Genomic DNA, 57,043 nt, shown 5'->3' on the forward strand with positions numbered 1-57,043 from the left:
GGCGAAGCCGGTCGAACAATTCGAGTGCTTAGAACGTCTCGGAGAACCCAAGCGATCCACACACCGCAATCAATGTTAGCCCATGAAATGCAAAAAGGCAACCCCTCCGGCCCTCCAAAATCCACCGCCTATTGCTCAGATACCGGTTGTGGCGAGGTCTAAGACCCGGTTTGAGCGGCACGAGAGTCCCGGTGGCACTCAGTGGCCAGATTTGGTGCCCAGGAGCTCGCTATTTTGCAGATTCTCGACAGAGGTCTGCCTTGCCGATCCAGTCGGCTCTTTTAGGGTCCTTTCTGGTCTGTGTCTCATCCATTACCCAGGTGGCCCATGGGCCAATGCGAGAATCCTCCTGCGAGCATCAAGCAGTATCTCTGTCGATGGATGAGAACGAGCCAGTCGAACGATCAGTTGCCTGGATCGCTCCATCACCCGGCCAGCCACATGGATCAGAGAAAACCGAATCGCTTTGAGACGCTTTCCTAACCACTGCCCACCTAAAACCAACCGCTTCATGGCTGAGTTTAGATTGAAGGCAATAACCATGATCGCCCACCAGGCCGCATTCTCCCCAAACCTCCCAGAGGGAAACCTCCCCCCCGCCAAATCCCCCTTCATCACAGAGTGGGCCTCCTCAGCCTTTCCACAGCCTCCCCGATACCACCAAATCAGCTCCTCTCCTGGTATCGTACGGTTGGTAACAAGACCAAAGATCTTGTAGCTGCCCTTGCCAGAAAACTCCATCGTGGGAAAGGGAAGCTGCCTCTCCATACCAGAAAACTCAAGCTGAAAAAGAGCTTCTCTGATCGCAACATACCGATAGTCAGGACCCCTCTTGCTGTAACCCACCCAGTTCGGTACAAAACAGAGCTCAGCCCACTCCTGACCCGTATCCTTCCAGCTACCATTAACCCATCGCCTAAGAGGCTCCCAGTCCCCATCCTCAACCTCTGAAACCGCCTCCTTGAACGCCCCGGTCACATCCACCCCAACTGCAAACTCAATCACCCCAAACCGCTCACTCCTACCCTCAGCACAGTACTTCAACAGATCCTGCTGGTAGCCAGCCGTGTCTGAACGCAGATAGACCTTCTCTACCCCCTCTGGAAGACTCCCCAAAGCCTCCTTTAGAACCCGTAGATTCTCATATCCCGCAGGTACATTGCCATCCCGAAACTCAGAGTGTATGACCAAATCCTGCTCAACCCAGTAAACATTGAGGGGCTGATAAGCTCGAAACCCCTTGTAACTCCAAAGAGCACCCCGCTTGCTCGTCTCCACCAACGTGGCATCCATGTCCAGGGTCGCCTCGACCTGGGGAGACCGACTCTGAATAAATGAGATAAATTCCCGCCTGACCCGACCAAGCCCCTCAAGATGAACGTTCACCTTGGGTATAAATGCCTTGTGCGGCTCTCGATTGCTCTGCTCCTCCTCATCATGAAACCACGATAAATAACGAAACACCGATGAGGGAGAGGGCACCACACGACGACGCTCCCTGCGCCACCTCCTCTCCAACTGCCGCCTGGCCCGCCGCCTCATCCCATAGGTCTCTACCCGCTCCAATACCCGGCAAAACCCCTCGTCCCCCTCTAAAATCCGAAGATCATCAACACAGTCCCCCCCTGCCAAATTCAATAAAACCAACGATAAAACCACCTGGCCATCTGTCCAACCCTGCCCCCCTCGCCGAACCCCTACATGACGCTCAATAGATTCCCTCAACCCCAATCCAAATACATCGGAAGCCCACCAAACGCCGTCATCCCACCCTCTTTTTGCTCCTCTTCATACTTGAAAGGTAACACACCTTGTGACATAATAACTTCACCTCCTTGGTGATAGATTCTTGGTGCTAAAAGTATTCTATCATCCTGTTTTCACAGGGCCAAGGAGGTTTTTTTCTTTTTTTTGACGGTGGATCAAGGGGTGGAGTTTCCTCGCCTTCGGAGCACATCCCTCGCCCACATTATGGATGGGCGCACTCCTGGCGATGGTGGCCGCCGGAAGACAAACATTTCTCAGCCCTATTCAAACAGGCTGAGAAATCTCATGACATGCCGCTCGTTCAGCTCGGCAGCCAGGCCGCAATCCCTCTTCCGTATGGCCTCGACGATGGGACCGAGGTCTTCAAGGCCAGTATAGTCCTCGGGTATGGAATCGATGGAGAGATACCAGAATCTAAGGCAGACATTGTGCAGGTCTTCGATCATCTTCTTGAGCACCGGGTTTCTCGAGAGGTCTCCGAGCCTCTCATGAAACATCTGGTCGAAGCGGATTACCTCCTTCACATCCCCCCTTGTTCGCCTTTGAGTGGAAAGGTCGACGATTTCCTGGAGCGACTCGACCTCGTCGGGACTCGCCCGACGAGCCGCCAGACTGGCGGCCTTTGCCTCTACAGGCGCCCGAACCTCAAAGGTCGATCTGAGGTTGATATAATCGATGGGGGCAACAAAGATCCCCTTGCGCGGTCTTATGACCACGAGATGCTGGTAGCTCAAACGCTGGAGCACCTCGCGAAGCGGAGTCCGGCTGATGCCGAACAACTTTGCAAGCTCCCGCTCCTTGAGGGGGGTTCCGGGCCTGAGATCGGTGTATATGATCCAGTTCTTCAACGATTCATAGGCTTCCTGCTTCTGGGACACCGCCTTGCGTGCAGAGACATTCTCTTTCAAAAGGCGTGCCGGCCCCGCCTCTCCCATTCAGGCCCCCTCCCACGATACGGTAACCCCGATCACCCTTCACTCCAGCACATGGATGTTCTTCTTGCTGCACATCTCCTTGAGTATCTTCGGCCAGACCGTAACACTCACCTCTCCGAGATGTGCCTTCTTGAGCAGGAGCATATAGGTGCGGGACTGCCCTATTCCTCCGCCTATGCTCAGGGGGATCTCGTTGTTGAGGATCGCCTGGTGGTAGGGGAATTTCAGAAAGTCGAGCTGGCCGGCCATCTCCAACTGCTTCTTGAGGGTTTCGGCGTTCACACGGATCCCCATGGAGGTCAGTTCATGGCGCCGCCTAGTTACCGGATTCCAGACAAGGATATCGCCGTTGAGTCCGTGCATGGGCCTCCCGTCCGCAGACCGCGTCTCCGTGACCCAGTCGTCGTAATCCGCCGCCCGCATCTCATGGGGATAGCCGTCCTTGAGGGGCCACCCTATTCCGTAAATGAAAATCGCAGGGTACTCTTTGAGTGTCTCCGTCTCGCGCTGCTTCCTGGGGAGGTCAGGATACCGGTCGAGAATGTCCTCGGCGTGGAGGAACGTTATCTCCTCGGGCAGATTGGGGTATTTGTCTGTCTTGAGTTGCGGGTAAAGCTCCTGTACATGGGTTTCGGCACCCTTCAGAACCTTCCAGATCTTCTTCACGACCTCGGTCAGGTAGTCGAGATTGCGCTGCTCAGCGGTAATCACCTTCTCCCAGTCCCACTGGTCCACATAGACGCTGTGATCGTGATCGAGGAAGTAGTCCTTCCGCACGGCCCTCATATCCGTGCACAGGCCCTCGCCCACCCCCATGTCGAACTGCTTCAAGGCCATTCGCTTCCACTTGGTTGCGGCCTGAACTATCTGGGCGTCGATGGGATGCTTGTCGTGATCATTCGAAATGTGGAACTGGATCGGAGCCCGGGACCCATCACGGTCCAGATAGTCGTTTACACCACTCTCGGCGTCCACGATCAGGGGAACCTGCACCACCATCAGGTTGAGCTCCCTGCAGAGATTCTCCTCTATGTAAGCCTTCACCGAAAAAAGGGCTTTCATGGTCTCCTTCGGGGTGAGGATGGATGAGTAATCCCGGGGAAGAATCTTCTCCACTTCCGCATAGTCCCCAATGCCGGGTCCGGCGAGATCTGCCTTCTTGTCTGTCATTGTTCTCTGGTATACCACAGCTCCTGATTTAAGTCAAGGGTGTTTCCTTACAAGATCGATAGAATAGGCACACCTAGGATGATATTCTATTGATATTAAACCTGTCTTCCGACTACTCCCCGACATCCATTACGGCCTCAAGAAAGTTGGAAGCCTCGGTATACCAAATCCCCTCAAAAAACCCGGCAGCCCCCTCGACTCTCGCCGGGCCACTCCTGCACGGCCTCAGATCATCCCCCAAACTCCCAGGCCGCCTCGTACAGGGTCATGATGTTCTCAGGCGGGACATCGGGAAGGATATTGTGGACTTGGGCAAAAACGAATCCACCCCCGGGGGCCAGATCGTCGATTCTCTTTTTCACCTCGTCCCTGATTTCCTGCCTGCTGCCTCGGGGGAGGATCCTCTGGGTATCACATCCGCCGCCCCAGAAGACCAGGCTGTCACCGAATTCCCTCTTGAGCCTTTCGGTCTCCATGTCCGCAGCCGAAGCCTGGACAGGGTTGAGAATGTCGATTCCCGCCTCTATCAAGTCCGGAATCAACCTGTAGATCGCCCCGTCGCTGTGCATGAAGACAAAAGCCCCTGACCTCTGTTTGATGTAGGTGTACAGCCTCCTGTGATAGGGTTTGATTCTCTTCCGGTAGAGTTCAGGAGACAGGATCGGTGCGATCTGAGTCCCCAGATCGTCACTGAAGACCACCACATCCAGATACGGTCCGAGCCATCTCCAATACCTGTCGAACCTCTCGCAGTAAGCATCGACAAGCCTCTCCATGAGGGCCTCGGCAAAAGCCGGCCGCTCGAGAAGATCGAGGAGGAAGACATCCCATCCCCTCAGAATCTGGCTTGCAGCAAGGATATGGCCGGCGAAATTCCCCCCTGTCAGGAGATGGTCCGATCTTGCCCTGATCTCCTTTGCCCTCCAGGCGAGTTCCTCAAAACTGAGATCGAGATATGAGGGAAGATCGAAGGACTCGATATCCCCACGATGACGATCCAGGTCTCCCACCGTCTCGCAACCGGCCAACGGGGCGTGCACCGGCTCGAAGTACAGGCCTGCCGAGGGCATGAGAGCGGTGATCTCTCCCTGGTCGTTCAAGACCACCTGAGAACCGTCCTCCCTGGTTTGCGGGCTCCACCTCTCAGGAATCTCGCAGTCCGAACCGTCGGGTAGTTTCCACGGCTTGTAGCGTTTCGGCTCGATCATGACCGATCGGACGTCGCTTCTGACAGCGTGCAAGACCTCCTCTTCGATATCCACGATCTGCTGGTAGGGATCGAAAACCCGCGTCCTCCCCCCTTTCAAACCGAGAAAGGACTTGAACCTGTTATAGGCGATCGCCGTGATTCCGCTTGCATCAGATCCACCCAGATCGATGGGCACGCGATCCGGTTCTCTGTGGCTGAGGGTGGTAAGAACTCTCTCTCTCCGGTTCACTGATCTCACCTTTTGGATCTCTTCCCCTTCGAGGGGATCGGGAAAACCGTCACTCGGGGGTACTGCCCCTGCCGGCTACCTCACCCGAGAGACACTTCCCCAGACCGGGCCTCAAGAGGCATGCACGTCAGGCTTGTGGGCGGCCACGATATTCCGGATCGACCGGACGACCTCTTCGGATGGCACAGGCGGGCTGTGAGCCTCAAAAATCGCCCTCGCCCTCTCCCCGAGCACCGTCCTGAGGTCCTTCGATCCCTCCTGCTGCCAGGTCTCGTGGACGTTCCGGTCCAGAAACCGGGGGAACCAGAAGGTCCTCTTGAAGTTTGCCAGGGTGTGATCCTCCATCAGGAAGTTCCCTCCCGGACCGACTCTGTCCATGAGTTCCAGAGGAACCGTCTCCCCGTCGAACCGGAGGGGCCGGAGCATGTGCTTTACCATGCCGATGATCTCATCGGCGAAAAGCACAGACTCGAAGGAGGACGTCAGACCCGACTCCAGGTAGCCGCAATCATGGATGATGTTGCATCCGTTAAGGGTGGCATTGTAGATGGACATGGCATATTCGAGGCCTGCCTGGGCATCCAGCACCTTGGCATCCGAAGCCCCGGCCAGGCAGAAGAAGGGAAGCCCGTAGAAGTGGGCCATATCAGCCAAGGCAGCGTTCAGGATATTGAGTTCCGGGGCTCCATAGCTGAAAAGAGTCGTCCTCATGTCCATACAGGTCGCATCGCCGCCAAAGATGAATTTCGCTCCGGGTTTCTTCCCCTGGAATATGACCAGGCCGGAAAGGGACTCCGCAACCGTTTGAACCAGGATGCCCTCCAGGGTTGCGGGGCCGGTCGCTCCCATCATGGGACTGCCGATGTAGATAAAGGGGATCCCATGGTCACAACAGACAAGCCCCTTGCCCACCCCCATCTCCGTATGGACCAGAGGAGAGACAGGCTCGGTATAGAGAATGAGATGGGGCCGTTCCTCCAGGCGATCCAGGCCACCTGCTGCGGCTGCACCCATCTCTATGATGGTCGTCATATCGTTTCTGCCGTGTCCGGTGACGATGACGGGTTTTTTCGTATTCAGCAGCATGGCCTCGTACTGGTGAACAAAGCTTTCCCCCTGGGGTACGTCGTTGGCGATCCCGAAGGACATTACAAAGTCGATATTGGCAAGGCCGTCACAGAAACGGGCCAGCCTTCCCACATCTTGTTTTGTACAGGGCCTCCGCTCCCCTGAGTAGAGATCGATCGTCGTAGGGCAGTCAGAACCTGTCCCGTAGTAGCAGGAGTCCTCGGCGAACGTCATGGCCTTCTCCCCGTCCCGGTTGAATACCTCGATCGTTTTGGGGGCCGCCTCGATCGCCTCCATAACAAGCCCGCGGGGGATCCTCACCCGTTCGGGACGGCTCACATCACACCCGATCCTGCCGAGGATGTCCAGAGCCTCATCACAGAGGACCTTGCACCCGATCTCTTCCAGAACCCTTAGAGAATACTCGTTGACGCGATCGACCTGTTCCTTGGACAGAATCCGGTTCTTGGATCCGGGACGCTGGCTCTTATCCATAAGAGTTCTTCCTTTCCTAAAGGCTTTGTACGGAGTATCAGGACCGGTAGGACCCGTTGATCCTCACATAGTCGTAGGAGAGGTCCGAGGTGAAAACCGAGGCCCCTGCCGTTCCGAGATGGAGATCGAGGGTGACCGTGAAGGATCTCTTCCTCATCGCCTCTGTCGCCTTCTCTTCGGCCTCCTTGCCACAGCCGAGACCGTTCTGGACGATGAGCACGTCGTCCAGGAAGAGGTCCAGACTGTCCGGATCTATTGCCACCCCGGAATAGCCTGCAGCACAGAGGATCCTGCCCCAATTCATGTCCTCGCCAAAGAAAGCCGTCTTGACCAGGGGTGAATGAGCGATGCTGAACGCCACCTTCAAGGCGTCCTCTTCTTCCGGAGCTCCCCTGACCAGGATCTCAACGAACTTGGTGGCCCCCTCCCCGTCCTCCACCAGCTTCTTCGACAGCCGGTCCATTACGGCCCAGAGCTTCTCCTGGAAAAGGGCCGAAAGGGAGGAGGAGGACCGGTCGATTCGTCGATTTCCAGCCCGGCCGTTTGCAAGGACAAGCAGCGTATCATTGGTACTCGTGTCGCCGTCGACTGTCACACGGTTGAAGGTCCTTTCCGCCCCCTCTCTGGTCAAGGCCGCAAGCAACTCCTGTGAGATCGAAACGTCGCTCACGATGAATGAAAGCATTGTGGCCATCCGGGGGTGGATCATACCGACCCCTTTGGCCACGCCGCAGATGTGGATCTCACCCCCGTCGATGGCGAGGGTTTCACGGTCTATCTTCGGCCGGGTATCTGTCGTCATCATAGCCTCGGCCAGCATCTTCACCCCATGAGGCGCCAGTTCCTGGACCAGCTTGGGGAGTTTCTTGACGACTCGGTCCATGGGCAGCGGCTGGCCGATCACGCCGGTTGACGCCACAAGAACCAGATCGCGGGAAATACCCAACTCGTCCGCCACAAGATCCGCAAGAAGCCGTGCATTCTCGCGTCCCTTCTTCCCTGTACAGGCATTGGCATTCCCGCTGTTCACCAGGATGGCCTGGCACCTCCCCTGCCGGATTCTCTCCATGTCCAACAGGACCGGAGCAGCCTTGACCCGATTGGTCGTGAAAACCCCGGCGGCAGTCGAGACCGTATCCGAGTGAATGAGGCCGAGATCCCTGGCCCCATTCTTCTTGATCCCGCCAGAGATCCCGCTGAACTGGAATCCAGGCACCAGAAACAGATCCTCTCTCTCCTCCGTCATAGTTCCTCACCCACTATGCATTACGGCCGCAGCACTTCTTGTACTTCTTCCCGCTCCCGCAAGGACAAGGCTCATTCCGTCCAATCTTCCGCCCCTGCCGCCTCACGGTTTCAACGGTTCTTCCGCCTCCGGCCTCGGCCGCCATGGCCATCTCCTGCGGCACGAGCTGGGGCATCTCTCCCCGGCTGAAAACCATCCTCTGCGACCTCGGCCTCCTCTCTTCTCTCGGCTCCTCACGAACCAGGCTGAATCTGAAGAGGTTCTTTACGGTCCCCTTCTTGATCTCCTCGAGGGTGTCGAGGAACATCTCATACCCCTCCTTCTGGTATTCAATCAGGGGATCCTTCTGGCCGTATCCACGAAGGCCGATCCCTTCCTTCAACTGATCGATTCCCAGAAGGTGTTCCTTCCAGAAGTGGTCTATGGCGTCGAGCATTATCACCTTTTCGAGACGCCTGAGAAGGGGGGCTCCTATTTCGGCCTCCTTCTCCTCATAGCGGTCGAATACCGCCCTCAGCATACGCTCCCTCAACCCCTCCCGGGTCAGCTCTTCCAGGGACTGGTGATCAAGATCGAGAAAAAACTGGAAGTTCTCGTAGAAGTCCTTCTTGAGGCCTTCCAGGTCCCACTCCTCTGGGAAGGATTTCTCATCGGTATGGACCTCGATGAGATCGTCCACGAGTTCCTCCATCATCTCCCTGGCCGTATCCTTCAGATCGTCTTTTCTTAGGATCTGGCTGCGCCTTTCATAGATCACCTCCCTCTGCTTGTTCATTACGTCATCGTATTTCAGGAGGTGCTCCCGGATATCGAAGTTGTGGGCCTCCACCTTTTTCTGGGCGTTCTCGATCGCCCGGGAGATGAACCTGTGTTCGATGGGCTGGTCTTCTTCGATCCCCAAGCGGTCCATGACATTGGCGATCCGCTCAGACCCGAAGATCCGCATGAGGTCGTCTTCCAGGGAGAGATAGAACCTGGAAGAGCCAGGATCACCCTGCCGTCCGGCCCTTCCTCTGAGCTGATTGTCGATCCTCCGGCTCTCGTGCCGTTCCGTGCCGATCACGTGGAGGCCTCCGAGGGCGAGAACCTCCTTCTTTTCCCTTGCCGCCGTTGCCATGGCCTTTTCCAAGGCCTTTTGCTTTTCACGGTCCGTCGCATCAGGAGAAAAAGATACCCCTGCCAGGAACTTCGGATTGCCGCCCAACAGGATGTCCGTCCCTCGTCCGGCCATGTTCGTGGATATCGTTACGGCTCCCTTTCTTCCCGCCTGGGCGATGATTTCCGCCTCTCGCTGGTGCTGCTTTGCATTGAGCACGTGATGGCGGATCCCTCTCTTCTTCAAAAGGTTACTCAGCCGCTCGGATTTCTCGATACTCACCGTTCCCACAAGGACCGGATGCCCCTGGCGGTGAAGCTCCTCGATCTCGTCGGCCACCGCACGGAACTTCTCCCTCTCCGTCTTGTAGATCACGTCGGGATACGATTTCCTGATCATGGGCATGTTCGTGGGGATCACCACCACGTCGAGTTTGTAGATCTTGTTGAACTCGGCAGCTTCGGTATCCGCCGTTCCGGTCATACCGGCCAGCTTCTCATACATCCTGAAATAGTTCTGGATCGTGATCGTGGCCAGGGTCTGGTTCTCTCTCTCGATCGACACACCTTCCTTGGCCTCGATCGCCTGGTGTAATCCGTCGCTGTACCTGCGGCCGGGCAGGAGCCTGCCTGTAAACTCATCCACGATGATCACCTGGCCGTCGCTGACCACGTACTCCACGTCCCTCTCGAAGAGGCTGTATGCCTTGAGAAGCTGGGTGATATTGTGGATCTTTTCCGCCTTCTCTGCGTACTCCCGTTCGAGCTTGTGTCGTCTCTTGATTCTCTCCTCTTCGGTCTCCCCGAGCTCCTCATCGGCCTGGCTCAAATCCGGGAGGACAAAAAAATCGGGATCCCCCGGTGACAGGGCCCGCCTGCCCTTTTCGGTAAGATCGCAGACATTGGACTTCTCATCGATGGAGTAGAAGAGTTCTTCGTCGAGTTCGTCCATCCGCTTGTCCCGGATAAAATCCAGTTCCACGCGATCGACCAGCTTCTTGTACTTGGCCTCCTCCATCAGAGCGAGAAACCGCTTGTTCTTGGGTGCCCCTCTTTTGACCTGGAGGAGACGTATCCCTGCCTCGTAGGTCTCCCCGTCCTCGAGCATCTTCTCGGCTTCTGAAACGAAACGGTTGACGAGGCTGTTCTGGTTCCTTACCAGTCTCTCAACCGGTCCCTTCACCTCCCTGAAATGGTGGGTGGAGTGTTCCACAGGTCCCGAGATGATCAGGGGAGTTCTCGCCTCATCGATGAGGATGCTGTCCACCTCGTCCACGATAGCGTAGTGGTGCTCCCTCTGGACCATGCCTTCCACGTCTATGGCCATGTTGTCCCGGAGGTAGTCGAAACCGAATTCGGTGTTCGTACCATAGGTGACGTCGGCCCGGTACGCCTTCTTTCTGGCCTCGGGATCCATGTCATGGTAAATGACACCCACCGTCAGGCCCAGGAAGCCGTAGATCGTTCCCATCCACTCACTGTCACGCCTTGCCAGATAGTCGTTCACGGTCACCACATGGACGCCCCTGCCCTGTAGAGCGTTGAGATAGACGGGGAGTGTAGCCACCAGGGTCTTTCCCTCACCGGTTGCCATCTCCGCGATCTTACCCTCGTGAAGGACCACTCCCCCGATCAGCTGAACGTCGAAGTGGCGCTCACCCAGGGTCCTCCTGCTCGTTTCACGGACCACTGCAAACGCCTCAGGAAGAAGGCTGTCAAGGGGCTCCCCACGATCGATTCTCTCACGAAACTCCGATGTCTTTGCCCGAAGTTCGGCATTGCTGAGCTTTTGGACGGAAGGCTCCAACGCGTTGATCTGTCCGACCAAAGGCCGAATTCGCCGGAGCTCTCGATCATTCTTTGTGCCCACCACCTTCTTTACTATGGAAAGCATGACCGCTGCTCCTTTACTTGTAAATCCAAACCATTATACTGCCTTCCCCGAGGTGATTCAACCGGCCCCGCCATCCGAGGGGCTCCGCCAATTTTCGAGGGGCATGTCGCAAGGTGCGTCGATCTTTCCGCAAGCGCGGATCCGGGCGGGCACCGAGGCTGGGGGCAGCCGGCCTCTGGTAATACCACTGGAAAAAAGGAAGGGAAAAACCGATTGGAGAGAAGGCTCCTGGTAGCAGAGGGCCTCTCAGTTACAGAGAAAATCTCTGGGATCGAGAGGAATGCCGTTGACCCTGACTTCGTAGTAGAGTTGAGGCCCCGTGCAACGGCCGGTAGTCCCCATCTTGCCGATCACTTCGCCTCTCCTCACATTCTGGCCGATCTTCACCTCAACCTCATCGAGGTGACCGTATCTTGTGATGATACCGTGGCCATGGCTGAGGACGACCATCTTGCCGTGGTCAGGATCCGTCCCTACCGTAGTCACAAGACCGGAAGCCGAAGCGACAACCGGAGTGTGCAGTGAATTCGAAATCTCCAGCCCCTGGTGCATCTCCAGCTGCCCTGTCAACGGGGAGATTCGACACCCGAAATCCCCTGTAATCCAACCCCGGGTGGGCCATATCGACGGTACATAGGGGGAAGCCCTTCGGCCCTTATGGACCAGCGCCGCCGACCGATGCACCCCTTTCTGGGGCACCTGAGTCTGCGAAGTGGATGCACTCGGGCCCGCGTCAGGCCGGCCCTGGGAAGTCTCGAGACCTCCCCGACGGCTCATCCTCGCTCGAAGATCCTCCAACAGCGGACCCCCAACCCCGAACAGGGAACTCGGCCGGTTCTCGAGGTTTGCGATGACCCGGAGCTTGGAGTCGTACTCTTCCATCTGGGCGATTTGATTCTGCAGCTCTGCGATCCTCTCGGAAAAGAATCGGATCTCCTCACGCCGGGCCTTGTTCCCCTCCTGGAGTTGGGCAATCAGGCTGGCATGTCTCGGACTCCGAAGAAAATTCAAACCGAGGAGGACAGTCATGCCGACGAGCAGGGGCAACACGACAGCCAGTGCCCTGAAGAGGAGTCTTGGTACCCTGTAACGCCTTACATTCGACGAATTCTTCGAAAAAACGAGAATGGTGAGATGATCACCAGCCAAAACGCCCCCCTTTTTCTGAGACACCTTGTCATACTAATAGCCTAAATATCAAAAGGGGTATGGGGTGTCAAGTTTTTTTTCGCCTATCGAGTCCTCCATTGTCAGAGGGATTCCTGCTCCACCACGGACGGTTAGAGCATTGTGCAATTACGATACCAACTGCTTCACCATTCAGGAACCTCCCGGGTACGACATATATAACTATTCGACATAAAAGGCAATTTACATAAACGGCCCGTCCTCCCCAAAAGGCCGTGCCCCGACCGGTTTTCAACCAGAGAGACAAAATTTGCCCCTTGCTCCTGCAAAGGCGTGGAGGACCTCATTACCACCGAATCAAAGAACTCCCCCAGGTCAGTCCTCCTCCAAATGCGGTCAAGACCACGAGATCCCCCTTCTCGATCGTTCCGTCCCGGACGGCTTCATCGAGAGCTATGGGGACCGTGGCCGAGGAGATGTTTCCATACTTGGCGACCGTGAGATAGACCTTCTCCATGGGTACCTTCAGTCTCTTTGCCATCTGTTGGAGGATCCGGATGTTGGCCTGATGGGGAACGATGACCTTTACGTCGTCGAGGGTGTACCCGTTCTTAAAGACAGCCTCCTCGGCGGCTTCGGCAAAGTACCTGACCGCCACCCTCACCGAATCGCTTGCTCGAATCATCCGTAAGGTGTGAAGCCTCTGATCCACACTCCTATGTGAAATAGGGGTCGTCTTTGACCCCCCTCCCGGAAGGAGGAGGTTCTGCCCGTTCTTGCCGTCCGTATGGATGTGGGTGGAGAGTATCTCGCTGTATCCTCCATCATCGCCCTCTACCGCCTTCAGCACCACCGCACCCGATCCATCCCCCCACAGGATGCAACTCTCCCTGTCCGTCCAGTCCAGGGTCCGGCTCATCACTTCCGAAGCCACGACCAGAGCGTTGCCGAAGACTCCGGTCTTGAGATACTGTTCGGCCACCGAAAGACCGAAGACAAAGCCGCTGCAGGCGGCGACAACATCGAAGGAGACCGCATTTTCCGCCCCCAGCGAAGCCTCCAGCCAGTTGGCCCCGGAGGGACACGCCGTGTCCGGGGTCATGGTACACAGTACTATCAGTTCCACCTCCAAGGGAGAGAGCCCGGCAACCTCCATGGCTCTGAGTGACGCCTCCCTGCCCAGGTCAGAGGCATACTGATCATGGGCCGCGATTCTCCGTTCCCTGACCCCTGTCCGCTTGCTTATCCACTCGTCCGACGTCCATAAGATCTTTTCCAAATCCGTGTTGGTCAGAACCCGGTCCGGTACATATGAACCGGTCCCCATGATCGCAATACGCCTCATTTTGTCTCTTCCTCTCTCAACCGGTACTTGAATCCCCTCCGCGATCAGCCGATCGACCGGCAAGGTCTCAGATTAAAGGCATTTCATAACACCCTGGCGCCGTAAAGTCAAACAGAGGTCATGGGAGACCATTACCTTACAGGGGCGGAGCTTGGAAGCGAAGAGATAAGGGCCTTCTCGAGAAATGGAGAGGCGCTGGAGGCCCTTTCACCTCCCATACCTTCTGTGGATTTTCCTGGCTTTTGGAGAACACCCCTGCCTCCGGGCGACATTGCGGAAGCGGCGGGAAAGGTCGTGTTCGTGATTCGTGGGTCGTGTTCGTGAGTCGTGTTCGTGAGTCGTGTTCGTGAGTCGTGGGTCGTGTTGCTGGGGAAGGGGCAGTAACTCTCCACCCGCGAACCTCGATAGGGTCACCGCGTGAGCCCAGGAGCGAGGGGGCAGGGGTTTTCTCCTGCCAAAACAGAAAAAAATCGTGGAGTCATATATTTGCAAGAATCCCCGGCCGAAAACTGACGAAACTCCACATACCTTCTCCCTTGACTCGTCAATAAACCTCGGCTAAGCTAGGAAGTCATAGAGGGCCCGAGACAAGAGAATCTCACTCCTGCAAGGGCGGATGATCTCTGCCGAGATGGGCGGCCGGAACTCTCCTGATGCTCGCCGGCCGAAGCAGTCGCAGCGGCACGGGGGCGTCGTTTCTGTGTCAAGGCGCCGGAAAACCGATTCCCGGGAGGCTCGTCATGATCACCGTGAGAGTCAACGAGAGGCCGCGCGAGGTGACCCCGCGGCTCGGCCTGATGGACTTGAAAGCCGAAGTCAAACCCGACGCAGACCTGGTAATCTATAACGGTTTCCCGGTGGCGGAGAACATCCCCCTCAAGGATGGAGACAGGGTGGTCTTCATCAAAAGAGGCGAGGTCCCATCAAGAGAAGAACTCGAGGTCTTGATGATGTCCCGCCACACCCCCGGGGTCCACGAGAAAGTCAAGAGAGGCCGGGTCGGCATCGCCGGGCTGGGAGGGCTCGGTTCTCAAATCGCCTTCGCCCTGGCCCGGGTGGGAGTGGGAACCCTGGTTCTCGCCGACTACGACGTGGTCGAACCGAGCAATCTCAACCGACAGCAGTACTTCGTAGATCAGATTGGGATGGTAAAGGTCGAGGCCCTGCGGCAGAGCCTGGTAAGGATAAACCCCTATGTAACCCTCATCACCCACCGAGTGGTCCTCGATCCGGAAAACATCGGTCCTATCTTCGCAGATGTCGACATCGTGGTAGAGGCTTTCGACAGGGCGGACATGAAAGCCATGCTCATCAATAGGGTCTCGCAACTCTACCCTGACAAGTACATCGTCGGGGCATCCGGACTGGCCGGATACGAAGACAGCAATACCATCCAGACAACCCGCTTCTCGTCGAGGATCTACATCGTAGGTGACCAGCAGACGGCGGCCAGGCCGGGTATGGGCCTCATGGCACCCAGGGTCGGAATCGCAGCCCATCACCAGGCAAATCTCGTCTTGAGGATACTGCTCGGAGAAGAGGGATAGGACCGATTCCTTCACCCGGGTTCTTGTGATGCCTTCTCGATCATCTCCGACGCGTAAGCCCGCGTCTTCTCCGTGATCTCAGCGCCACCCATCATACGTGCAATCTCATCCACCCGTTCTGCAGGGCCGAGCTCTTTTGTCTCGGTTATGGTACGATTCTCGTGTGCCCTCTTGATCACCCTGTGATGGACATCGGCAAAGCAGGCGATCTGTGGCAGATGTGTTACACAGAGAACCTGGTGGTGCAAGGAGAGGGTTTTCAATTTCTTGCCCACCACCTCTGCCACCGCTCCTCCTATCCCGGCGTCGACTTCGTCAAAGATCAGGGTCTGTCCAGGCTCGGCTGAGGCGATGATCCGCTTCATGGCCAGCATTATGCGCGAGAGCTCTCCCCCCGAGGCGATCCTGCTGAGAGGCTTCGGCTCTTCACCCACATTTGGAGAGATGTAGAACTCCACCGTGTCCATCCCCTTCGAAGCCAGAGGGATACCCTGGACAAAGCTCCATTTCTCCCTCGCTGCCTGTCTCTCAGCCCCGAAGCGAACCTCAAAAACCGTGTTCCCCATGCCCAGGGACGAGAGTTCCCCCTCCATGGCCTTCTCAAAAGCCACGGCCTTTGTTCTCCGCTCCTCGGAAAGCGCACGGGCAAGTTCCATCGCCCTCTGCTCCACCTCGGCCAGGCGGCCCTGGAGTGCTTCGATCCGGAGCCGGTTGGAGTCGAAGGTTTCGAGTTGCCGGTCTATCCGTTCCTTGAACTGGAGAATCTCCCCGATTGTCTGGCCGTACTTCATCTTCAGCCGCCGAATCTCTTCGAACCGCCTTTCCACGGCCTCCAATCCATCCGGATCACACTGGATCTTCCCCTGATAATCCCTCAGGGAGTATGCCACCTCCTCCAGTTGATAGAAGACAGACTCGATGGTCTCGGCAAGGGATTGCAGGGAAGGATCGATCCGGGTGATTTCCCGGACCTTCTGAAGAGCCACGTGGAGTTTCTCAATAATCGAAGATTCACCGGAATAGAGAACTCCCTCGGCCAGACCCGCCAGCTCAAAGAGTCTCTCCGCATTCGCGAGGATCCTCCTCTGTTCCCCCAGGGTCTCTTCCTCCCCCTCGTGGAGGTTTGCAGCCGCAATCTCTTGGGATTGGAAAGTCATTAATTCCCTGTCCCTTATGGACCGCTCCTCCTCCTCCTTGAGGGAGGCGATCTCCCTTGTCAGCCTCTCGGCTTCCCGGAAGGCCTCTTCAAACCGGCCCCGCAGTGGGATCAGCCCCCCGTATTCATCGAGGATATCGATGTGGTTTTCCGCCCTTTGAAGGGTCTGATGCTCGTGCTGGCCATAGATCGACAGGAGCACTTCCACGATCCTGGAGACGGCGGCGAGGCTGGCAAGGTCGCCGTTCAGAAAAACCCGACCTCTGCCGGAACGGGAAACGATCCGTTTGATCAGGATTTCACCTTCGCCGGTGACCCCCACGCCCCTGAGCTTCTCCCTGAGATGGGGATAATCCGAAACATCGAAGACCGCTTCTACAGTAGCCTTTTCGGCACCCGTCCTGATCGATTCCTCGGAGGACCGATCTCCAAGGAGCATGTTGACTGCATTGAGAATAATCGACTTTCCCGCCCCGGTTTCCCCTGTCAGAACGTTGAGGCCCTTCGAGAAGGTGATGTCCACCTCATCGATGATAGCAAGGTCTCTGATCCTAAGTTCCACCAGCATGACGATCGTCCGATGCCGAGCTCTCTCCCCATCCCAGTTTTGTTCTGAGAACCTCGAAATACCCCTTGTACGGAGACTCGATCAACAAGACCCTCCCAGGTGCCTTTTGGACTTCGACCGTGTCGCCCCTTTCCATGGGAAAGCCCTCCTGGCCGTCGAGTGTAAGAAAGACCTCTTCGCTTTCGGACTCGAGGGTGACTCTGACGACCACATCATCGGGAATGATGATAGGCCGATTGGTGAGTGTGTGGGGACAGATAGGCGTGATGATGATCGTTTCAAGAGAGGGGTAGACAATCGGCCCCCCCGCCGAGAGGGAGTAGGCTGTCGAGCCCGTAGGGGTCGACAGTATCAGTCCGTCTGCCCTGAATGTGGCCACATATTCCCCGTTGATCGTAGTTTTCAGATAGATAATCCTGGCCAGGGCACCCTTGTTGATCACGGCATCGTTGAGAACCCGGAACGCGGCGACCTCCTCGCCCCTCCGGACAACCCCTGCTCTCAGGGCGACCCTGTCATGAGTCCGGAACCTCCCCTCGACCACCTTTTCCAGAACAGGAAAGAGCTCTTCCCGGGTGATTTCCGTGAGAAATCCCAATCCTCCCAGATTGACACCGAGGATCGGCACCCCCTCCTCACCGGTGCGCCTGATCACGCTCAGCAGGGTTCCATCCCCCCCCAGAACTATCAGCAAGTCGAGTGGCGCCAGGATCTTCTCCCCCGGCCAAGAGGAGACATGGCCGATGGCGGCCGCCATTTCACTGTCGAGAAATACCTCGATCTCTTTCTCTCTGAACCACTCGACCAGATTCTCCACCACGGCAACCGCCTCTGGGCTGTTTCTCTTTCCTATGATTCCAACGGACTTGATGGACCCTGACATGGATCGCTCTCTCTTGTCGGCCGGTACGACCCCTTACAGATCGGAAGACGAACGACGTCAGCCTCAACAGCACAACTGGGAAACCGCAAAAGTCTATGCTTAACATGCCCCCCATGCAAAGTCAATCACGCGATCCCGGGAGTATCCCCGTTTTGAGGATGCCTCTTACCCCCTCGCTCCTGAACTCACTGGGCGATCCTGGAGGGAAAGGTTGGACCGCAAGAGATTCGACAAATACTGCCCTGATTCTCGAATACGGGAGGCAGGGCTTATCGGGATTTCCTCTCCGCTGCAAGCAGGGCCGCACCCAGCGCACCGACGATCCGGGGCTCCGAATAGATCTTCAAGGAGAGGCCCATCTTCTCCTCCAGCGCCCTGACTACGCCGATGTTCTTGGCCACGCCGCCCGTCATGGCGACCGTTCCCTCAACACCAACCCGGTCCAGCAGGCTCAGGGTCCTGTCCGCAACAGCATGGTGGAGGGCATGGAGGATGTCGTCTACGGCCCTGCCCTCTGAAACCAGAGAGATGACCTCAGATTCCGCAAAGACCGTGCACACACTGCTGATCTCGATGGCGTTCCGGAACCTGAGCGACCGTTCTCCCATCTCCTCCAGACCCACGTCAAGGGCATGGGCCATAACCTCCAGAAACCGCCCCGTACCCGCGGCACACTTGTCGTTCATGTCAAAGGAGACGACCCGACCCGCCTCGTCGATCCGGATAACCTTGGTGTCCTGCCCGCCGATATCGATGATGGTTCGGCACTGGGGGAACAGAAAATGGACCCCCCTGGCGATGCACGTGATCTCGGTTATGTTCTCGTCCGCAAGGTCGAGGATCTCCCGGCCCGAGCCCGTGGAGACGACACGGGCGATGTCCGCTCTCCCGAGCCGGGCAAGCCCCAAAGCCTCCTCCAGCGAACGACTCGATGCATCCCTGCTGCTTCCACCCACAAGCCCCAGAGCGTAGGCGATCATCCCCTTGCCATCTTCGTAGATCACGGTCTCTACGGAGAGGGACCCGATATCCACTCCGGCAGTGATCATGCTCGTCCGTCCTTTCCGATCCAACGCCTCCTGCACTCATGCAGACGTTCAAGTTGCTCGACCGCTTCACTCCTTCGAGCCGCTTCACCTGCGTGCAGACCGTCTCACCGTTGCGTGATCGATCTGCGCCTCGAACAATTCAAACGATTTGAACGCCCTTTGCACCCGCCTATCTCTCCTTCCAAACCGGCTTTCTTTTTTCAAGGAAAGCCGAGATTCCCTCCTTTGCATCCTCGGTCTCCATGAGGCCGTGTTTGTAAATGATCTCTGAGGCCTCCAACCCCCTCTCAAACTCCACACCCATTCCGTGTCTCATCGCGGTCTTTGCCCACTTGAGAACAGCGGAACTCTTGTCCGTGAGGTGACTCAGGAACCTCCTCACCGCAAGGTCGAGCTCCTCATGGGGGACCACTTGGTTGACAAGACCGATCCGTTCGGCTTCGACCGCGCTGATGGTCTCCCCTGTGAGAAGCAGCTCGTAGCTCTTCTTCAGCCCGATGACCCTGTGAAACCAAGCCACAGCCATTGAGGGGTAGACTCCCACCTTGATCTCAGGTTGCCCGAAGCTCGCCCTGTCCGAAGCGATCACCATGTCGCAAAAAGCCGCAACTTCACATCCTCCTCCCAGGGCCATGCCTGATACCACGGCAATGGTCGGTATGGGGCATGCGGCGAGCAGCCGAAAGATCCTGTGGAAGACCTCGATCATCTCATCCATCTTCTCCGGCGTGTGATCCCTCACATCCACACCGGCGGAGAAGGCCCTGTCACCTGCAGCCCCGACCACCAAAGCCTTCAGGCCCGGAACCCGCTGGGCCTCTTCGATGGCCTCATTGATCTCCCTCATGGTCTGGATATCGAGCACGTTATGGGGCGGCCTATTGATGGTGATTCTGGCCACGGCCCCGTCAACCTCAAACAAAATGTTCTCATAGCCCATTTTTCCCCTGTCCCTTCCCTGGAATCGTTTCAAATCATTCTTTGATAAAAGAGGCCCTTTGTCAAGGGTTCCGGGGCGTGGAGTTGCCTGACTTTTGGGCAGCGTGCTTGTTCCCGAACGGCATTGCGGAAGCGGTAGGGTACCCATCGGAAAAGAACGGGGGGCTCTGTCCTGAGCGGAGTCGAAGGGGAGGGGCGTGTTCGTGATTCGTGTTCGTGATTCGTGTTCGTGATTCGTGTTCGTGGGGCGTGTTCGTGATTCGTGTTCGTGATTCGTGTTCGTGGGGCGTGGTTCGTGATTCGTGTTCGTGGGGCGTGGTTCGTGGGGAAGGGGCAAGAATTCCCAGCCCGCGAGCCCGGGAGCGAGCAGCCGAGAGATACCCTTTGGGAATCGAGAAACGCCCCCGGAAATCGAGCAGAATCCTCAACCCTGTTGCCTTGACACCGGAACCCCTTTGTACTACCTTGGGTCATGTGAAAAAACGGTCAAGCAACCACCACGTAGATACCCTATCGTGTTCCAACAAACAGGTGAGGAGAGAACCATGTACGAGAAGGCCTTTATTCCCTATCGAGGCTACTACAGTTCACCCTTTGCCCGGTGGCAGGGCAGCCTCCAGCATGAACACTCTGTCGAGTTGGGCGCGGCCACGGCCAGGAGGTGGCTCGCCGAAAAGGGATTCGATCCCAAGATGTTCGACTATCTCTTTCTTGGGAAAACCATCGGCCAGCTCCACACCTTCTACGCCGCCCCCTGGGCTGCCGCCTTGATCGGAGCCACCGAGATCGCCGCATGCCATATCTCCCAGGCGTGCTCCACCTCGACCACCTGCATCAACGAGGCGGCCTTGGGCATCGAAACTGGTCTCTACTCCACGGTTCTCACCCTCATGACGGACCGCACCTCCAACGGCCCGCACACGGTCTGGCCCAACCCCCTCGCCCCGGGCGCCCAGGTCGTCTCTGAGAATTGGCTCATGGACAACTTCGACTTCGATCCCTGGGGAGGCGTCCGGATGATTCAGACCGCAGAAAATGTGGTGGCCAAAGTCGGCGGCATCACCAGGGAGGACTGCGATGCCGTGGCCCTCAGGCGTTACGAGCAGTATCTGGACAGCCTTGCCGATGACAGGCAGTTCCAGAAGCGATACATGTTTCCCGTGGAATACCGGAAGACCAAGAAGGAGACGGGCATCCTCGAGGAGGACGAAGGCATCACTCCTACGACCGCCGAGGGGCTGGCCAGACTCAAACCGGTCATTCCCGACGGGGTACATACCTTCGGAGCCCAAACCCATCCTGCAGACGGAAACTGTGCCATCGTCGTCACAACTCGCGACCGGGCCAGGGAGCTGAGCCCCGACCCTGCGGTGGAGATCCAGATCGTCTCCTACGGCTTCGGCCGGGCCCCGAGGGCCCATATGGCAATGGCCGTGGTGCCTGCAGCACGAATGGCCCTGGAAAGGGGAGGGGTCGATATCAAGGACCTCAAGGCCATCAAGACCCACAACCCCTTTGCAGCCAACGACATATACATGGCCCGAGAGCTGGGCATAGATGTAATGGAGTTCAACAACTACGGGAGCCCCATCGTCTTCGGCCATCCCCAGGGACCGACCGCCGGCCGCTGCATCATCGAACTCATAGAGGAAGTGGTCGTGCTCGGCGGAGGTTACGGCCTTTTTACGGGCTGTGCGGCCGGAGACACAGGAGCGGCCCTGCTGGTGAGAGTATCGGCTTGAGCCCGGGGGGCGGTCAGCCCGACGGGCCCGTGCTTGGGATTTACAAAGCACCCCTGATCGGTCATCTATCTCCACTCGCGTTGCCACCGGGAGCTTCAGTCAGTCCGGGAACAGAGATTCTTCGCCCCCCAAGGTCTGTCAGAATCGTCCCCTCACTCGGTTCAGGGCAGGCTCTCGAGCAGACCCAAGGAGGAACAGAATGGGTCAATAGTCTGAGTTAGGACGAATGACCGGAATAGAAGCGAGATTCTTCGTTGCTCTGCCCCTCAGAATAGCAGGATGGTTGAGCAGTAATAGTCGGTTCATCGAAAACCACCTCACCGCCTGAAGCATGGAATCGTAAATTGACTTTCGCTCCTATTCTCAGAAGCTCCGGAATCAGCAGGTGGATCTCGACGGCCTCCCGGCGTTGACACCTGTCCGGGGGTGGAGTATAAAGGCATATTCATTTCGTGATAGGCCGGTTCCATACCGAGTGTCGGTCAGGAGAATCAAAGGTGAAGTCCCTGGTTAGGATGTCCTTATTCCTTTTGCCGATCTTATGGTGCATTTCTCTCCTCTCGGGAGGAGAAGTCAGGGGTGAGAACCCCATAAGGGTCGCCGTCTTCCCCTTTCAGTTCCACGCCAAGGAGAATCTCGACTACCTCCAGGAGGCCATCTTTGTCACCATCTCGGGGCGGCTCATCGAGGGAGGAGACATGGAAGTGGTCGACTTCCGCACGGTGAGAGACGCCCTGTCCGGACGCGACCTCTCGGGGGTGACCGACGAGGCCGTACGCGAGATAAGCTCTCGGCTCAACGCGGACTACGCAATCGTAGGCAACCTTACCAAGGTGGGAGAGTTCGTCAATCTCGACGCCAGGCTCATCAGCGTCGAGAGGGCGGGGCCGCCCGTGGGCGTCGCCTCCCAATACCGGGGGCTCGACGCGGCCATGGAAGGGCTCGGCGAATTTGCCGACAGCATACGGAGGCGTATCGTAGTCGTTTCAGCTACTCCCAAAAAGGAAGAGAAACCTCCGGAGAAATCCAAGATCGCGGCATTCTACGAGAAGGTGGTTGAAGGGGTCAAGGGTGAGAAACCCCCTCCTCCTCAGCCTACACGGGGGCTTGAAACCCTGCAGACGCTTCCCACTTTCATACGAGGTCTGGGTGTGGGGGACTTAGACGGAGACGGACTGAATGAATTGGTCCTGATGGACAGCCGCACCCTCTTCATCTACAAGCAGATCGGGGGAAAACCCCAACTATTCAGGAAGATCCGAGGCCGCCGGAACGACAACTTTTTGACCCTTGATGTTGCCGATGTGAATCGGAACGGCTTTTCCGAGATCATTGTGAGTAACATGAGAAGCGGAGGTCTACGCTCTTTTATCCTCGAGTTTGAACAGGGAAGGATCAAGAAGATCAGCGACCGGGACCGTTGGTTTTTCCGGGTCACAGACATTCCCGGAAAGGGATTGACCCTGGTGGGGCAGAAGATGAGCTCCGTCAAACACCCGTACGGGGCGATCTACCGCTTCAAGTGGAAACAAAAGCGGTTCCATCCGGAGAAAAAGCCCTTCATAAAGAAGGAGATTCCGGTCTTCAGCCTTGCCATTGCGGACGTGGAAGGCCGGGGCGAGCCGAGTGTCATCTACGTGGACTACCACGATCGACTCCGTGTGATGAACCCCCAGGGGGCCTTCCGATGGGAGAGCTCGGCAAAGTACGGGGCCTCGGATATCTTTTACTCGATCGGCTCACAGGGTATTTCAGATGCTGACAAGCGCCTCTACATCCCCGGCAGGGTCTTGACGAGAGACCTGGACGGAGACGGGATCTCAGAGGTCATCGTGAGTCAGAACACGTTCAAACTCAACATCGTAGAGAGGCTCCGGAGCTATCGGCAGGCGCGGCTTGTCAATCTCGCCTGGAGGGGGTTCGGTTTAGCGGAGAACTGGAAGATAGCCGAGTTCTCAGGCTACATCTCAGACTACCAGGTCGAGGATATCGACAACGACGGCAAGGACGAGATCGTTATGACAGGGGTTTCAAAGGGGCCCCTGAGAAGCGGGGCCTCGAGCTCGGTCCTCGTCTACGAGCTTTTCTGAGCTTTCAAACAGGGAGGAGATTTTTTTCCGGATCTGATGAATTTTTCTCTTGACAGTGGCCTTTGTTGGTGCTATAAGGCATGTTATCAGTAAGCTGGATTTACCGCCGGTAAAGCGTTTGAGCAGCTTTTCCTCTCTCTGGAGGGAGGTGGAGGTGTAATTCTGACGGAAAGGAGGTGAAACAGGTTTTTGGCCGTTACGGCCTCTCGTCTTTCGGGCATCTGCCCTAAGAACAAAAAACATGCATGTGAGGAGGTAAATGATGAAGAAGATATTTGTTTTGGCTGCGGCAGCGGTTTTTGTGCTGGGCATGACCGCCCCGAGCTGGGCTGTTGCCGAATTCGCCATCGGTGGTAGCGTTCGACTCGATGCCGGCTGGCAGTTCTCTGATCTCGGCGACAGCCAGGGGTTCACGGCCGGGCGTGCCAACGAGGATTCACAGACCCAGTTCTTCCTGGTAAACCCCGGCAACGGCAGGATCAACTTCAAGGCCACGGTGGGCGATGTGACCGGGTTCATGGAGTTCGCCATGGGATCAACCGGTGTCTCCACCCGTCACATCTACGCTTCCTGGGATATGGGGGGCGGCTCAAGCCTGCTCTTCGGCCACACGTGGTCGGTCATGGCCTTCGGGTTTACTGACATGAGGCTGGCCGACGACCTGGCCAGCATCGGTTACGGGTGTCTCTACTTCGGCCGGGTGCCCCAGCTCCGGTATACCTATGCTGCTGACACCTGGAACCTGAAGGTCGCTCTCGAGAACTTCACGGTCCCCAGTGCCTCCAGTCTTGGTATACAGGACTACGAGATAGATCCCCTCACGGGTCAAGTAACAACAACTATCGTTACCCCCAACTTCGTCAGCGAGACCTACATTCCGGCTCTTACTGCCGCGGTCGGCATCACGGCCAGCGAGATGTTCCCCGTGACAGTGAGCGGGTACTACCAGCAGTGGGATCTCAAGGGGATCAAGCCAGGGACCAAAGACGTGGGCGCCAGTGTCTATGCTGCGGCTATTGACGGAAGGGTCAACCTCGACTTCATGAAGATCGTGTACGAGGGCTGGTGGGGAAACAACCTGGGCCTCCGTGCAAACAGCTTCGACGGCCGTCCGAACGCAACAACCGTGTTTGGAGCACCGGGTGTGACGGTGGCCGGAAACGACCTCAACGACTGCAGGAGCTGGGGCGGTTTTATCGAGTTGAGCTTCCCCTTTGAGACCGTTGCCCTGAACCTGGGCGGTGGTTACCAGACTGCCTCGGTCGAGCAGAAGCCGAGTGCCAAACTGGGAACTGACACCGTTCGATACGAGAGTGACCTCAGCACCTATGGGTTCTTCATCAACGTGCTCTACAACCTGACCGACAACTTCTACATCCAGCCTGAAATCACCTACCTGGATCACGGCAGTGACGCGAACAAGGACGCTTTCGGCACAGGCAAGAACGACCTCGGAAGCGACATCTATGCCGGTATCCACTTCCAGGCCGACTTCTAAGCTCGCCATTGCCTGAGTAAGTTGCCGCTTCTGGTTTAGAAAGCCCGGTCCCCAAGGGGGGGACCGGGCTTTTCCTTGCTCCGGTTTTCTGATATTATCTCAAGATCTCTCACCGCTCGAGGCGAGGGTCTATCGTCTTCAACAACAACATCGGGGGCTTCCGAGATGGCCAGAGCAGACAAACAGGGCACCACGGCGGTACGGCTACTCCTGATCCTTCTCTGCTCCGTGATCGTCTCGCTGTCCGCCTGTTCGTCACTGAAATCGCGCAAGGGCGACGACGGGTTCGTCGAGGGCGCCACTGTCTCCCTTGATGAGCTCGAGTACACCAAGGGTCTCAATCCGCCGCGTCCTGAACGAGAAAAGCCACCTTCCCCCTCCCTCCTACCGGGAAGTCTGCCCCAGGCGGGCCTGGGAGCGAAGACCCCGCGCCTTACGGTCTCGGCGCCCGGCCCTGTTCGTCATCTGAAAAACCGGGTTCTTGTGCTGCCCTTTGAGAACAACAGCGATTACCTGGACCAGCCCTACGGCCAGATAGTCACCCGGAAGCTCGTTCAGGCTCTCGAGGGGAGTGACCGGGTCCTGGTGCTCGACACCCGCCTGGCCGCCCGTTTTGCCTCTGAGAAGGGAATCACACAGGACGATCTGTCAAAACCAATCTGGGCAAAGGCGCTCTACAGGACCCTGGGTGTTCATGCTCTTGTCTCAGGGTCGCTAGCTGCACTCAACGTGGCCTCCACCACGACTTTCGTGAGCCGGGAGATCAAGGTCGGCCTTGCAGTTGCCAGCATCAAGGCCCGCCTTGTGGACGCCTCCACCGGCAACACGATCCGGACATACGCGGTAAGGAATCCCCTTTACAAGTCCAAGGAGATAGGAGAGTTCAACAGGGAACGGGCCATCCTCCGGGCCATAGATATCGGCGTCGACCAGATCGCCCGGGGCATAAGCGATTCCCTCGAGTTTTTCGACTGGTCCGCCAGGGTGGTAAGGATCGAACCCGGCCGGGTATACATCGACTCGGGCCAGCAGTCAGGACTCCGCCGAGGCGACGTCCTCGATGTCTATGGGCCGGGCGAGGAGATAGTCAACCCCCTCACCCGGGTCTCTCTCGGCTGGGCTCCGGGACCGCTGAAGGGGCGGATCAGGGTCTCCGGTTTCTTCGGAATCGATGGAGCCTATGGAACCCCCCTCGAGGGGAATGATTTCAGGACCGAGGATCTGGTCAAGTTGAGCGAGAGCCAGCAGGAATAATGACAAATGTCAAAATTCGAGTGCCCAAAGTTTTCAACCGAGGATTGTTGCAGGTATATGATTCCACCATTTTTTTCTGTTTTGGCAGGAGAACACCCTTGTCCCCTCGCTGCTCGGCTCACACGGTGACCCTATGAAGGTTCGCCGATGGAGAGTTCCTGCCTCTTCCCCAGCAACACGACTCACGAGCACGACCCACGAATCACGAGCACGACTCACGAACACGACCTTTCCCGCCGCTTCCACAATGTCGCTCGGAGGCAAGGGTATTCTCCAAAAGCCAGGAAGCTCCACCAGCTAGCGTCCATCCGGAAACTACCCGTTGTCATTCTGAGCGAAGCGAAGAATCTCCGCTGGACCCAGAGACTGCGAGATTGTTCGTCGCTTTGCTCCTCAGAATGACACGCGAGAGCCGTGTTTCCAGACGGAAGCCAGCTAATTTCCGCTTGACAAGGAGAGATTTTGCCATAAAATGAAGAATGTGACGTCATATTCTAGAAGGTGACGTCAACTTCATACATAGGAGCTGATCTCGCCAAGGCTTCTGGGGATAGAGCAATGCAGAACGAGGAGCTCCCGCGTCGGGAAAGAGAAAGGCTCGCGCATCGTCGAGAAATACTGGCCGCAGCGCTCGAGCTTTTCTCGGAGAAGGGGTATCACAACGTCTCCATGCGAGAGATTGCCGAGAAATCCGAGTTCGCCGTCGGAACGATTTACAAATTCTTCAACGACAAAGAAGACCTTTACAAATCCCTCATGATTGACCAGGCCGATGCGTTCCATGACACCCTAACCAGGGCGATACAAGAGCCTGCCGACGAGGTGGAGAAACTGCGAAATTACGTGAAGGCCAAAAGGTCATGCTTTATGGATAACCTCTCCGTGATTCGCCTCTATTTTGCCGAAACCAGGGGGGCGAGCTTCAATATCAGGGGAGGTCTTGATAGTAAGATCCGGGAGCGATATGACGGCTTTTTGCATATCCTCGCCTCCGTTTTTGAAAGCGGCATAAAAAGGAGACGATTCAAGAGGACCGCCGACCCTTACCATCTGGCCATCGCCCTCGACAGCCTTTCCAACGCCTTTCTTTTTCTCTGGCTCGAAGCGCCTGAGCATCACCCCTACCCGGAGGATCCGGACGTCATCCTGAATATTCTCTTTAGAGGGTTACTGGAGCGGTGATTAATGCTAGGGTTTCGGCAAAGACCAAACCACCCATCATCGTCGATAGTTGGAGGATTTCTGATGCAGCTCAACCGAACAACTCATAAGCCCCCTGGATGGACTATGGTTTTGGTAGCACTGATAGGCGGGCTTTTGTTGACAGATTGCAATCGCCGGCAGCAATCCCCGCCGCCACCCCGCGTGCCTGAAGTCGGCATAGTGACGATCAAACCCCAAAGGGTCGTGCTGACCACTGAATTGCCTGGCCGCACGAGCGCCTTCCGTGTGGCAGAGATCCGGCCTCAGGTCAGCGGCCTCATACAGAAACGATTGTTTACCGAAGGTTCCTACGTCAAGGCCGGTCAGATACTCTACCAGATCGATCCTGCCGAATTCCAGGCGGCACTTGACAATGCAAAGGCCTCCCTCGCCAGGGCAAAGGCGAGTCTGCCTGCCATCAGGTTGAGAGTCAAGCGCTACAGAAAATTGCTCGCAGGCAAAGCGGTGAGCAAGCAGGACTACGACGATGCGGTTGCCGCGCTGAAACAGGCCAGAGCCGAAATCGAGTATTGGAGAGCACAGCTAAAGACAGCGCGTATCAGATTAGGATACACCAAAATTACCGCACCCATCTCCGGCTGGATCGGTAAATCCAACGTAACTGAGGGCGCTATTGTAACCGCCTATCAACCCACGCCTCTTGCCACCATCCAACAACTGGACCCCATCTATGTGGATGTGCCCCAATCCACCGCAGAACTCTTGAGCTTAAAACGGGGATTAGAAGAAGGGCCAATCTATAGTGATGGTAAAACCAGTCTCACGGTCAGGCTGATTCTAGAAGACGGCACTCCTTATCCGTTGGAGGGCACATTACGGTTCCGTGACGTATCTGTCGATCCGACAACGGGATCTGTAATCCTGCGAATGGTGTTTCCAAATTCAAAAGGTGTCCTCCTCCCCAAAATGTTCGTCAGGGCAGTTATTACGGAGGGAGTCAAAGAAGATGCGATTCTTGTGCCTCAGCAAGGTGTAAACCGCACACCCAAGGGTCTACCCTATGTGCTGATTGTCAATAAGGGGGGAAAAGTCGAAAGGCGAATGTTGGAGTTGGACCGGGCCATTGGCGACAAGTGGCTGGTTACCTCGGGGCTTGCCCCGGGCGATCGGGTGATTGTCGAGGGGCTCCAGTTCGTGCGGCCCGGAATGCCGGTAAAGGCGACTCCATTTAATCCGAAAAAAGGTAGGATGCAGCCTCAAACTGCGCCAAAGGAGCGGCAGGGAGGAGGTGCCTGATGATCTCCAGATTCTTCCTGGACCGTCCGGTTTTCGCATGGGTTGTTGCCATTGCCATAATGAGCGCCGGAGCGCTGGCCATCCGTTTTCTGCCCGTGTCGCGGTATCCTGATCTTGCCCCGCCTACCATAATGGTCATGGCCTATTATCCGGGTGCCTCCGCGGAAACGGTGGAAAACTCAGTTACACAGGTCATTGAAAACCAGATGGCCGGTCTTGAGGGAATGATCTATCTTTCTTCTACCAGCGATTTGTCCGGGACCTGCCGTATCGAGCTGACCTTCAAGCCGGGCACTGATCCGGACCTTGCCTGGTCCAAGGTGCAGAACAAACTCCAGCTTGCCATGGCCAGTCTGCCGAGGGTGGTCAGGGAACATGGGGTTGAGGTTATGAAGGCCACCCGCAATTACATGATGGCAATCGCCACTATCTCAGAAGACGGCAGTATGGACAGGGTAGACCTGATGGACTATGCCAAGTCGAACCTGGAAAAGATACTTTCGCGGGTCCCGGGAGTCGGCGAAGTCCAGGTCTTCGGCGCCGAATATGCAATGCGCGTCTGGCTCGACCCCGACAAATTGACTAATTACCACCTCACCGTGGAAGATGTCATCATGGCGCTTCGGGCTTACAACGTGGAGGTCTCCGCCGGCCAGTTCGGCGGGGCGCCTGCGGTCAAGGGCCAGCGGCTGAATACATCCATCATTGTTCAGCATTACCTTAAAACCCCGGAAGAATTTCGCTCCATCCCCCTTCGAACAAATCCGGACGGATCGATTGTCCGGGTAAAAGATGTTGGGCGAGTGGAGTTGGGGGGAGAGCGTTACGACATTGAAGGGTGGTATAACGGTAAGCCCGCTGCGATGCTTGTCGTTCGGAAGGAGCCAGGGGCCAATTCGCTCAAGACCGCGCAACGGGTAAAAGATAAGCTCGCCGAGATGAGCCCCTACTTCCCCCCGGGACTCAGGGTGGTTTACCCTTACGAGACCGCACCCTTTACCAAGGCGGCCATCAATGAGGTCTACAAGGCCCTGGTGGAGGCAGTCATCCTTGTATTTTTTGTGATGTTGCTTTTTTTAGGGAGTTTTCGTGCGACCGTAATTACAACGATCGCCATGCCTGTGGTGGTGCTGGGGACATTTGCGAGCCTGGGACTTTTTGGCTTTTCGATAAACATGCTGACAATGTTCGCGATGGTGCTTGCCATCGGCTTCCTGGTGGATGATGCCATCGTCGTGGTGGAGAATGTCGAGCGAATTATGGCCGAAGAAGGCCTTTCGCCAAGAGAGGCCACGGAAAAGTCCATGGATCAAATCACCAGCGCACTTATCGGGATAGGGCTCGTGCTCACAGCACTGTTCGGCCCGATCGCGTTCTTCCCGGGTTCCACCGGCATCATTTACCGTCAGTTCTCCCTCACTATCTGCGCGACTACGGTGCTCTCTGTGGTGGTGGCTCTCATTCTTACGCCGGTGCTCTGTGCCTCGATCCTCAAGCCTGTACCAAAGGGACACGAGGCTGCTGAAAGCGCCCCCTGGCCCCTCCGACCTTTCCTGCTATGGTTCGACCGCTTCTTTTTCCGGTTGCGGGACATGGTTGTGCGAGTTGTCGGGCACTCGGTCTCCCGGCTGCTCCGGTACATTCTCCTTTATATCCTGATAGTGGGCGGGCTCGCATTCATTTTCTTGAGAATGCCAACGAGTTATCTTCCTGATGAGGACCAGGGGGTCCTGATGGTTCAGGCGACTCTCCCGTCCGGCTCTACCCTGGAACAGACCCAAGGTATTTTGAACCAGGTAGGCGATTATTTTCTCACCAATGAGAAAAAAGCAGTTGAGTCTTTTGGGTGCGCAGCGGGGGTATCCCTGGCCGGCATGGGCCAGAACGTGGGCATAGGATTTGTAAAACTGAAGGACTGGAAGTTCCGCAAGAGCCGGGAGCAGAGGGTCTGGGCCATACAGGAAAGGGCCATGAGGGCATTTTCCCGGATCAAGAGCGCCATGGTGTTTGCGTTTCCGCCGCCAGCTATCGCGGAGCTGGGAAACGCCACGGGATTTGACTTTGAACTCCTGGACTTTTCTGGCCAGGGGCATCAGACACTGATGGCCGCGCGGAACCAGCTTTTGGGCATGGCCATGCAGGACCCGCGACTTATGAGGGTTCGGCCGAACGGTATGGATGACGTGCCCCAATACGAGATTGATATCGACTGGGAGAAGGCGGGTGCAATGGGGGTTCCCATCACTTCGATTCACAACGTGATTTCTGCGAGCTTCGGGAGCGCATATGTCAACGACTTTGTTAAGTCCGGGCGCGTGAAAAGGGTCTACGTACAACTGGATGCCCCATACCGCATGTTGCCGCATGACCTGAAGAAACTCTATGTCCGCAACACAAAAGGGGAGATGGTCCCGTTTTCCTCTTTTGCCTCCGGACGGTGGACCTATGGCGGCGCCAAGCTCGAGCGCTACAACGGCTTTCCCTCGATCAACATCTGGGGTGAACCCGCACCGGGCCGCACGAGTGGCGAAGCCATGGCCGCCATGGAAGAACTGACTTCCAGATTACCCAAGGGGTTTGCCTTTGACTGGACCGGGCTCTCCTACCAGCAGAAAATGGCCACCTCCCAGGCCCCCCTGCTTTATGCCTTTGCGGTCTTCCTCACCTTCCTCTATCTGGCCGCCCTTTACGAGAGCTGGTCGGTACCACTCTCGATCCTGCTTATATTGCCGCTGGGAGCCGTCGGCGCGCTTCTGGCTTCATACTTGAGAGGATTGCCCAATGATGTTTACATGCAGATCGGCATGCTTAACACACTGGGCCTCACTACGAAGAACGCGATTCTGATCGTACAGTTTGCCAAGGATGCGCTCAAGCGTGGCATGAGTTTGAAGGACGCCGCGCTCGAGGGCGCCAGGCTTAGGTTTCGGCCTATTGTAATGACGTCGTTGACCACCGGCCTTGCTGTCCTTCCGCTTGCGGTTTCAACAGGCCCTGGATCAGGCGCAATGAACGCAATCGGCACATCTCTGATTGGAGGCATGGTCACCGGCGTCCTTCTCGTAGTTCTCTTCGCGCCACTATTTTACGTGCTGATTCAAAAAACCCTTGGTAAACGCAACCAGCCCCAAGCGGTTCGGGCCGCTGAGACAGAACCATCCGGGGGTCAGTCATAATGGACAGGGATCTTCTTCTTGTAATTATCGGATTTGCCATATTTGTGGGCGGCTGCACCATGGCTCCGAAATACTCCAGACCTGAAGCTCCGGTTTCTGCCCACTGGCCTGCTGGTGCGGCATACAAAGAAACTAAAGCTCCGATTGGGATACCGACAGGTCCGGAGCTGAGGTGGTGGGAATTCTTCGCCGACGAACGCCTTCAAGAAATTATTGAGACCGCCTTGAACAACAACCGGGATCTGCGGCTTGCCGCCTTGAACGTGGAAAGGGCACGGGCCCTCTACGGTGTTCAACGGGCCGAGCTGTTTCCCTCGGTCAATGCGGTTGGTGCAGGAATCAAGCAACGGAGTTCCTCAGATCTTACGCGCCCCGGAGAGCCGAGGACAACCAAGCAATTCAGTGTCAATCTGGGCCTTGCTTCTTGGGAGATCGACTTTTTCGGCCGTATCCGCAGCCTCACGCAGCGGGCCTTGGAACACTATCTGGCCACGGATGAAGCCCGGCGCAGCGTGCAGATCGCCCTGGTGTCCGAGATTGGCAGGGCGTATTTCGCCCTTGCCGCCGATCGGGAGAAGCTCAAGCTGGCCCGCTCCACCCTCGATACCCAGCAGGGAGTTTATGATTTGATGCAGCAGCAATATGAAGTTGGGGTTGCAAACCAGTTGGACCTGCGCCGAGTACAAACTCAGGTAGATGCGGCCAGGAGGGATGTTGCACGGTATACCCAACTGGTGGCACAGGACCAAAATGCGTTGAACCTTCTGGCAGGCTCTCCGGTGCCGGAAAATCTCTTGCCGCGGGACCTGACGGGTGTTAGCCCTCCAAAAGATATTTCCGCAGGCCTGTCATCCGGCGTGCTTCTGAACCGGCCTGATATTATAGCCGCAGAACGTCAGCTCAAGGCGGCATATGCTTATATAGGAGCTGCACGGGCCGCATTCTTCCCCCGAATCTCTCTGACAACCTCTCTAGGAACCGCTAGCAACGAGCTCTCCGGTCTCTTCAGTTCCAGCTCTAACACCTGGAACTTTGCCTCACAAGTAATTATGCCGATTTTTGACGCCCGCACCTGGGCTGCGTACAGGGTCAGCAAGGTTCAGCGGAAAATCGCACTGGCCCAATACGAAAAGACCATTCAGACGGCCTTCAGGGAAGTGGCCGATGCCCTTGCCGTGCAAGGTACCGTAGACGAGCAACTCTCGGCACAACAATCTTTGGTCAATGCTTTGGAAGATACATACCGCCTTGCCATACAACGTTACACAAGTGGGATTGACAGCTACCTGAGCGTCCTTGATGCGCAGCGGTCTCTCTACTTCGCCCAGAAGACGCTGCTAACGCTACGGCTGACAAAGCTCGCCAACCAGGTGAGGCTTTATGCGGTATTGGGCGGGGGCGGCGACAATCCCAGGGCACACAAAGGCGGATCATAGAAGAATCTTTGAAGCGCCATATACAACCCCGGGCGGCTTGCCCTGTCAATCCCGTTACCATTAGATGATGCCGTGGGGCCCGGTTTCAATTGTGCTGTCACGGTTAATGAAAAACCGACCGAGCTTGATCAAACATACGGTTTTCTTGAGCACTGCTTCGAAGACAAGTACCAGGAAACGCCAAAGTGGAGGGATAGCCTTGCTTTGCCCAGGCCCCTCTTGACTGCAACCGTTTCCGAATCGGCCCTCACACGGCTCAAAGCCGGCTTCCTCGTCATCACGGAGCACGACCTATCGGGCGCCTTGCAGGTGATCGCCATTGTCCTCGGATTGGCCCCTTTTCTCAAGGCTCCCTTGGTCATGGGCTTCATCGCCCTTCCAGGGAGCAGGATGCTGCTCTGGATACGAGTCGATGTGGTCTGAACCCTGTGGGGGGGCGACCATAGGCCTTGGATACCTGGTAGTCGCCATGAAGTTCGGTTTGGCGCTAGGTGTCATCTCTTATTTCCAGATCACATCGATGACAATTATGCCTAGCATACGCTTATTTCTCTTGGAGTGAGCCGGGGGAACAGACTCCTCGAGGATAGAAGTTATCAGGCAAAGCGTGTCAAAGAGGATGTTCCGGATCATGTATCAATTGGGAAAATATGGACTTCTTCTGACAGTCGTGTCTCTTGTTCTTGGAGGTAGACCGGTTTATGGACAAGAGCTGCCATCACCTGACCCGGGGAAATTTGATGGTGTGGAGCGGGCGACCTTTCGCTTTGAATTCGATAACGACGTCTTCTTTGGGAAAGATAATAAGATTTCCAGTGCCTGGTCGTTGCAGAAGCATTCAGCGGCCGCTGGGGGATGGGACACGTTGGAGGATGTTCCCGGGTTCATCAGGCGCTGGGGCAGGATCATTCCAACCCTAACTGAGAAAGAGCTGGTCTGCCGGGCCGGCATTGCCATCGGCCAGGTTATCCAGACGCCTGATGACCTTTCGCGCAGGGATCTCATCGAAGACGATGTGCCTTATGCGGGGGCGCTTACCTTACAGGCAACCTGGTATGCCTTCAACAACGACGAGTTTCGTGGCTTCGAGATCACCGCAGGTGTGGCAGGCCCGCCCTCGCTGGCCGAACAGACCCAGAGAACGGTTCACCGTCTTATCAATAGCGAAGATCCCAAGGGATGGGACAATCAGCTTTCCACCGAGCCGGTAATTAACTTCAACTATATGCGCAAGAAAAAGATCTCGGACTGGAGCATTCCCGTGGGGCTCTGTTTCGATGCCGCGATAAACGGTAATGTCGGATTGGGCAATCTATTCACCCAGGCCAGCGCAGCATTGGAGATACGCTTTGGCCGCAACATGCCGAGAGGCTTCGTCTATGTGCCGGATCCCATCGGCCTGAGCATGCATTACATGGCCTCTCTGAAGCCCGGCGATCCCCAGGCGGTATCCTTCTATGCCACGCTGGTGTTGCGCGGCAGTGCCTTTGCGCACAATATCTTCCTTGATGGAAACACGTTCCGCAAGAGCCACAGTGTGAAAAGGGAACCACTGGTCGGGATGATGATTGCCGGTCTGCATTACGAGCGAAAGAACTGGGGGATTCACTTCAATGCTATAGTATCCAGCCACGATGTAGATACGACCAAGGCACCTGCAGCAGAGGGCCGCGAGCGTTTGGGCACCATCGTTGTCGAGTGGCGGTTTTAGACGGTTCGAATCGGAGTGTGATGCGGAATCAGCAGTCGTCTCATCGTCTCAGCTCTTAATCACGTTTTCGGTTTTGAAAAGGGTTTTACCCGACAAACAACCCGATTGCAACCAGCACAGGAGTAAGGATAACCACTATGACGTTCAGGCCCATATAAGGCTGCAACTTCTTGATATTTTCACCATATCTAAAGGCGCCATAGAAGGCAATCAGGGCTGCCGGAATGGTAAGCAAACCGAGCATGGTAAATGCGGGAAACATTCTAATACGAACGCCGAAAAGGATTACAATATAGGCAAGCAGGAGAAATGCGCCATAAACAAGGCTGCTGACCCGCAAACCCACAGCAATCGGAAGGTGTCTCCTTCCCGCATCTCTATCGGCTTCAACATCCGGGAACTGATTCAACAGCAACAAATTACTTACCAGGAAGAAAGGGATCAGTGAAGCAATGCCCGCTGGTGAAGAATACGACGCTGTGAGCACAAAATGAGTACCCATAACCATAATAGGCCCAAAGCCTAATCCAGGGGCGATCAAACATAACAATGGGTTGCGGGTGAACCAGTTTGTATAGAAAAACACCAACATGATTCCAACAAGGCCCAGGGGAAGAAGAAGCAGCCCTCTGAGAATCACAAAATAGATACCGATCAAGATAGTGACGACAAGGGCTGTCAATCCTGTGACCAAGGCACGCCACGCCGCGCCAGGATTTCCAGGCAGGGTGCCACTGCCGCCGCTAAACGGTGTACGCTTGGTCTTGAAGTCCAGACCGCTTTTGAAGTCAAAATATTCATTTAACGAGTTGACGCTAATGTGTGCTGAAACCCCTCCGGCAAAAGCCAGGATCACATATGGAAAACTCACACGGCCGGACGTCCAGAAGGCAGTTGCCACACCAAGTAGGACGCATGCAGGGGTTAAGAACAGAAAGGGTAACCGCATCGGGCCTAAAATGTCTCTATCCATCGCCCAACAATACCTCCCTAAATATCCATCAATCTCCCCGCCCCTCGGGCATCAGAGAGGGACCCACTTGAAAGATCGAATTTGAGCTTTGGTATTCAGCCGCCTCATGGGCGGCTCTTCCTGAGAGCCTTCTCGATTGTGCCAGCCGCCCGCCTGACCTCCTCGATGATTCGTTCTCTTCTTTCGTCTGTGAGACTCGAACTGAATGCCACAGACCAGAGAGCACTCAGAGGATAGCCGTCGACCACGATGGGAGCAGCGACGGCAGTCACCCCCATGAGGTACTCTCCGTCATCGAAGGCAAAGCCGCGCTCCGATACCCTGTCGAGCTCCTTGAGGTACTCGTCCATGTCGGTGATGGAACGAGGAGTATATCCCTTCAATCCCTTTCGGTTCAAAAACTCCAGGGCCTTCTCTCTTTCCATGTTGGCCAGAAAAACCTTCCCCACGGCCCCGGCCCGCAAGGAGAGCCTCGTGCCCCTGGGAGCAGTGACCTTGAATTCCTTCGGAGAGTCGACGGCGCCCACAATGGTGACGTGGTCCCTGTTCAGCACGCCCAGAAAGGCCGTCTCCTCGGTCCGCTCCACCAAAGCCTCCATGGGACCCCTGCCAACCTCGGCGAGCTCCAGGTGGGGAAGAGCTTTTCTCACCAGTTCGAGGAGGGTGAATCCTACGCGGAACCTCTTGGTTCGATCATCCCGGATCACCACCCCGAGCTCCTCCATGGCAGCCGTAATCCCATGGACCGTACTCTTACCCATCCCCAGCTTCCTGGCCAGTGCACTGACCCCCATTCCCTCACTCGCATCACCTAGAACCTTGAGAATCTCGAAAGCCTTGGCCACAGATGGCGCCGAGTACCGCTTCCTATCCATTCCGTCCATCGAGGAGTTCCCCGCCCCTTCAGATCGATATGCGGCCACCATTGATACCCAACGTGGATCCAGGGTATATTAACCCCCGAAGGACATTTTGTCCTTCTGAGGAGCCAAGCGACGGAGAATCCAGATTCCAGTCCTGCTATCTAACCGGAAATCTCGGATTCTCCGCGATTCCGCCCCCCACAGGAGTTGCCATGAGAATCAGAATCGAGGTCCTGGGACTTCCAGAGCTCTCCGCCGCCCTTGCCAAGGGGGAGACAATCCTGGAACTACCGGGCACATCAGCCACCGCCCGGGACGTCCTCGGCCGGCTCATAGAAAAATTCGGCCCCCCTGCAAGGAAAGCGCTGTACGATCAGAGGGGCGCCCTCAACTCCCTCATCCAGATAGCCCTTAACGGCGAGAAGTTCATCTCCCCTAATAGACTCGACACGCCCCTCCACGAGGGCGACACCCTGACTTTCATGCTCCTGATGGCCGGAGGAGAAGATGTCAGATCCTTAATTCCAGATTGATCATGTCCCCCCTGGTGAAGCCCATCCGATCGAAGAACTGGAGCAAACCCCAGTCACGCCAGTTGACAAAGGTGTAAACCGTACTGACGCCTACCTTCCTGAGATTATTTGTCATCTCGGCCATCAGCGCCCTTGCCACCCCCTTCTTCTGGTAGTCCGGGTGGACTCCAATGGTGTCGATCCATCCGACACTCTCAGGAACACCGTACTCCCATCCGCTGGCATCCCCTATTATAAAGCCCACCACCTTCCCCTCCACTTCAGCAACCAGGGAAGCCAGAGGGGAGCGCCTCTCAGCAAGCTCGAGCTTCATCTGCCAGTATTCGGGGCGGCCTTTTCCCAGCACCCGGGTATCGATATCAACGATCGCATCGAGATCCTCATACCTCATAGCCCTGATTCTATACTGTTCCATCCCGTCGAGTACCATCTTTTCCCCCACAAAGTAGTGAGACTCGTCCCACTCAAAACAGATCGTCAAGCTCATCCTCGCCGCCTTCGGGGAGCCTCCCGTACCTCTGGAGGTATTGCTGGATCAACTCGCTCTCCCGTTGGGTGTACATCCGATCCTCTTCGAAAACAAAGTGGGTGGCTTTTTGGTTTGAACCGAGCTGCTCCATAAGGGCTTTGCGAAGATTCGCCACCCCCTTGATGGAAAGAACATTCCTGTTCCCGTCAAGGAGCTGGTAAACACCCTCGGCCTCAGGAACCCCGCTTACCGTGTCCTCGTTGAGTTCCAGCCACCTCTCAGGTGGAAGGGTCACAGGCGTGATTGTCAACCTGAGGTCGCACCGGAGGCATCTCTTGGCCTCACGGACAGCCATCTCGCCGTCATAACCGAGATCGATGGGGGAAAAACACCTGCCCCTCTCTTCCGGCATCAGCCGGGGAACCGCGACCCGCGGCACATCGGCAAAGCCCTCTTCCCTTCCCAGCCGGGGATCGATGCGACCTCGTTCAAAGAGCACCTCGTCGATATCGCCGCTTCCCCCCAGAAACCGATCGATCGCCGCTGCGGCCTTTCTCCCCGAAGCCACGGCGTCGATCACACTCCCCGGCACCGCAACCGCGTCACCCCCGGCAAAAACCCCTCTTGCCGTGGTCTCCATGGAGTCCCTGTCGACCTCGATCAAGCCGCCGCCGGTGGTCTTGATACTACCGTTACCACCGAGAAAGGAGAGATCGCATGCCTGCCCGATCGAGAGGATAACCGCATCGGCCTCCAGGGTCATTGTCGTTCCCGTATCATAGGACGGACTGAACCGTCCCTGGTCATCGAATACCGAAGTGCACCGGACGAGTTCGATGCCGGTGACTCTGTCTCCATCCACCAGAATCCGTTTCGGCCCCCACTCCGGATGGAACAGAACACCCTCGGCCAGAGCATCCTCGCACTCCCACTCGTGAGCCGGCATCTCCTCCCTTTTCTCGACACAGGCCAAATGGATCTCATGGGCTCCAAGCCGGCGCGCCGTCAGTGCCACATCGATGGCCACATTGCCTCCCCCGATCACCACGGCCTTACGTCCGATCTCAACCGCTTTGCCCCGCTTGATCTCCTTGAGAAAATCGAGCCCCCAAAGAACACCCCTCTCCTTCGAACCTTCGATCTCCAGCTTCCGGCTCAGCCGAGCACCCACCGCCAGAAAGACCGCATCGTGACGGCCGGTCAGTTCACTCAGAGAGACACCGTCGCCGACAGTCGTGTTGGTTCTGACCTCGATTCCCGACTCGAGTATCTCCTCGAGATCCTGCTGGAGCACCCCCGCTGGAAGCCGGTATTCCGGAATTGCCAGCCACATCATACCTCCAAGCCGATCCTCTGCCTCGTAGAGGACCACCTCATGGCCGGCCTTTCTCAGGTAGAAGGAGGCAGTCAACCCCGCAGGTCCTCCCCCGACCACGGCGACACTCCGACCCGATGGAGGGGCCATCCCGGCCCGCTTTCGCCATAGACCTCTGTCGTTCTCTGCGGCAAAACGCTTCAGGGCCCGGATCGATACAGGCTCGTTCACCTCACCCCGCCTGCAGGACGCTTCGCATGGATGGAAGCAGATGCTTCCCAGAACCCGCGGAAGGGGAACCTTCTCGCGGACCACCGCCGCCGCCTCCGAGTATCTCCCCTGCGACACCAGATGCACATACTCTGGCACATCGATTCCTGCGGGACATTCGGCCTTGCATGGAACCAGTGCCGCTTCCCGGTCCGCACCTGTTTCCCTGTCGAGCAAGGCGCCTGTCGGGCAGACCTCGACGCAGGCCGTACAGAACCTGCAGGCCGATTCTTTCAGGGTGGGGCTCAAAGACCCCACGATCACGCCGCCCTTCTCGTCGAATACGAATCCGAGAGCCTCGACCCCCCGGAGTTCCCGGCACGCCCTCACGCAACGGAGACATCCGATACAGAGATTGTAGTCTCGCCGGAAAAGCGGCTCGCCATCGAGAATCGGGATCGTAGTGGGTACCCACCTGGGTGTCTCCTCCGGAATGCCGATGTACTCTGCCACCTTTTGAAGCTCGCAGTTTCCGAACTTGATGCAGCACCTCTCCTCCACAGGCACGTTGGTCGAACAGGGCTCTCTGGTACATCCCTCTCTCTGGGCGCATGTCAGACAGGCGTGGGGGTGCCCGGCCAGGATGGACGACAGGTTCCTGCGCCTCTCCTCTTGGACCCTAGGGGTGTTCGTCTCGATCACCATCCCCGGTTGAGCCGTCGTGTTGCAGGCTGTCTGGAGCTCTGCCACACCCTCTATCTCCACGAGGCAGAGGCGGCATCCTGCAAACTCGTCAAATCCCTCTCCCGAGGCGTTCTCAAATCGCTCTTTCCCCCGAAAAACCGCTTCGTTGGGTCTTGTTCCCTTTCCGGGGGGAAGGTCAGGATGGCTGCACAGTGCGGGAATGTAGATGCCTGCCGACCCCGCAGCTTCCAGAATGGTCATACCTTCCTGGATCTCCACCCGAACTCCGTCAATCGACAGGTGAGTATCGCCCATTTCTTATCCCCTGATTCCTGTCCCTACCAGGAGTGACTGATAGCACCGGGTTTGCACGCGGCCACGCATGGGAGGACCGGACGATTCGTCACGGGCTTGCAGGGACCGCAGGTATACTTGATCTTCTTCCGTTCGGCCTCCGTCACGACCGCCACAGGTTCCTCCCGAAAAGGATCATTGGGGTCCTCCATGATTTCCAGGACCCCGTAAGGGCAGGCCCTCACGCAGTCCCCGCAGCCGTCACACCTGTCCGTATCGATACTGATGAAATACTCTCCTGAACCGTCTTTGTAGCCGTAGTTCGCAAGCATGATGCCTCCCTGTGGGAGATCCGGCCCGCACGGGCACAGATCCACTTCCCCCTGTAGCTACTTCCTCCCCTTTCCTTTCTGAACCAAGGCATACCCGAAAAGTGCCGCACCCACTGCGCCGGCGATCTGGGTGTCCCACCGGGTCTTCATGGCTTGGAGGCCGACCTTCTTCATCAACCTCTCGGTGACCCCTCGATTCTTCGCCATCCCTCCCGTGATGGCGAATTCGGGGATCACACCCACCCGCTCGACAAGCGAGTAGATTCTCTCGGCCATGGCCGCACAGTAAGCCGCGAGAACCTCCTCCACGGACCATCCCTTTCGCAGGAGTCCCGTTGCCTCGCTCTTGGCATAAACCACGCAGGTGCTCGACACGGGTGCAGGTTCCTCTTTGACCTGAAATGAACGCTCGCCCACCTCATCGATGGGTACGGAGAGCAAATCGGCAAAGACCTCCATGCCCCGGCCCGTGCCTGCGGCACATTTGTCGTTCATGAGAAAGTTGGTCACCTTTCCCCTCTCATCACACTGGATGGCCTTGCAGTCCTGGCCTCCCACGTCCAGGACCGTCCTCACCTCAGGCCCGTAGATGAAGTTGGCTCCCCTGGCATGGCAAGCTATCTCCGTCACCGTCCGGTCGGCCATGGGCACGTTGACCCGGCCGTACCCTGTTCCGATGCAGTAGTCGATGCGAGACTCGGGCAGGTCCGTACCTTCCAAGGCGTAGTTCAAGGCATTCCTGGCGCTCTCGGGACTGTCGGAGCCGGTCCGCATGTTGGAATAGGCATAGATTTCGCCGTCTGTCATCACCACCGCCTGAGAGCTCACAGAACCCACGTCTATTCCAAGAGTGACGATCTTCGCCCCTTTCCAGTCGATATCCGGATTGCTCCAGTTAGACTCGGTCCATCTCCAGAACTCTCTCCTTGCTTCCTCTGCCATTTCTCTGTCCTCCAGACTCACTCCTACCGCTCCTGCCTGGCAGCCTCCATCTACCGGCCCTCCTCGGCCGCGACAATGGCAGCTCCTACAGCAGCGCCAAACTCGGGATCCTCGGGGACGTAGATCCTTTCCACCTCCAGCTCCCTCTTCAAAGACTCCACGAAACCGGGGTTCCTCCCCACACCTCCGATCATTGCAATGTCCGGGTTCACGCCGATCCGGCGGATCATGGAGACTATGCGGCTCGCCATGGCATCATGAATCGCCCGGCTGATATCCTGCTTTTCAGTCTTGGCGTGGATCAGGCCGACAACCTCCGACTCCGCAAAGATCGCACACTGAGCGTTCATGGGGATTGTCTTGTCAGAGGTCAGAGCCAGAGGGCCCATCTGTTCCAGAGGCAACTCCAGAGCCCTGGCCATGGCCTCGATGAAGGCCCCCGCCCCTGCCGCGCACTTCTCGTTGATAGCAAAATCGACGACCTTGCCCTGTTCATCGATCTTGACGGCCCTTCCCTCTTCGGCCCCCACGTCGGTGACGGTCCTTGAACCGGGGAAGAAGTAGTTGGCCGCTTTTGCCATGGCCTTTATGTCGTTGACCTTGATATCGGCCTGTTTGATCTCCGCCGCGCCTGAGCCTGTTCCACCTATGTGGTCAAGATCCTCCTCTTTCAATCCTGCGGCCTTCAGGGCGGCCTCGAGGGATGCCTTTATCGCCTCGGCCTGATCGAAACCTGTCAGGTTCTGCCCCTTGCCCACGATCTTGCCGTCTTTGAGGATGACGGTCTTGGTATTTTTGGCACCGCAATCGATTCCTGCAGTCAACATGATCCACGAACCTCCTGAATTCTGTAATCGCCTCGAGGCGGCCAGGGGCCGTCCTCAACCACCTGGAAGCCATGAGTGGCTCCTGACCGAACCTGCTCGGAGCACTCGCCGACTGCCCCTGCAACCGACTTCTATCGGCAGCATCTAGCCCGGTCTCTTGAGCCCCAGACTCTCCAAGAAGATATCCATACGGTTGGTCACCGCCTTTTCGTCGAATTCCCGCTCATCGCCCATGTTGCCCTCATAGGTCATCACCTTGTGTCCCCTCTCTAGGAGACCCAGCCGATTTTCGGCAATGCCCGTGGAGAGCCCCTCGCACCCCCGGTTGTAATGGAGAATGATGCCGTCGACTCTCCAGTGTCTGGCAATGGCATCCATCATCTTGGTCTTGTACTCTGGATGGTAGAAGTGCTGGTATTCCGGCTTGCTCAGGTGCCAATCGGCCAGCATCATACAGGCCTCTTCCCGGGTCTTGGGTTTGTCTCCAGGCATCGGCCTCGGCAGAAACTCGCCCTCTTCCTCATCATACAGCCACATCCCCTCAAGGCCGAAGGTATAGAGGGAACCGATCGAAACGGCTCCCCAGGTCTCCAGGTGGCGGTAGATCCCTAGGAACCCCCACGGAGGCTGGGTATCGGTCATCACCCTTGCCTGCTCATTCGCCACGGCGGCAATCCCCCTTCTCACCCGGTCTTCCACCTCTTCGAGCAGCTCCTCATAGAAGTCCGCGAATTCCCCGTTGGATTTCTGTAGGGTACCGAAGACATAGAGGGAATAGATCGACTTCTCGTCGAGTGGCGCCGGCACGGCCCTGTTGAGCATGCAGATCTTGGCCCAGGTGTGGGTAGAGCGGATGTCGTTCCAACACCCTTCAAGAAAGAGCTCGTCATCGTACTTCCTGCCCGTGATCTCTTCCATCCAGTCGATGGCATCCAACATCTGTTCGGCCACGTATCTTACACGGTGTTCGTACATCTCGGCAGCAAATGGGGGATACGGGCCGGCGCCCACATCGATGGCAAACAGGGGCACTCCTCCCTCAAGCTCGCAGGCATTCTGATACCATTTGGCATGAGAGCAACATATGTGCTGGGTAAAGGCAAAATCGGCCTTCGGGAACTTTCCGCCGAAAGCATACTCATCCGTAAGGATCGAGCCCCAGTAGTTCCTCATGTACGAGCAGAGATCCCTGGAAAAGCCGTAGTTTTCGGCAGCGGTGAGGAACCGGGCCGAAAGAGGCCTGTTGAAAGCACAGGATGCGCCATAGGGCTCACCTGTGATGCAGTAGACATCCCTTCCCAGGCCGCAAGTGACCGCATCGAGAGCCCAGGCGCTGCCCATCCACCGGATTCCGCCTTTCTCGTGGGCCTGGTCAAAGTTCCTGTAGAAGTTCTTCCTCAGCTCCTTGGCTTTTGTCCAACACTTCAGGGGCTCGGTGGGATACTTCGCCATGGTGCATTCCTCCTGATCGGGTTTTCCTCAAAAGAGATCCGCCTCGGCCTCCAGGGTCTCAAGAAACGCCTCGGTCCGGATCGCGAAAGGACCGGCAGGGACAGTCACGTCGAATTCCAGGAAGTAGGTGGGAATGCCGTTGTCCTGCAAGTGCTTCCGAACAAAGGGGATATCAGCCTCGTGGGGATCGCAGAACTTCTGTTGAAGGACGATTGCACCGTCCGCCCTCCAGTCCTTTGCGAACCGGAGAATCCTGTCCAACCGCGTCCTCACGGGCCAGTCCTTGGATGGGCAGGGGGTTCGCAACACATACCGCTCGGCAATCGCCGTTAGTGGATCCCTGTCGCCCAACTCGACTTCGTCCCAGAAATACCTTGTCGTCGTACAGTGCTCCTCGATCACCACGGTGCAGCCCACCGATTCCCGCTCGCCCAGTGTCTCGATCATCCGGATATATTCCACATCGTCGTTCTCACTACCCACGAGCATGATCCTCTTGCCCGGGTCACGGTCGAGCTTGCGGGTTGTCAGTTCCCTCTTGACCTCCTCGGCCACCGGAAGGAACTCCCGTGCGTCTGTGAAAAACTGGGCGCAGGTCATATACATGGCTTCCTCGCCGGTGATAGGCGGGTTGTCGTCTTTTCGCAGTTCGTAGATCTCTTTCATTACCCTACGGACCCTGTTCATGATGTCTATGCCCCTTCGCAGGTCGTCATCGTCTATTCTCCTCCCGGTCAACTCCTCCAGTCTCTCGATCAGGAGCCTATACTCCCCCACGAGAAAGGAAACAGCCCTTTTGCTCTGGACATGACTCGGCATGGGCAGATAGTGGCTCCAGCCCGGGTTTCTGTGGATATCCCAGCTCGTATAGGCCTGGCGAAGATGGAGACAGGATTGGCCGATACTGATACCATCGAGGTACTCATACCTCCCCTTCAAACCCTGGGCGAGCACATCACGGCAGAAGGGACAGAACATGCCGAACAGATGAGGCTCGGTCACGTCCTGAACCTCATGAGATCCGAGGATCCTCACGGGCAGCACGTCAAAGGCATAGAAGATCTCCTCAGGGGAATAAGTACAAAAAAAGCCCACCACCTTTCTTCCCGTTCTCTCCTTGTAGGACCTCGCGTATTCGTGACGATTCTCGTACCACTCCCGGAATCTCTCGATCATCCCCAAAACCTCCTCAGTAGCAGCAGTGGCCAGAAATGAACCAGAATGCCGGCGCAAAGAGTCACCGGCCCTGGAACCACGGCAATAGGTTCATTGGACTGAACAATCTTGGTAAGAGATTACACCAAGGAAAAGGAGTTGTCAAGGTCTTACATGATCTTGATATACTGTAAAGAGCAGAGAGCGTATCGGAGCATGCACAAAGAACAGAAAGTTCGTTCGTTATACTGAACGAATCCGCGCAAGCGTCGATCCCCAAATCCCAACATCCTCCCCTACATGTTCCACCCCCCGGAAACCTCTACCGTGGCCCCTGTCATGAAACTCGCCTCGTCCGAGGCCAGAAACGCCACAACGCTGGCGACCTCTTCAGGCCGCCCGATCCGACCAAGCGGCGTATTATCCACGATCATGTTTCGATACTTTTCGGCCATCTTGGAAGTGGTTGGTGTGAGAATAAGGCCCGGAAGAACGGCGTTGACGTTGATTCCGTATCTGCCCAACTCCCTTGCCACGCTCTTGGTCAGGCCTATCACCCCGGCCTTGGCCGAGCTGTAACTGATTGCGGCCATTCCACCGCACCTCCCATAGACGGAAGAGATGTTGACGATCTTTCCGTAGCGGCTCCTCACCATATGGACTGCGGCAGCCTGGATGCAGTTCAGGGTCCCTCTCAGGTGGACACCGAGTACGGCTTCCCAATCCTCCCTTGTCACCTTGAAGAGAGTCGCCCCCCGGTCAAAACCGGCGTTGTTCACCAGGATATCGATCCTTTTCCAGACCTCCAGAACCCGATCGACCATCCCCTGGACTTCCCCCTGGTCTGCCACATCTATCGGAAAAACAAGTGCCTCTCTCCCCAGGTCGACCAGCGTACGTCTTGTTCCCTCTCCGGTTTCCGGATTCCTCTCGGCGACGGCCACGTCAGCCCCTTCGCCGGCGAGCTTCAAGGCAATGCTCCGGCCTATTCCCTGACCTGCTCCCGTCACGATGGCTTTCTTCCCCTTTAGTCTCATCCTCCCACCTCTCTGAATCTCACACACGATTTGGGTTGAACCGGAATGAAGCGAAGAATCGCGATCCGCGGGCAGATGCCAGGACTGGAATCTGGATTCTCCGTTACTTCGCTCCCCAGAACGACAAGGTCTCCTTGTAAGGCTGACCCTCCAAAAAAGAAATACCCTTTGGGCCGGATGGAACCTCCAGGCCCACAGGGTATCTCCAATTGGTCAGACCGATGACCAGAACCTTGTGCCCGGCCTGCCACCTACTTTTTCGGCTTCGGCAACACCCGTTCGGCCAGGTCTTCGTCGTAGACATGGATATTGGCGACCTGCCGCCGGAATTCAAGGAAATCGATCACGGTTGAACCTGTCTCCTTCTGGGTGTTGAAGGCGTTGAATCCGAGCCAGGCATCCATGTTCATGTTCGCGGCGAGCCAGTAGACAGCATGGGCCTTGGTATTGTCCCACCAAAACCTCTTCTTGATCCGAATCGTCTCGATGGTCTTCATGAGACAGAGAGGGAAAGTATTCGCAAAGGTCCAGACCATGTTGTTGATAAACCCATCCAAGAGGCTCCAGTCGGTCTCCAGAGACTTCAGCAACTCCCGCGCCTCTTCGGCTTCCTTGCCGGTCTTCATCTCACCGTAGACAATCTCGCCATTGTCCACATATCTTTCCGTGATCACCCTGGGGTCCCTCACCCACTTGCCTTTCCGATCCTTCTTGATGGGGATAGCCTTGGTGATCAATCCCAGCCTCTCCATCTTATAGGCGCTCCAGGGCACGTTGGAGATACAGTTCCACATGGCCTGCTCCATGCTCAGATTCCAGGGCAGAAAGTCAGAAGATCCGCCGTCCGGTGTGGAACCGACCCGCGTGCCGGCCTGCCCGAAGACAGCGGTGTCGGCTGCCACGGTGAGATCACAGGCCTGTCCGATCTCCTGACCGCCGGCGATCCTCATGCCATTGCAGCGACAGATCACCGGAACGCGACACTTCAGTATGCCGTCCACCATACCCGAGAAGAGATCCATGTAGTCTGCATACTCCTTAGGCCTCCTGGTGTAGTACTCCGCATACTCCTTCGTGTTGCCGCCGGTACAGAAGGCCCTGTCACCCACTGCGGTAAAGATCGCTGCCACCACCGATCTATCCACAGAGGCCCTGTGAAAACCCGCGATCACCCCCTTGACCATTCCCGTGGTGTAGGAGTTGAACTGCTTTGGATTGTTCAGGGTGATCCAGGCCGTGTAGAGACCGTCCACCACTTCTCCATTTGGATCGACAAGGGCTTTTTTCTCGTACATGGTACAGGGTGGCTCGGTTCCGAAAAACTGATCTCCAAAAAGGTTGTGATCCTTTGGTTCGTTGTCCCTCACCAGCCAATCCAGTGCCATCTCGCCCCTCCTCTCCTGTCCGTGTTTGTGCCGAGGCCCAGGTGCATACCGCTTTGTCCCTCCCCGGCCCCTTGCATGCTCAGCCGTCACCGAAAAACGCAGGCTCCTGCTCTGGACGACAGGCCTTCTGGCCGCCTCTCAGTCCCCCTCCGGCCCAACCTCCCAAGCTCGGACCGGCACCCCCAGACAACAGGAGTCTGCCCCTTGAGTGGTTTTTTCAGTAACGCCGACTCAGAAATCAGGCTTGAGGACGATCCGCCTTGCCGGGGAACCCGCCTCATGGACCTCCTCAAAGACCGACTGGATCTGGCTCATCGGCCTCACCTCGACAAAGGGCTCGACATCGATCCTCCTGGAGACAACCATATCAAGCACGATGGGATAGTACTCGGGCAGGCATCCCCAGGTTCCGATGATTTCCGCATCAAAGGCCATGAGTCGAGAGATGCTGTACTCGACTTTGGCCATACCGAATCCGATCACAACCAGCTTACCCGTAAAGGAGAGCAACTCCAAAGCGATCTCCTGCCCCCCCTTCGTCCCACTCACCTCAAAAATCTTCCATCCGAATCCCCCTTCCAACCCGTTCTCTTTGCAGATCTCCCGAAATTCCTTCCTCACATCCCTGGGGCCCTTGCCCTGTGAATTGATGACAAAGTCAGCCCCGTAGTTCAAAGCTCTCTCGAGCTTCTCAGGGTTTCTCGCAATGCCGATGACGGCCTTTGCTCCCAGGGCCTTTGCAGTCTGAGCCATGTAGACACCCACCCCCCCGGTCACGCCGATTACAACGACTCTATCGCCAGGCTGAAGGTCCGCCCTCCTTGCAGCCTGGAAGGGTGTGGTCCCTGCATCGGCCACCACCGCCAGGTGTTCCAGAGGTATATCCCCCCGGTTCCTCACCTCGCACAGATCGACGGATGGGACAGGAATATGGCTCGAAAATCCGCCATAGATTCCAAGGCTGTTCCCGGGCATCTTCTGAGCCAAGCACCGATTTCCCCTACCGGTCTTGCAGAGAATACACCTGCGGCAGGGCATCACCGCGGGAATGATCACTTCCTTGCCGATCCAATTCTCGTCTCCAGCGATCACCCTCCCACTGATTTCGTGGCCCAGGGTCAATGGCGGTTTCTGCACGGTAGGCACCCCATCGTAGAAATAACCAAGATCGGTATGGCAAACACCGCATCCGGCCACTTCCACCAGAACCTCCTCTGGAGACAGAGGGGGAACCGGGATCGAGGTTCGTTCAAGCTTGCCCGGCGTTACCGAGCCCGTCTCCTTATCTCTCACCGCAGGCTGAACCATCTGCCACGTATCGATCTTCTCAGGTATCGTCGACATCCATTCCACCCCTTTCCGCCCTGCCCATTGAGCAGTCTTCCAAAAAGCGGCCCGAGACTGTTCCTCCCCCGGGGCAGGGTCTTCTCGAATCTCCCCCTGTCAGGTCAGTCCGTACCCACCGTCCACACACAGAATCTGACCGGTAATATACCGGGCATCCTCAGATGCAAGAAAAACAAAGGCCGGTGCCACATCCTCGGGATCAGCATAGCGGTTCAGAAGGATCCTCCTCAAATAGATATCCCTCAGCTTGGGATCCTCCTGGAGCTTCCGGGTCATCTCGGTAAAGACGATCCCAAGGGAAATGAGATTGGCATTCACCCCGAATCTCGCCAACTCCCTCGCGCAGGATTTTGTGAAAGCTACAAGACCCCCCTTTGCAGATGCGTAGTTGATCTGCCCGGTGGTACCCACAAGGCCGGCTACCGAAGTCACGTTGATGATCCGCCCCCCCCGCTGCTCCATGAAATGCGGCACCGCAGCCTGGGTACATAGAAATGACCCCTTCAGATGGACATCCACAACCTCGTCCCATTGCTCCTCGGTCATCTTGGAGAGCATTGCCGGCCTGGTGATCCCTGCATTGTTCACCAGAATATCGATCTTTCCGAAACGCTCCACAGCCGTTCCGACGATCCTCTCGCAGTCCCCCTTGCAGGCCACATCCCCCTGGACGGCCACCGCCCGCTGCCCCAGTCTTTCGATCTCGGCCACGACCTCTCGGGCCGGCTCGGCACGAGTGGCATAGTTAACGACCACGTCGGCCCCTTCCCGTGCAAAGGCAAGGCTCACCGCTCTTCCCACCCCACGCCCGCTCCCAGTCACAACTGCAGACCTTCCCTCGAGTCTCATCCTTTACCCCAGGGTACAGACCAGGATCAGGGGCCTCTCCATGGAAGCCCCTATTCGATCACCGCTATCAAACCGTCAGCTTCAACCTCCTGTCCGGGAGAGACGAGTATCTCCTTGATCACACCTCCCACGGGTGCCACCACCGGCATCTCCATCTTCATCGCTTCCAGGGTGGCTATGGGGTCGTTCTCCGCAACCTTGTCACCGACTTTCACCGCCACTGCCACGATCTTACCTACCATCGGAACCGTCACATTAGTCGCCATTTATCCCTTGCCTCCGTTCTCCAAACTGGTAAATCGGTTTACTTCCTCATCCCCAAAGCATACTGCCCGATTATCATCTTCTGGATGTTACTCGTCCCTTCCACGATCTGGTACGACTTGGCGTCTCGATAGAACCGTTCCACAGGGTACTCGGAACTGAACCCGTAGCTCCCGTATATCTTTACAGCCTCGTTGGCCGCCCGAACCGCCACCTCAGCAGCGTAGTATTTCGCCATCGATACCTGGAGGGTATTGCGTTGCCCCTGATCCTTGATCCAGGCGGCCCGATAGACAAGCAACCGGGCCGCCTCGTGTTCCACATACATCTCGGCCAACTGCTCCTGAACCATCTGGTGCTGGCCGATGGGTACACCGAACTGTTCCCTCTCCTTGGCGTATCTCACGGAATGCTCAAAACACGCCCGGGCTACTCCCACGGCCCGGGCAGCCGAACTCAGTCTCGTATTGTCCAGCATGCTCATGCAGATCTTGAACCCGGCCCCTCTCTCTCCGACCAGAGAATCCTTTGGAAGTTTTGCATCCTGAAAGATGATCTCACCCGTGGGCGCGCAGAACAACCCCAGCTTTGTCTCTATGGCCCGCTGCTCTACGCCGGTGGTGTGCATGTCAACCATAAAGGCCGAGATCCCCCTATGCCTCTTCTCCCGGTCCGTATAGGCGAATACAATCCCCACATCGGCGACCGGGACTCCGCTGATCCACATCTTCGATCCGTTGAGAACCCAGCCATCCCCGCTCTCCACCGCCTGTGTCCTCATGCCGGCCACGTCACTCCCGGAGTTCGCCTCTGTAATTGCGAAACAGCCCAGGGTGTCGGCTGAAATCAAAGGGGGAATAAACCTCTGGCGCTGCTCCTCCGAACCGAAAGCCAGCAGCACAGACTGAATCGCATTCATCTGGAGATTGAAGGGGAGGCCCCAGGAAGGGCTGACCGCCGCTATCTCCTCGGTCATAATAGAGGCTGCCAGATGGCCTTCCTCCAGTCCCCCGTACTTCTCCGGCGCGATGCAGGCAAAGAAACCCTGATCGGCCATCTCCTTTACCAACTCCCTCCGAAATCGGTGCTCCTTTTCGTCTTCCTCCATGGTCGGCGCGATCCGCTTCTCCGCAAAATTACGCGCCATCCTCCGCATCTCTTCCTGTTCTGGAGTCAACCCGAAATCCATACCTCTTCCCTCCTTTCGAAACGGAGCCGGCAAAGGACAGGAGCCGCCTTTATCTCTTCTGTGACCACAGGACAGTGCGGCGTGGACTGAGTTTGTACCTTTTTTAACAAAGCCCCCCTCCTTTGTCAAGCCTTTTCTGTTCGAGGAGTTCCCCCGCCTTGGGGAAAACCCTTGTTCTAGGGCGACACTGCCTGAGACACATCACGCCTCCAGTTACGCGGCCGACTTTAACGTGGCCTTGGGACTGCGGAGGAGGAGCTTGACAAAACCAACCGGCAGCCTTAGGCTGTAGTAATGACTGATGATTACGAGGAACCGCAAATGAGGGTCATGGGCCTCGATCTGGGAAGCAAAACCATCGGCGTGGCCGTTAGTGACGAGCTCGGATTGATAGCCCACGGAGAGAAGACCATTCGGCGTCAGAGCACCGAAAAGGATCTCGAGGCGATTGCCGACCTTGTCCGCAGGCTCGGCATCGTCCGGGTCGTGGTGGGACTGCCCGTCAACATGACCGGTACGCTCGGGGTGGAAGCCAAGAAGGTACTCCAATTCGTTGCCGCCATGAGAGATGCCCTCTCCGTCTCCATCACCACTTGGGACGAGAGGCTCTCCACGGTCCAGGCCGCAAGGGTCCTTCTCGAGGCGGGCCTTTCCAGGAAGAAGAGAAAGAAGGTCATCGACAAGGCGGCAGCTACGGTGATTCTCCAGGCCTATCTTGACGCCGAGCGAATTCGAGAATCCTCATGAAGAGATGGATCCTTTTCGCCCTGGCAGGGATGGGGCTCCTAGCCGGATCGATTGCGCTTTACGGGTTTGTCTATGCCCTGGTTCCCCCGCGGGGACAGGCGGCCTCCAAGATCGTCACTCTAGACAAGGGTTTGACCTTCAAACAGATCGCCCGGACCCTCGAGGAAAAAGGCGTCATCCACGGGGTTACACGGTTTATTCTGCTGGGCCGAATCGTCCACGCAGAGCCGAAGATCAAGGCTGGCGAGTACTGCTTCGACCTCCCCACCTCCCACTGGAAGGTCCTGAAGAAAATCATCGAGGGGAGGGTAAAGACGTACAAGGTCACGATCCCCGAGGGTTATACCATCTCCCAGATAGGGGATCTCCTCGATAGAAAGGGGATCGTCTCCAAGAAGGCTTTCCTCAAAGAGGCATCATCTCCGGAGTTACTCTCCCGCTATCATATCGAAGGACCGAACGCCGAGGGGTATCTCTTTCCAGACACCTACACACTCTCTAAGAACAGTGACCCGCAGGTGGTAATCCGGTTTTTTCTCGACCGGTTCCGCCAGGTTTTTACCCCGGACATGGCAATGAGGGCTTCGGAATTGGGTTTCTCCGAAGGGGAGATCGTGACGATCGCCTCCATAATCGAGAAGGAGACCTCCGATCCCAGGGAGAGGCCCCTGGTCTCCGCCGTCATTCACAACCGGTTGAAAAAGAGGATACGACTTCAGAGCGACCCCACCGTCATATACGGCATCCCTGATTTCAACGGAAACCTCACAAAACGAGATCTCGAAAGATACACCCCTTACAACACTTACCTCATAAAGGGGCTGCCCCCGGGACCTATTTCCAATCCCGGGATAGAATCCCTCAAGGCAGCCCTGTTCCCCGCCCAGGTGGATTATCTCTACTTTGTCTCAAGGAATGACGGAACCCACCAGTTCTCCTCCAGCCTCAAAGAACACAACATGGCCGTGAACAAATACCAGCGCCACAGGAAGAGGGCGAGAACCAGGGAGGCGGAAGCGGTGAGAGGGAAGCCGTAATGAGAAGGAGCGGATCCATGGAGAAGGTCGCCATTGTCGGTGTAGGCCAAAGTGCCTTCGTGCGCGGGTATGAAGGATCGATCCGGGAGTTGGCCTTTGAGGCTTATCGCGAGGCCATGGCGGACGCCCAACTCGGACCAAAAGAGATCGATGCCTCCATCATCTGTTCGGCTCCTGAGTATGACAAACAGAGAACCCCTGCCGGGGTAATCGCCGAGTATCTCGGACTGACACCACAGCCGACCTTCTATGTTGAGAACGTCTGTTCCTCCAGCAGCATGGGAGTGAGACTCGGCTATGCTTTGATCGAATCCGGGCTCCATGGGGTGATACTCGTCCTCGGATTTCAGAAGATGTCCGAGATCACCTCTGCCGAATCCCAGGAAAGGATGGGCCGAGGTGCTGACATCATGTGGGAGTCGCCTTTCGGCACCATGATGCCTGCCTACTATGCCATGCATGCCCGGGCGCACTTCGCAAGATACGGGACCACCGAGGAGGATCTAGCACTGATAAGGGTGAAAGCCGCACTGTACGGTCAGCTCAATGAAAAGGCCGTCTACCGAAAGAGCGTGTCTTTGGAACAGGTCCTCTCCTCTGACACGGTCTCGACGCCTCTAAAGAGATTCGACTGCTGCGCGAATGCAGACGGATCTTCCTGCATCATCCTGGCCCGAAAGGATAGAGCAGCCGACATGCCGAACAGGCCCATCTGGATTCTGGGGCTGGGTGCGGCTTCCGCACCTGTCAACATGGCGGGACGGGATTCCCTGACAGGACTGAGGTGTGCCCAGGAGGCAGCGAGGCAGGCCTTTGAAATGGCGGGCCTTGGACCTCAGGATGTGGATGTGGCAGAGATCCACGACTGCTTTACCATCGCCGAGCTGATGGCCTACGAGGACCTGGGGTTCGCCTCTCCCGGAGAAGGAAGATACCTGATTCGCGAAAAGGAGACATACCAGAAAGGAAGAATCCCCATCAATGTCGACGGGGGCCTCCTGTCAAAGGGGCACCCCATCGGAGCCACCGGAGGATCCCAGATCCGGACCGTCGTACTCCAGCTCCGCGGGGAAGCCGGACAGGCACAGGTTGAGGATCCGAAGGTCGGCTTGATTCATAATATCGGTGGAGTCGGTCTTTACGGCAATGTCACCATATTGGGAACCGAACCGGGCTGAGAGGACCGGGGATTCTGGTTGAGAGATGTTACAGGCCGGGAGGGCAGAAGAAAAATGCTCTTTTGCGGCTCGAACACCAAGGAGGGCTCGATGGGCTTTGAGGAATTTGGAACGGTCAGCTTCGTGTCTCAGACCAAAGTCGACGGCTTTGTCCATCGTCTCCGCCAGGGAAAGGTTTCCGGGAGCCGATGCAGGCAATGCGGCACCACATACTTCCCCCCCAGGGCAGACTGCTGCGCATGCATGTCGAGTGAGATGGACTGGTTCGACGTGGTGGGAGAGGGGAAACTGGTCTCCTATTCAACCCTCAGTTACGCCCCTACGGGGTTCGAGAGGGACCTGCCCTACACCATCGGCCTCGTACGATTCCCTGGGGAGGTCCAGGTTTTCGGCCGCCTGAGCAAATCCATAGAACCTGGACAAGTCGCTGTGGACATGGCCCTTCTTGTTCGTCCTGTAATGCTGCCGGGCAACAGAATTAGCTACGAGTTCGTCAAACCCTGATCGATTCCCAGCAGGTCGGCCGTCGATTTCGTCTCATCACCGGCTCACTTCACTTGCTCGGAGACGCTCAAATCGTTCAATCCCTTTGCTCGTTCGAGCGCCGCACTCTTTCGAATCGTCAAAGCGAAACCCAGATTGCGTTGAACGCAGAACCTTCAAGACCCCCGGTTTCGCGCCTCGAACAGCGCTACCGATCAAGGTTCGGACAGAGGCGAAACCGGTCGAACAGGCACGGCGAACGAACAGCTTGAAGGATTTGAACGAGAGCCGTTGGAGGCGATCCGCCCGCTCAGGCTCCGAATTTTTTCATTTTGAGCGCATTTGCCAACAGCAGGGGCATGAGGCTCATCGCCGGGATCCTCCCCAGCCCTCCTAGGGCGGCCTCTCTCTCGCTGAACCGCATGATGGAGTCGGTTCGCACGTAACGGGACCAGATAAGAATCGGGCTGGGATGCCAACTGTGAGACCTGAGGGCCGAAGGCGTGGAATGGTCTCCTGTCACTGCCACTACGTCAAAACCCAACTCCAGCACCCCGGGAATGAGGCGATCGGCCCTTTCCAGAGACGCAATCTTCCCCTGAAAATCTCCGTCTTCTCCACGCATGTCAGGTTCTTTGACATGGAAAAAAAAGAACTCAAAATCCCTGAAGTGAGTCTTGAGGGTCTCCAGTTCGTCCTCAAGAGCATCGCCGGTTTCGAGAACCTCCATCCCCACCAGGCTCGCAAGTCCCCGATACATCGGGTAGGAGGCGATTGCTCCGGCATTGAGCTTGAAAAGCTCTCTCATGCTCGGGATATGGGGCACCTGGGAAAATCCTCGAAGGAGCACCGTGTTGGCCTGATCCCTGCCCTGGAGCAGATCGGTGGCCTCCCTGATAAAGGCGTTCACCACCGACGCTGACCGCTCAGCCTCCCTGCGTATGGCAATGGCTGGGACCGCCTTTTTTCCATCCTTCTGAGGATCTGCATCTGTGAGACCCTCACCCAGCCCCTCTCCCTTGAAGACAGCCACGAATCGGTGTCCCTTGCCGGGTTGGATTAGGACACGGGTCCCCTCGACTGTCTGGATCTTGTCCTGAAGAATTCGACAGAGCTCCCGGTTCTTCTCGGTCGAGAGCCTTCCAGCCCTCCGGTCGATCACTATCCCTCTGGCATCAAGAGTGGCGAAATTCCCCCTTGCTGCAAGATCCCCTTTCTCGAGCTTCATGCCCACCCCCACCGCTTCGAGCACGCCGCGCCCTATCTGGTAGCGCAATGAATCGTAACCGAAGAGGGCGAGATGTGCCGGCCCACTGCCCGGGGTTATCCCAGGTGCTATCGGGTCGACAAGCCCGCACACCGATCGGCTGGCAAGACGGTCGAGGTTGGGAATTGCACTCGCCTCCATCTCGGTTCTTCCATCCACGGGAAGCCCCCCCAGTCCGTCGATAACCAGGAGGAGAATCTTGGAACCCGTCTCAATCGTAATCGACCGGATCAATTCCTCCGAATCCATACTCATCCCCTCACACTCAGCCCTACTTTCCAGGCTCCCCCTCGTAGGTCTCGTATCGGACAAAGCCGGAGATCTCCTTTCTCCCCGGTGCCCTGGGTGTCTTTTCAGGATGGCCGATGGGAACCAGGACGACCAGCGACCGGTCATGAGGCACCGCCAGTATCTGCTCCCCCCTCTTCGCGTCAAAAAGCCCAACGATAACAGACCCCAACCCCAGGCTGTGGGCTCTCAGGCACATGTTCTGAACCGCGAGGCCCGTGTCAAACATGTACCAGTCCCCTTTGTCCGTGCTGACCTCCCCCCTGTAGAAACCGGCCAGGCCCCTTTTTGCACACACCGCCATGACCACGGGAGCCCGTGTCATGGCGTCCTTGGCAGGGTTGCCCCCGGAGAGGGTTTCGGCGAGAAGCTGTTTCCTGTCTGCATCTCGCACCACGACCACCTCCCAGCATTGAGTGTTTGCCCAGGATGGAGCCCACCTCACGGCCTCCAGAATCGCCTCCAGGTCCTCCGAAGAAACATCATCTCCCTTGAAACTACGAACAGTCCGCCTCTCCCTGATAGCCTCAGCAACATCCACGCCGCAACACCTCCTGTCCGATGATCTCCTTCACTTTATAGGAATTCTGTGGAAATGTATAGACCTCAATTCGCCTCCCTCGCGGGAGTTCCACCATTTTAGACAACCCCTCGCCCGCCTTAGTGGAGTTTCCTGAGTTTTCGGCCCAGGATTCTTGCAAGTATATGGCTTCACGATTTTTTCTGTCTTGGCAGGAGAACACCCTTGTCCCCTCGCTCCTGAGCTCACGCGGTGACCCTATCAAGGTTCGCGGGTGGGGAATTCCTGCCCCTTCCCCACGAACACGACTCA

46 protein-coding genes and 1 pseudogene are annotated in these 57,043 nt (G+C 56.9%); 17 read left to right on the forward strand and 30 right to left on the reverse strand.

The genetic code is table 11. The annotated features are described in order from the left end of the window. Positions 1-312: 312 nt before the first annotated feature. The 9 genes and pseudogenes from JRJ26_07685 to JRJ26_07725 all read right to left on the reverse strand — a co-directional run bounded on the left by JRJ26_07685 (position 313) and on the right by JRJ26_07725 (position 13,582). Positions 313-1,820 (reverse strand): annotated as a pseudogene (locus tag JRJ26_07685) (IS1380 family transposase). 207 nt (positions 1,821-2,027) lie between these two features. Next, positions 2,028-2,702 carry a GntR family transcriptional regulator gene (locus JRJ26_07690; protein ID MBW2057362.1) on the reverse strand — a complete coding sequence of 225 codons (675 nt, stop codon included), beginning with the start codon at positions 2,700-2,702 and terminating at the stop codon, positions 2,028-2,030. A 39-nt stretch (positions 2,703-2,741) separates the two neighbouring features. After that, positions 2,742-3,872, reverse strand: coding sequence for an aspartate--ammonia ligase (locus JRJ26_07695; GenBank protein MBW2057363.1), 1,131 nt, complete (start codon positions 3,870-3,872; stop codon positions 2,742-2,744). 230 nt (positions 3,873-4,102) lie between these two features. Continuing rightward, a complete protein-coding gene (locus JRJ26_07700; GenBank protein ID MBW2057364.1) occupies positions 4,103-5,320 on the reverse strand; it encodes a methyltransferase in 1,218 nt (405 codons plus the stop codon). Positions 5,321-5,422: 102 nt separating this feature from the next. Then, complete coding sequence (locus JRJ26_07705) at positions 5,423-6,874, reverse strand: trimethylamine methyltransferase family protein (GenBank protein ID MBW2057365.1); 1,452 nt, start codon at positions 6,872-6,874, stop codon at positions 5,423-5,425. Positions 6,875-6,911: 37 nt separating this feature from the next. Then, positions 6,912-8,120: a bifunctional glutamate N-acetyltransferase/amino-acid acetyltransferase ArgJ gene (gene argJ / locus JRJ26_07710; GenBank protein MBW2057366.1), complete on the reverse strand. Its 1,209-nt coding sequence runs from the start codon at positions 8,118-8,120 to the stop codon at positions 6,912-6,914. A gap of 13 nt (positions 8,121-8,133) precedes the next feature. Then, on the reverse strand, positions 8,134-11,109 hold the full coding sequence (secA, locus tag JRJ26_07715; GenBank protein ID MBW2057367.1) for a preprotein translocase subunit SecA: 2,976 nt from the start codon (positions 11,107-11,109) through the stop codon (positions 8,134-8,136). Between the two features lie 246 nt (positions 11,110-11,355). Continuing rightward, positions 11,356-12,258, reverse strand: a complete 903-nt coding sequence (locus JRJ26_07720) for a peptidoglycan DD-metalloendopeptidase family protein (GenBank protein ID MBW2057368.1) — start codon at positions 12,256-12,258, stop codon at positions 11,356-11,358. 325 nt (positions 12,259-12,583) lie between these two features. Beyond that, a complete protein-coding gene (locus tag JRJ26_07725; GenBank protein MBW2057369.1) occupies positions 12,584-13,582 on the reverse strand; it encodes a ketoacyl-ACP synthase III in 999 nt (332 codons plus the stop codon). Between the two features lie 120 nt (positions 13,583-13,702). Between JRJ26_07725 and JRJ26_07730 the strand changes: the two genes are divergently transcribed. Continuing rightward, positions 13,703-13,906: a hypothetical protein gene (locus tag JRJ26_07730; protein MBW2057370.1), complete on the forward strand. Its 204-nt coding sequence runs from the start codon at positions 13,703-13,705 to the stop codon at positions 13,904-13,906. Between the two features lie 416 nt (positions 13,907-14,322). Continuing rightward, complete coding sequence (gene thiF / locus JRJ26_07735; protein ID MBW2057371.1) at positions 14,323-15,129, forward strand: sulfur carrier protein ThiS adenylyltransferase ThiF; 807 nt, start codon at positions 14,323-14,325, stop codon at positions 15,127-15,129. An 11-nt stretch (positions 15,130-15,140) separates the two neighbouring features. On the opposite strand, the gene recN is transcribed toward thiF, so the two are convergent. The 4 genes from recN to JRJ26_07755 form a co-directional block, all read right to left on the reverse strand. Continuing rightward, on the reverse strand, positions 15,141-16,853 hold the full coding sequence (gene recN, locus JRJ26_07740; protein ID MBW2057372.1) for a DNA repair protein RecN: 1,713 nt from the start codon (positions 16,851-16,853) through the stop codon (positions 15,141-15,143). Next, the gene (locus tag JRJ26_07745) at positions 16,837-17,736 is read right to left on the reverse strand and encodes an NAD(+)/NADH kinase (GenBank protein ID MBW2057373.1); all 900 of its coding nucleotides are present in this window, start codon (positions 17,734-17,736) and stop codon (positions 16,837-16,839) included. Before JRJ26_07745 ends, recN begins: the two co-directional genes overlap by 17 nt. Before the next feature lie 269 nt (positions 17,737-18,005). Continuing rightward, entirely contained in the window at positions 18,006-18,785 is a 780-nt protein-coding gene (locus JRJ26_07750; protein MBW2057374.1) for a 2-hydroxyglutaryl-CoA dehydratase, read from the reverse strand. 169 nt (positions 18,786-18,954) lie between these two features. Beyond that, complete coding sequence (locus tag JRJ26_07755) at positions 18,955-19,725, reverse strand: enoyl-CoA hydratase/isomerase family protein (GenBank protein MBW2057375.1); 771 nt, start codon at positions 19,723-19,725, stop codon at positions 18,955-18,957. Positions 19,726-20,269: 544 nt separating this feature from the next. Between JRJ26_07755 and JRJ26_07760 the strand changes: the two genes are divergently transcribed. The 10 genes from JRJ26_07760 to JRJ26_07805 all read left to right on the forward strand — a co-directional run bounded on the left by JRJ26_07760 (position 20,270) and on the right by JRJ26_07805 (position 35,091). Next, positions 20,270-21,466, forward strand: a complete 1,197-nt coding sequence (locus JRJ26_07760; GenBank protein MBW2057376.1) for a thiolase family protein — start codon at positions 20,270-20,272, stop codon at positions 21,464-21,466. Positions 21,467-21,996: 530 nt separating this feature from the next. After that, the gene (locus JRJ26_07765; GenBank protein MBW2057377.1) at positions 21,997-23,556 is read left to right on the forward strand and encodes a VCBS repeat-containing protein; all 1,560 of its coding nucleotides are present in this window, start codon (positions 21,997-21,999) and stop codon (positions 23,554-23,556) included. A 259-nt stretch (positions 23,557-23,815) separates the two neighbouring features. Then, on the forward strand, positions 23,816-25,054 hold the full coding sequence (locus JRJ26_07770; GenBank protein MBW2057378.1) for a hypothetical protein: 1,239 nt from the start codon (positions 23,816-23,818) through the stop codon (positions 25,052-25,054). A 165-nt stretch (positions 25,055-25,219) separates the two neighbouring features. Then, positions 25,220-26,308 (forward strand): hypothetical protein, encoded by a 1,089-nt coding sequence (locus JRJ26_07775; GenBank protein MBW2057379.1) that lies wholly within the window; start codon positions 25,220-25,222, stop codon positions 26,306-26,308. Positions 26,309-26,866: 558 nt separating this feature from the next. After that, positions 26,867-27,490 carry a TetR/AcrR family transcriptional regulator gene (locus JRJ26_07780; GenBank protein ID MBW2057380.1) on the forward strand — a complete coding sequence of 208 codons (624 nt, stop codon included), beginning with the start codon at positions 26,867-26,869 and terminating at the stop codon, positions 27,488-27,490. A 63-nt stretch (positions 27,491-27,553) separates the two neighbouring features. After that, a complete protein-coding gene (locus JRJ26_07785; GenBank protein MBW2057381.1) occupies positions 27,554-28,768 on the forward strand; it encodes an efflux RND transporter periplasmic adaptor subunit in 1,215 nt (404 codons plus the stop codon). 2 nt (positions 28,769-28,770) lie between these two features. Beyond that, positions 28,771-31,944, forward strand: coding sequence for an efflux RND transporter permease subunit (locus JRJ26_07790; protein ID MBW2057382.1), 3,174 nt, complete (start codon positions 28,771-28,773; stop codon positions 31,942-31,944). Beyond that, positions 31,944-33,380, forward strand: a complete 1,437-nt coding sequence (locus JRJ26_07795) for an efflux transporter outer membrane subunit (GenBank protein MBW2057383.1) — start codon at positions 31,944-31,946, stop codon at positions 33,378-33,380. Before JRJ26_07790 ends, JRJ26_07795 begins: the two co-directional genes overlap by 1 nt. 204 nt (positions 33,381-33,584) lie before the next feature. Then, positions 33,585-33,803: a LysE family transporter gene (locus JRJ26_07800; GenBank protein MBW2057384.1), complete on the forward strand. Its 219-nt coding sequence runs from the start codon at positions 33,585-33,587 to the stop codon at positions 33,801-33,803. Between the two features lie 208 nt (positions 33,804-34,011). After that, positions 34,012-35,091 carry a lipid A deacylase LpxR family protein gene (locus tag JRJ26_07805; GenBank protein ID MBW2057385.1) on the forward strand — a complete coding sequence of 360 codons (1,080 nt, stop codon included), beginning with the start codon at positions 34,012-34,014 and terminating at the stop codon, positions 35,089-35,091. Between the two features lie 85 nt (positions 35,092-35,176). Here JRJ26_07805 and JRJ26_07810 read toward each other — a convergent pair whose 3' ends face one another. Together JRJ26_07810 and JRJ26_07815 are read right to left on the reverse strand one after the other, a co-directional pair. Further along, complete coding sequence (locus JRJ26_07810) at positions 35,177-36,040, reverse strand: prenyltransferase (GenBank protein ID MBW2057386.1); 864 nt, start codon at positions 36,038-36,040, stop codon at positions 35,177-35,179. Positions 36,041-36,168: 128 nt separating this feature from the next. After that, positions 36,169-36,948, reverse strand: a complete 780-nt coding sequence (locus JRJ26_07815; protein MBW2057387.1) for an IclR family transcriptional regulator — start codon at positions 36,946-36,948, stop codon at positions 36,169-36,171. Positions 36,949-37,139: 191 nt separating this feature from the next. Here JRJ26_07815 and JRJ26_07820 point away from each other — a divergent pair, with 191 nt between their 5' ends. Then, complete coding sequence (locus JRJ26_07820) at positions 37,140-37,460, forward strand: MoaD/ThiS family protein (GenBank protein MBW2057388.1); 321 nt, start codon at positions 37,140-37,142, stop codon at positions 37,458-37,460. Here the strand turns inward: JRJ26_07820 and JRJ26_07825 are convergent. From JRJ26_07825 to JRJ26_07885, 13 genes are all read right to left on the reverse strand, one after another. Next, a complete protein-coding gene (locus tag JRJ26_07825) occupies positions 37,438-37,890 on the reverse strand; it encodes a GNAT family N-acetyltransferase (GenBank protein MBW2057389.1) in 453 nt (150 codons plus the stop codon). The two genes, JRJ26_07820 and JRJ26_07825, sit on opposite strands and share 23 nt — an antisense overlap. 34 nt (positions 37,891-37,924) lie before the next feature. Next, on the reverse strand, positions 37,925-40,453 hold the full coding sequence (locus tag JRJ26_07830; protein MBW2057390.1) for an FAD-dependent oxidoreductase: 2,529 nt from the start codon (positions 40,451-40,453) through the stop codon (positions 37,925-37,927). A gap of 23 nt (positions 40,454-40,476) precedes the next feature. Beyond that, positions 40,477-40,764 (reverse strand): 4Fe-4S binding protein, encoded by a 288-nt coding sequence (locus JRJ26_07835; protein ID MBW2057391.1) that lies wholly within the window; start codon positions 40,762-40,764, stop codon positions 40,477-40,479. A gap of 57 nt (positions 40,765-40,821) precedes the next feature. Then, a complete protein-coding gene (gene bzdQ, locus JRJ26_07840) occupies positions 40,822-41,706 on the reverse strand; it encodes a benzoyl-CoA reductase, bzd-type, subunit Q (GenBank protein MBW2057392.1) in 885 nt (294 codons plus the stop codon). 50 nt (positions 41,707-41,756) lie between these two features. Continuing rightward, positions 41,757-42,533 carry a CoA activase gene (locus tag JRJ26_07845; GenBank protein ID MBW2057393.1) on the reverse strand — a complete coding sequence of 259 codons (777 nt, stop codon included), beginning with the start codon at positions 42,531-42,533 and terminating at the stop codon, positions 41,757-41,759. A 144-nt stretch (positions 42,534-42,677) separates the two neighbouring features. Beyond that, entirely contained in the window at positions 42,678-43,985 is a 1,308-nt protein-coding gene (gene bzdO, locus JRJ26_07850; GenBank protein MBW2057394.1) for a benzoyl-CoA reductase, bzd-type, subunit O, read from the reverse strand. 27 nt (positions 43,986-44,012) lie between these two features. After that, positions 44,013-45,161, reverse strand: coding sequence for a 2-hydroxyacyl-CoA dehydratase (locus tag JRJ26_07855; protein MBW2057395.1), 1,149 nt, complete (start codon positions 45,159-45,161; stop codon positions 44,013-44,015). Between the two features lie 275 nt (positions 45,162-45,436). Continuing rightward, positions 45,437-46,177: a 3-oxoacyl-ACP reductase FabG gene (gene fabG, locus JRJ26_07860; protein ID MBW2057396.1), complete on the reverse strand. Its 741-nt coding sequence runs from the start codon at positions 46,175-46,177 to the stop codon at positions 45,437-45,439. A gap of 251 nt (positions 46,178-46,428) precedes the next feature. Next, a complete protein-coding gene (gene oah / locus JRJ26_07865) occupies positions 46,429-47,562 on the reverse strand; it encodes a 6-oxocyclohex-1-ene-1-carbonyl-CoA hydratase (protein MBW2057397.1) in 1,134 nt (377 codons plus the stop codon). A gap of 231 nt (positions 47,563-47,793) precedes the next feature. Beyond that, positions 47,794-48,906, reverse strand: a complete 1,113-nt coding sequence (gene had / locus JRJ26_07870) for a 6-hydroxycyclohex-1-ene-1-carbonyl-CoA dehydrogenase (protein ID MBW2057398.1) — start codon at positions 48,904-48,906, stop codon at positions 47,794-47,796. 99 nt (positions 48,907-49,005) lie between these two features. After that, on the reverse strand, positions 49,006-49,758 hold the full coding sequence (locus JRJ26_07875) for a 3-oxoacyl-ACP reductase FabG (GenBank protein MBW2057399.1): 753 nt from the start codon (positions 49,756-49,758) through the stop codon (positions 49,006-49,008). A 50-nt stretch (positions 49,759-49,808) separates the two neighbouring features. Beyond that, positions 49,809-50,024 (reverse strand): acetyl-CoA carboxylase biotin carboxyl carrier protein subunit, encoded by a 216-nt coding sequence (locus tag JRJ26_07880; protein ID MBW2057400.1) that lies wholly within the window; start codon positions 50,022-50,024, stop codon positions 49,809-49,811. Positions 50,025-50,062: 38 nt separating this feature from the next. After that, a complete protein-coding gene (locus tag JRJ26_07885) occupies positions 50,063-51,211 on the reverse strand; it encodes an acyl-CoA dehydrogenase family protein (GenBank protein ID MBW2057401.1) in 1,149 nt (382 codons plus the stop codon). Positions 51,212-51,532: 321 nt separating this feature from the next. On the opposite strand from JRJ26_07885, the gene ruvX reads away from it, so the two are divergent. From ruvX to JRJ26_07905, 4 genes are all read left to right on the forward strand, one after another. Beyond that, positions 51,533-51,958, forward strand: coding sequence for a Holliday junction resolvase RuvX (gene ruvX, locus JRJ26_07890; protein MBW2057402.1), 426 nt, complete (start codon positions 51,533-51,535; stop codon positions 51,956-51,958). Next, a complete protein-coding gene (gene mltG / locus JRJ26_07895; protein ID MBW2057403.1) occupies positions 51,955-52,995 on the forward strand; it encodes an endolytic transglycosylase MltG in 1,041 nt (346 codons plus the stop codon). The genes ruvX and mltG overlap by 4 nt, the downstream gene beginning before the upstream one ends. 17 nt (positions 52,996-53,012) lie before the next feature. Continuing rightward, positions 53,013-54,173: a thiolase family protein gene (locus tag JRJ26_07900; protein MBW2057404.1), complete on the forward strand. Its 1,161-nt coding sequence runs from the start codon at positions 53,013-53,015 to the stop codon at positions 54,171-54,173. A gap of 90 nt (positions 54,174-54,263) precedes the next feature. Further along, a complete protein-coding gene (locus tag JRJ26_07905; protein ID MBW2057405.1) occupies positions 54,264-54,677 on the forward strand; it encodes a Zn-ribbon domain-containing OB-fold protein in 414 nt (137 codons plus the stop codon). A gap of 289 nt (positions 54,678-54,966) precedes the next feature. Here the strand turns inward: JRJ26_07905 and JRJ26_07910 are convergent, their stop codons facing one another. Both JRJ26_07910 and JRJ26_07915 read right to left on the reverse strand, forming a co-directional pair. Beyond that, a complete protein-coding gene (locus JRJ26_07910; GenBank protein MBW2057406.1) occupies positions 54,967-56,172 on the reverse strand; it encodes a 2,3-bisphosphoglycerate-independent phosphoglycerate mutase in 1,206 nt (401 codons plus the stop codon). Between the two features lie 22 nt (positions 56,173-56,194). After that, complete coding sequence (locus JRJ26_07915) at positions 56,195-56,752, reverse strand: nitroreductase family protein (protein ID MBW2057407.1); 558 nt, start codon at positions 56,750-56,752, stop codon at positions 56,195-56,197. Positions 56,753-57,043: the final 291 nt, after the last annotated feature.

The sequence above is a fragment of the Deltaproteobacteria bacterium genome, assembly GCA_019308905.1.
Taxonomy (GTDB): Bacteria; Desulfobacterota; BSN033; order WVXP01; family WVXP01; genus JAFDHF01.

Coding starts and splice junctions, on each gene's coding strand:
- bzdO (MBW2057394.1), bottom strand. CDS start 43,985: ATGGCGAAGTATCCCACCGAGCCCCTGAAGTGTTGGACAAAAGCCAAG.
- argJ (MBW2057366.1), bottom strand. CDS start 8,120: ATGACGGAGGAGAGAGAGGATCTGTTTCTGGTGCCTGGATTCCAGTTC.
- JRJ26_07725 (MBW2057369.1), bottom strand. CDS start 13,582: ATGAGGCGTATTGCGATCATGGGGACCGGTTCATATGTACCGGACCGG.
- JRJ26_07705 (MBW2057365.1), bottom strand. CDS start 6,874: ATGGATAAGAGCCAGCGTCCCGGATCCAAGAACCGGATTCTGTCCAAG.
- JRJ26_07905 (MBW2057405.1), top strand. CDS start 54,264: ATGGGCTTTGAGGAATTTGGAACGGTCAGCTTCGTGTCTCAGACCAAA.
- JRJ26_07810 (MBW2057386.1), bottom strand. CDS start 36,040: ATGCGGTTACCCTTTCTGTTCTTAACCCCTGCATGCGTCCTACTTGGT.
- JRJ26_07690 (MBW2057362.1), bottom strand. CDS start 2,702: ATGGGAGAGGCGGGGCCGGCACGCCTTTTGAAAGAGAATGTCTCTGCA.
- JRJ26_07750 (MBW2057374.1), bottom strand. CDS start 18,785: ATGATCACTGCCGGAGTGGATATCGGGTCCCTCTCCGTAGAGACCGTG.
- JRJ26_07900 (MBW2057404.1), top strand. CDS start 53,013: ATGGAGAAGGTCGCCATTGTCGGTGTAGGCCAAAGTGCCTTCGTGCGC.
- JRJ26_07745 (MBW2057373.1), bottom strand. CDS start 17,736: ATGTCAGGGTCCATCAAGTCCGTTGGAATCATAGGAAAGAGAAACAGC.
- thiF (MBW2057371.1), top strand. CDS start 14,323: ATGATCACCGTGAGAGTCAACGAGAGGCCGCGCGAGGTGACCCCGCGG.
- JRJ26_07880 (MBW2057400.1), bottom strand. CDS start 50,024: ATGGCGACTAATGTGACGGTTCCGATGGTAGGTAAGATCGTGGCAGTG.
- JRJ26_07730 (MBW2057370.1), top strand. CDS start 13,703: ATGGGAGACCATTACCTTACAGGGGCGGAGCTTGGAAGCGAAGAGATA.
- ruvX (MBW2057402.1), top strand. CDS start 51,533: ATGAGGGTCATGGGCCTCGATCTGGGAAGCAAAACCATCGGCGTGGCC.
- JRJ26_07820 (MBW2057388.1), top strand. CDS start 37,140: ATGAGAATCAGAATCGAGGTCCTGGGACTTCCAGAGCTCTCCGCCGCC.
- JRJ26_07805 (MBW2057385.1), top strand. CDS start 34,012: ATGTATCAATTGGGAAAATATGGACTTCTTCTGACAGTCGTGTCTCTT.
- oah (MBW2057397.1), bottom strand. CDS start 47,562: ATGGCACTGGATTGGCTGGTGAGGGACAACGAACCAAAGGATCACAAC.
- JRJ26_07885 (MBW2057401.1), bottom strand. CDS start 51,211: ATGGATTTCGGGTTGACTCCAGAACAGGAAGAGATGCGGAGGATGGCG.
- had (MBW2057398.1), bottom strand. CDS start 48,906: ATGTCGACGATACCTGAGAAGATCGATACGTGGCAGATGGTTCAGCCT.
- fabG (MBW2057396.1), bottom strand. CDS start 46,177: ATGAGACTAAAGGGGAAGAAAGCCATCGTGACGGGAGCAGGTCAGGGA.
- JRJ26_07830 (MBW2057390.1), bottom strand. CDS start 40,453: ATGGGCGATACTCACCTGTCGATTGACGGAGTTCGGGTGGAGATCCAG.
- JRJ26_07815 (MBW2057387.1), bottom strand. CDS start 36,948: ATGGACGGAATGGATAGGAAGCGGTACTCGGCGCCATCTGTGGCCAAG.
- JRJ26_07825 (MBW2057389.1), bottom strand. CDS start 37,890: ATGGTACTCGACGGGATGGAACAGTATAGAATCAGGGCTATGAGGTAT.
- mltG (MBW2057403.1), top strand. CDS start 51,955: ATGAAGAGATGGATCCTTTTCGCCCTGGCAGGGATGGGGCTCCTAGCC.
- JRJ26_07755 (MBW2057375.1), bottom strand. CDS start 19,725: ATGGGCTATGAGAACATTTTGTTTGAGGTTGACGGGGCCGTGGCCAGA.
- bzdQ (MBW2057392.1), bottom strand. CDS start 41,706: ATGGCAGAGGAAGCAAGGAGAGAGTTCTGGAGATGGACCGAGTCTAAC.
- JRJ26_07875 (MBW2057399.1), bottom strand. CDS start 49,758: ATGAGACTCGAGGGAAGGTCTGCAGTTGTGACTGGGAGCGGGCGTGGG.
- JRJ26_07780 (MBW2057380.1), top strand. CDS start 26,867: ATGCAGAACGAGGAGCTCCCGCGTCGGGAAAGAGAAAGGCTCGCGCAT.
- recN (MBW2057372.1), bottom strand. CDS start 16,853: ATGCTGGTGGAACTTAGGATCAGAGACCTTGCTATCATCGATGAGGTG.
- JRJ26_07770 (MBW2057378.1), top strand. CDS start 23,816: ATGATGAAGAAGATATTTGTTTTGGCTGCGGCAGCGGTTTTTGTGCTG.
- JRJ26_07760 (MBW2057376.1), top strand. CDS start 20,270: ATGTACGAGAAGGCCTTTATTCCCTATCGAGGCTACTACAGTTCACCC.
- JRJ26_07855 (MBW2057395.1), bottom strand. CDS start 45,161: ATGATCGAGAGATTCCGGGAGTGGTACGAGAATCGTCACGAATACGCG.
- JRJ26_07795 (MBW2057383.1), top strand. CDS start 31,944: ATGGACAGGGATCTTCTTCTTGTAATTATCGGATTTGCCATATTTGTG.
- JRJ26_07910 (MBW2057406.1), bottom strand. CDS start 56,172: ATGGATTCGGAGGAATTGATCCGGTCGATTACGATTGAGACGGGTTCC.
- JRJ26_07835 (MBW2057391.1), bottom strand. CDS start 40,764: ATGCTTGCGAACTACGGCTACAAAGACGGTTCAGGAGAGTATTTCATC.
- JRJ26_07775 (MBW2057379.1), top strand. CDS start 25,220: ATGGCCAGAGCAGACAAACAGGGCACCACGGCGGTACGGCTACTCCTG.
- secA (MBW2057367.1), bottom strand. CDS start 11,109: ATGCTTTCCATAGTAAAGAAGGTGGTGGGCACAAAGAATGATCGAGAG.
- JRJ26_07785 (MBW2057381.1), top strand. CDS start 27,554: ATGCAGCTCAACCGAACAACTCATAAGCCCCCTGGATGGACTATGGTT.
- JRJ26_07695 (MBW2057363.1), bottom strand. CDS start 3,872: ATGACAGACAAGAAGGCAGATCTCGCCGGACCCGGCATTGGGGACTAT.
- JRJ26_07845 (MBW2057393.1), bottom strand. CDS start 42,533: ATGTTGACTGCAGGAATCGATTGCGGTGCCAAAAATACCAAGACCGTC.